This is a genomic window from Pandoraea bronchicola (genome assembly GCF_902459805.1).
Classification (GTDB): Bacteria; Pseudomonadota; Gammaproteobacteria; order Burkholderiales; family Burkholderiaceae; genus Pandoraea; species Pandoraea bronchicola.
Map to the genome: position 1 here is coordinate 1 of NZ_CABPST010000007.1, position 57,671 is coordinate 57,671.

The 57,671-nt window shown below is 63.1% G+C and carries 53 protein-coding genes and 1 pseudogene (1 of these 54 running past the window's edge); 50 read left to right on the forward strand and 4 right to left on the reverse strand.

The features are described from left to right. The 39 genes and pseudogenes from PBR20603_RS14180 to PBR20603_RS14370 form a co-directional block, all read left to right on the forward strand. A pseudogene (locus tag PBR20603_RS14180) lies at window positions 1-84 on the forward strand (ABC transporter ATP-binding protein); the annotation flags it as partial. A 2,561-nt stretch (window positions 85-2,645) separates the two neighbouring features. Then, entirely contained in the window at window positions 2,646-4,619 is a 1,974-nt protein-coding gene (gene mnmG, locus PBR20603_RS14185; protein ID WP_150560172.1) for a tRNA uridine-5-carboxymethylaminomethyl(34) synthesis enzyme MnmG, read from the forward strand. A 12-nt stretch (window positions 4,620-4,631) separates the two neighbouring features. Then, window positions 4,632-5,312, forward strand: a complete 681-nt coding sequence (gene rsmG / locus PBR20603_RS14190; RefSeq protein ID WP_150560173.1) for a 16S rRNA (guanine(527)-N(7))-methyltransferase RsmG — start codon at window positions 4,632-4,634, stop codon at window positions 5,310-5,312. Beyond that, on the forward strand, window positions 5,309-5,893 hold the full coding sequence (locus PBR20603_RS14195) for a lipocalin family protein (protein ID WP_150560174.1): 585 nt from the start codon (window positions 5,309-5,311) through the stop codon (window positions 5,891-5,893). The genes rsmG and PBR20603_RS14195 overlap by 4 nt, the downstream gene beginning before the upstream one ends. A 204-nt stretch (window positions 5,894-6,097) precedes the next feature. Next, window positions 6,098-6,868, forward strand: a complete 771-nt coding sequence (locus PBR20603_RS14200; RefSeq protein ID WP_010807767.1) for a ParA family protein — start codon at window positions 6,098-6,100, stop codon at window positions 6,866-6,868. 27 nt (window positions 6,869-6,895) lie between these two features. After that, complete coding sequence (locus PBR20603_RS14205; protein ID WP_150560175.1) at window positions 6,896-7,795, forward strand: ParB/RepB/Spo0J family partition protein; 900 nt, start codon at window positions 6,896-6,898, stop codon at window positions 7,793-7,795. A gap of 144 nt (window positions 7,796-7,939) precedes the next feature. After that, window positions 7,940-9,046, forward strand: coding sequence for an SLC13 family permease (locus tag PBR20603_RS14210; RefSeq protein WP_150560343.1), 1,107 nt, complete (start codon window positions 7,940-7,942; stop codon window positions 9,044-9,046). Between the two features lie 244 nt (window positions 9,047-9,290). Then, window positions 9,291-9,794: an ATP synthase subunit I gene (locus tag PBR20603_RS14215; protein WP_150560344.1), complete on the forward strand. Its 504-nt coding sequence runs from the start codon at window positions 9,291-9,293 to the stop codon at window positions 9,792-9,794. 70 nt (window positions 9,795-9,864) lie between these two features. Beyond that, a complete protein-coding gene (gene atpB, locus PBR20603_RS14220; RefSeq protein ID WP_150560176.1) occupies window positions 9,865-10,713 on the forward strand; it encodes a F0F1 ATP synthase subunit A in 849 nt (282 codons plus the stop codon). A gap of 85 nt (window positions 10,714-10,798) precedes the next feature. Then, window positions 10,799-11,065 (forward strand): F0F1 ATP synthase subunit C, encoded by a 267-nt coding sequence (atpE, locus tag PBR20603_RS14225; protein ID WP_010807762.1) that lies wholly within the window; start codon window positions 10,799-10,801, stop codon window positions 11,063-11,065. 125 nt (window positions 11,066-11,190) lie between these two features. After that, complete coding sequence (locus PBR20603_RS14230; protein ID WP_042113619.1) at window positions 11,191-11,661, forward strand: F0F1 ATP synthase subunit B; 471 nt, start codon at window positions 11,191-11,193, stop codon at window positions 11,659-11,661. A gap of 2 nt (window positions 11,662-11,663) precedes the next feature. Beyond that, window positions 11,664-12,194: a F0F1 ATP synthase subunit delta gene (locus tag PBR20603_RS14235; protein WP_150560177.1), complete on the forward strand. Its 531-nt coding sequence runs from the start codon at window positions 11,664-11,666 to the stop codon at window positions 12,192-12,194. Window positions 12,195-12,244: 50 nt separating this feature from the next. Further along, on the forward strand, window positions 12,245-13,786 hold the full coding sequence (gene atpA / locus PBR20603_RS14240; RefSeq protein ID WP_150560178.1) for a F0F1 ATP synthase subunit alpha: 1,542 nt from the start codon (window positions 12,245-12,247) through the stop codon (window positions 13,784-13,786). A gap of 88 nt (window positions 13,787-13,874) precedes the next feature. Then, window positions 13,875-14,762, forward strand: coding sequence for a F0F1 ATP synthase subunit gamma (gene atpG, locus PBR20603_RS14245; RefSeq protein WP_150560179.1), 888 nt, complete (start codon window positions 13,875-13,877; stop codon window positions 14,760-14,762). A 61-nt stretch (window positions 14,763-14,823) separates the two neighbouring features. Further along, window positions 14,824-16,215, forward strand: a complete 1,392-nt coding sequence (atpD, locus tag PBR20603_RS14250) for a F0F1 ATP synthase subunit beta (protein ID WP_150560180.1) — start codon at window positions 14,824-14,826, stop codon at window positions 16,213-16,215. A gap of 147 nt (window positions 16,216-16,362) precedes the next feature. Then, window positions 16,363-16,779, forward strand: coding sequence for a F0F1 ATP synthase subunit epsilon (locus PBR20603_RS14255; protein WP_150560181.1), 417 nt, complete (start codon window positions 16,363-16,365; stop codon window positions 16,777-16,779). A gap of 377 nt (window positions 16,780-17,156) precedes the next feature. Beyond that, entirely contained in the window at window positions 17,157-18,875 is a 1,719-nt protein-coding gene (locus tag PBR20603_RS14260; RefSeq protein WP_150560182.1) for an AMP-binding protein, read from the forward strand. A 131-nt stretch (window positions 18,876-19,006) separates the two neighbouring features. Next, the gene (locus PBR20603_RS14265; protein WP_150560183.1) at window positions 19,007-20,218 is read left to right on the forward strand and encodes a Bcr/CflA family multidrug efflux MFS transporter; all 1,212 of its coding nucleotides are present in this window, start codon (window positions 19,007-19,009) and stop codon (window positions 20,216-20,218) included. A gap of 566 nt (window positions 20,219-20,784) precedes the next feature. Then, window positions 20,785-21,102: a flagellar transcriptional regulator FlhD gene (gene flhD / locus PBR20603_RS14270; RefSeq protein ID WP_010807753.1), complete on the forward strand. Its 318-nt coding sequence runs from the start codon at window positions 20,785-20,787 to the stop codon at window positions 21,100-21,102. 75 nt (window positions 21,103-21,177) lie between these two features. Further along, the gene (gene flhC / locus PBR20603_RS14275; RefSeq protein ID WP_150560184.1) at window positions 21,178-21,774 is read left to right on the forward strand and encodes a flagellar transcriptional regulator FlhC; all 597 of its coding nucleotides are present in this window, start codon (window positions 21,178-21,180) and stop codon (window positions 21,772-21,774) included. Between the two features lie 116 nt (window positions 21,775-21,890). Further along, a complete protein-coding gene (gene motA / locus PBR20603_RS14280) occupies window positions 21,891-22,751 on the forward strand; it encodes a flagellar motor stator protein MotA (protein WP_023598342.1) in 861 nt (286 codons plus the stop codon). 12 nt (window positions 22,752-22,763) lie between these two features. Next, complete coding sequence (gene motB / locus PBR20603_RS14285; protein ID WP_150560185.1) at window positions 22,764-23,768, forward strand: flagellar motor protein MotB; 1,005 nt, start codon at window positions 22,764-22,766, stop codon at window positions 23,766-23,768. A gap of 17 nt (window positions 23,769-23,785) precedes the next feature. Next, window positions 23,786-24,169, forward strand: a complete 384-nt coding sequence (locus PBR20603_RS14290) for a response regulator (RefSeq protein ID WP_150560186.1) — start codon at window positions 23,786-23,788, stop codon at window positions 24,167-24,169. A 42-nt stretch (window positions 24,170-24,211) separates the two neighbouring features. Further along, complete coding sequence (cheA, locus tag PBR20603_RS14295; RefSeq protein WP_150560187.1) at window positions 24,212-26,413, forward strand: chemotaxis protein CheA; 2,202 nt, start codon at window positions 24,212-24,214, stop codon at window positions 26,411-26,413. Window positions 26,414-26,430: 17 nt separating this feature from the next. Continuing rightward, a complete protein-coding gene (locus PBR20603_RS14300; RefSeq protein ID WP_010807747.1) occupies window positions 26,431-26,946 on the forward strand; it encodes a chemotaxis protein CheW in 516 nt (171 codons plus the stop codon). A 120-nt stretch (window positions 26,947-27,066) separates the two neighbouring features. Then, window positions 27,067-29,436, forward strand: coding sequence for a methyl-accepting chemotaxis protein (locus PBR20603_RS24450; protein WP_217425966.1), 2,370 nt, complete (start codon window positions 27,067-27,069; stop codon window positions 29,434-29,436). 62 nt (window positions 29,437-29,498) lie between these two features. Then, entirely contained in the window at window positions 29,499-31,265 is a 1,767-nt protein-coding gene (locus PBR20603_RS14310; protein WP_150560189.1) for a methyl-accepting chemotaxis protein, read from the forward strand. Window positions 31,266-31,438: 173 nt separating this feature from the next. Continuing rightward, window positions 31,439-33,064 (forward strand): methyl-accepting chemotaxis protein, encoded by a 1,626-nt coding sequence (locus tag PBR20603_RS14315; protein WP_174977920.1) that lies wholly within the window; start codon window positions 31,439-31,441, stop codon window positions 33,062-33,064. Between the two features lie 60 nt (window positions 33,065-33,124). Beyond that, complete coding sequence (locus PBR20603_RS14320; RefSeq protein WP_246174676.1) at window positions 33,125-34,075, forward strand: CheR family methyltransferase; 951 nt, start codon at window positions 33,125-33,127, stop codon at window positions 34,073-34,075. 2 nt (window positions 34,076-34,077) lie between these two features. Then, complete coding sequence (gene cheD / locus PBR20603_RS14325; RefSeq protein ID WP_150560190.1) at window positions 34,078-34,752, forward strand: chemoreceptor glutamine deamidase CheD; 675 nt, start codon at window positions 34,078-34,080, stop codon at window positions 34,750-34,752. Further along, complete coding sequence (locus PBR20603_RS14330; protein WP_150560191.1) at window positions 34,749-35,828, forward strand: protein-glutamate methylesterase/protein-glutamine glutaminase; 1,080 nt, start codon at window positions 34,749-34,751, stop codon at window positions 35,826-35,828. The genes cheD and PBR20603_RS14330 overlap by 4 nt, the downstream gene beginning before the upstream one ends. A gap of 134 nt (window positions 35,829-35,962) precedes the next feature. Beyond that, window positions 35,963-36,361 (forward strand): chemotaxis response regulator CheY, encoded by a 399-nt coding sequence (gene cheY / locus PBR20603_RS14335; protein WP_039413638.1) that lies wholly within the window; start codon window positions 35,963-35,965, stop codon window positions 36,359-36,361. Beyond that, window positions 36,358-37,038 carry a protein phosphatase CheZ gene (gene cheZ, locus PBR20603_RS14340; protein WP_150560192.1) on the forward strand — a complete coding sequence of 227 codons (681 nt, stop codon included), beginning with the start codon at window positions 36,358-36,360 and terminating at the stop codon, window positions 37,036-37,038. Before cheY ends, cheZ begins: the two co-directional genes overlap by 4 nt. 186 nt (window positions 37,039-37,224) lie before the next feature. Next, window positions 37,225-38,376, forward strand: coding sequence for a flagellar biosynthesis protein FlhB (gene flhB, locus PBR20603_RS14345; protein WP_150560193.1), 1,152 nt, complete (start codon window positions 37,225-37,227; stop codon window positions 38,374-38,376). A gap of 48 nt (window positions 38,377-38,424) precedes the next feature. Beyond that, window positions 38,425-40,485 carry a flagellar biosynthesis protein FlhA gene (gene flhA / locus PBR20603_RS14350; RefSeq protein WP_425495820.1) on the forward strand — a complete coding sequence of 687 codons (2,061 nt, stop codon included), beginning with the start codon at window positions 38,425-38,427 and terminating at the stop codon, window positions 40,483-40,485. Continuing rightward, on the forward strand, window positions 40,482-41,747 hold the full coding sequence (gene flhF, locus PBR20603_RS14355; RefSeq protein WP_150560195.1) for a flagellar biosynthesis GTPase FlhF: 1,266 nt from the start codon (window positions 40,482-40,484) through the stop codon (window positions 41,745-41,747). The genes flhA and flhF overlap by 4 nt, the downstream gene beginning before the upstream one ends. Beyond that, window positions 41,740-42,597 (forward strand): MinD/ParA family ATP-binding protein, encoded by an 858-nt coding sequence (locus PBR20603_RS14360; protein ID WP_150560196.1) that lies wholly within the window; start codon window positions 41,740-41,742, stop codon window positions 42,595-42,597. Before flhF ends, PBR20603_RS14360 begins: the two co-directional genes overlap by 8 nt. A 36-nt stretch (window positions 42,598-42,633) precedes the next feature. Further along, window positions 42,634-43,362 carry an RNA polymerase sigma factor FliA gene (locus PBR20603_RS14365; protein ID WP_150560197.1) on the forward strand — a complete coding sequence of 243 codons (729 nt, stop codon included), beginning with the start codon at window positions 42,634-42,636 and terminating at the stop codon, window positions 43,360-43,362. Window positions 43,363-43,464: 102 nt separating this feature from the next. After that, window positions 43,465-43,623, forward strand: a complete 159-nt coding sequence (locus PBR20603_RS14370; protein WP_246174678.1) for a toxin-antitoxin system HicB family antitoxin — start codon at window positions 43,465-43,467, stop codon at window positions 43,621-43,623. A 6-nt stretch (window positions 43,624-43,629) separates the two neighbouring features. On the opposite strand, the gene PBR20603_RS14375 is transcribed toward PBR20603_RS14370, so the two are convergent. The 3 genes from PBR20603_RS14375 to flgA all read right to left on the reverse strand — a co-directional run bounded on the left by PBR20603_RS14375 (window position 43,630) and on the right by flgA (window position 45,566). Further along, complete coding sequence (locus tag PBR20603_RS14375) at window positions 43,630-44,088, reverse strand: flagella synthesis protein FlgN (protein ID WP_150560198.1); 459 nt, start codon at window positions 44,086-44,088, stop codon at window positions 43,630-43,632. Next, window positions 44,085-44,426, reverse strand: coding sequence for a flagellar biosynthesis anti-sigma factor FlgM (gene flgM / locus PBR20603_RS14380; RefSeq protein ID WP_150560199.1), 342 nt, complete (start codon window positions 44,424-44,426; stop codon window positions 44,085-44,087). Before flgM ends, PBR20603_RS14375 begins: the two co-directional genes overlap by 4 nt. 126 nt (window positions 44,427-44,552) lie before the next feature. Further along, window positions 44,553-45,566, reverse strand: coding sequence for a flagellar basal body P-ring formation chaperone FlgA (flgA, locus tag PBR20603_RS14385; protein ID WP_150560200.1), 1,014 nt, complete (start codon window positions 45,564-45,566; stop codon window positions 44,553-44,555). Window positions 45,567-45,991: 425 nt separating this feature from the next. Here flgA and flgB point away from each other — a divergent pair, with 425 nt between their 5' ends. The 11 genes from flgB (at window position 45,992) to flgL (ending at window position 56,804) form a co-directional block, all read left to right on the forward strand. Continuing rightward, window positions 45,992-46,432, forward strand: coding sequence for a flagellar basal body rod protein FlgB (flgB, locus tag PBR20603_RS14390; RefSeq protein WP_150560347.1), 441 nt, complete (start codon window positions 45,992-45,994; stop codon window positions 46,430-46,432). A gap of 5 nt (window positions 46,433-46,437) precedes the next feature. Then, window positions 46,438-46,842, forward strand: a complete 405-nt coding sequence (flgC, locus tag PBR20603_RS14395; protein WP_150560201.1) for a flagellar basal body rod protein FlgC — start codon at window positions 46,438-46,440, stop codon at window positions 46,840-46,842. A 23-nt stretch (window positions 46,843-46,865) separates the two neighbouring features. Further along, the gene (flgD, locus tag PBR20603_RS14400; protein ID WP_150560202.1) at window positions 46,866-47,597 is read left to right on the forward strand and encodes a flagellar hook assembly protein FlgD; all 732 of its coding nucleotides are present in this window, start codon (window positions 46,866-46,868) and stop codon (window positions 47,595-47,597) included. A gap of 79 nt (window positions 47,598-47,676) precedes the next feature. Beyond that, the gene (gene flgE, locus PBR20603_RS14405; RefSeq protein ID WP_150560203.1) at window positions 47,677-48,933 is read left to right on the forward strand and encodes a flagellar hook protein FlgE; all 1,257 of its coding nucleotides are present in this window, start codon (window positions 47,677-47,679) and stop codon (window positions 48,931-48,933) included. A 40-nt stretch (window positions 48,934-48,973) separates the two neighbouring features. Beyond that, the gene (locus PBR20603_RS14410) at window positions 48,974-49,717 is read left to right on the forward strand and encodes a flagellar basal body rod protein FlgF (RefSeq protein ID WP_150560204.1); all 744 of its coding nucleotides are present in this window, start codon (window positions 48,974-48,976) and stop codon (window positions 49,715-49,717) included. A 67-nt stretch (window positions 49,718-49,784) separates the two neighbouring features. Then, window positions 49,785-50,567, forward strand: a complete 783-nt coding sequence (gene flgG / locus PBR20603_RS14415; RefSeq protein ID WP_150560205.1) for a flagellar basal-body rod protein FlgG — start codon at window positions 49,785-49,787, stop codon at window positions 50,565-50,567. Window positions 50,568-50,609: 42 nt separating this feature from the next. After that, window positions 50,610-51,323 carry a flagellar basal body L-ring protein FlgH gene (locus PBR20603_RS14420; protein WP_174977922.1) on the forward strand — a complete coding sequence of 238 codons (714 nt, stop codon included), beginning with the start codon at window positions 50,610-50,612 and terminating at the stop codon, window positions 51,321-51,323. An 8-nt stretch (window positions 51,324-51,331) separates the two neighbouring features. Continuing rightward, window positions 51,332-52,501 carry a flagellar basal body P-ring protein FlgI gene (locus tag PBR20603_RS14425; RefSeq protein WP_425495821.1) on the forward strand — a complete coding sequence of 390 codons (1,170 nt, stop codon included), beginning with the start codon at window positions 51,332-51,334 and terminating at the stop codon, window positions 52,499-52,501. Between the two features lies 1 nt (window position 52,502). Next, window positions 52,503-53,390 (forward strand): flagellar assembly peptidoglycan hydrolase FlgJ, encoded by an 888-nt coding sequence (flgJ, locus tag PBR20603_RS14430; protein ID WP_150560208.1) that lies wholly within the window; start codon window positions 52,503-52,505, stop codon window positions 53,388-53,390. Window positions 53,391-53,563: 173 nt separating this feature from the next. Continuing rightward, window positions 53,564-55,552, forward strand: a complete 1,989-nt coding sequence (gene flgK / locus PBR20603_RS14435; protein WP_150560209.1) for a flagellar hook-associated protein FlgK — start codon at window positions 53,564-53,566, stop codon at window positions 55,550-55,552. Window positions 55,553-55,568: 16 nt separating this feature from the next. Then, on the forward strand, window positions 55,569-56,804 hold the full coding sequence (gene flgL, locus PBR20603_RS14440; RefSeq protein ID WP_150560210.1) for a flagellar hook-associated protein FlgL: 1,236 nt from the start codon (window positions 55,569-55,571) through the stop codon (window positions 56,802-56,804). 108 nt (window positions 56,805-56,912) lie between these two features. On the opposite strand, the gene fliR is transcribed toward flgL, so the two are convergent. Further along, window positions 56,913-57,671: the 3' portion of a flagellar biosynthetic protein FliR gene (gene fliR / locus PBR20603_RS14445; protein ID WP_150560211.1), read on the reverse strand. The gene runs 33 nt beyond the window's last position; only the last 759 of its 792 coding nucleotides appear in the window; its start codon lies off the right edge, out of view; its stop codon occupies window positions 56,913-56,915.

Consider the following 57,671-nt stretch of genomic DNA (forward strand, 5'->3'; position numbering starts at 1 on the left):
GCGCTGGAAGGCCCCGCGCAGGAGCTGGCGACCAATCCCAAGGTTATCGAGACGTATCTGGGGTTGGCGAAGAAGGCTGCCTGACACACGTTGCTTGTCAGCCCGTTGCGAAGGAAAGGCCCGCCAGTTTGGCGGGCTTTTTCTTTTGCGGGGGACGTGAATTGGCTCGTCAGAGGTTATCCGTCCCCATTTTCTTTGTTGGCAGGCGGTGTGTTATCCCCAGCATGGGCCAAGTCACTTATTCACAGTTGCTTGTGGATATTTGTGGATATCCGAAATCTATGGCGCACTGCCGCAATAAGGGGTTTCGCGATTTTCTGAAAAATCTCGCGGAAAAACGACCTGAGGTTATCCACAGAAAAGCAAATTCCCGAAAGCAGTTTGGTCCCTGCTGAACGAGTGTGTGGATAAGACGGCTTCTACGTGTTTGGTTTGCAGGCTTTTGGATTTTTCTCTCTGTTTCTCTTTCATGGGTTTCACGTGGAACATTGATGAGTGAGGTGGTGTTGAGACGCCACTTCCCGCGATTTCGGTGGCGTACCTTTGTCTGTCCGGGCGCCGCGTCAGCGCCCATTCTTCAAACGCCCGTGTCTTGTCCGAGTGTCTGTCCACAGATGCTCTTTGCTCGCCAGCAACTCCAGCAACGGCGATTCATTTCCGATGGTGAGGCAATCATTTGAACCCCGAGGGGCTGCTTGTGAAGCGGGTGGGGGGGCGACGTGGTGGACGAGTCCGAGTGCGGGGTGAAGGCGTCTCCGAGCAGGCACGAGCTGGCGCTAGTTTTGATTTCGTCGAAGGAGAGGAGGGAGCGCCAATTGATGAAGTGCGCATGTGCCGTTTCGCTGAAATCACTCCTCAAGATATTGGCGTATCACTCCCCCCATGTTTCACGTGAAACGCACATGTCGGTGGGCCGATGGCAATGCTCGCGCAATCTTCTATGGAGACGATCGATGTCCTGGTGGGGCGACCTGCTGGATCGGGCACAGCCAATCCATCGACGATCCTCGGTGTCCGGAGGCGTGACGCGCGGGGGCGATACCCGCGGGCGGTTGGACATCGCCGGTTCGGTGGCGTCGGGCTAAAAGGGGGAGCGCTTCCCTCGGCAACGTTTCACGTGAAACATACTGCGGGGGTCCGCAGCATTTGCGCTCCAGGCATTGGTTCGGGAAGTCGATGGCGCACCTACGGAGCGACTCTCGACGGAAGAGGGCTCGATAAGTCATTGGATTCTCTCCACCTTAGAGGAAGAGGGCGATATTCATGGGTATGGCCGGGCATGATCGGTTTGGCGTCATTGATCAAAACCTAGCCAGACGGCCAGGAGGTTTCACGTGAAACACACCCATGGGCATCTCTCGGTGCTCGTGCTCGAATGGCTCCGAGGCGATTGTCGGCTTGCATCATGGAGCGACTTGCAATTGGTGCGCGGTCGAGATCCCGGCATTGTGCACTGACGAAAGCGTGTGCGAGAGCGGGGGAGGCGTAGGGATGCCGGAGCGTTGCTGCTGGGTGCCAAAGCGCAGCCGCGGCCGGTCGACGCAAGCATCATCCTTCACCGATGTTTCACGTGAAACACGCTCGTCGCAGTTTCCGTTGATGGCCGGACGATAGCTCGGTGCAGATTGGCGATATACAGACGTAACGCGTTCCCAACCGAGCGCAGTTACCGGTGCTGGTGAGCTTTGCGGCCCGGAGCGAGCGTGCCACGTGGTGAGCGCCGGGCAACGTCGTTCCGCTGGCTTTGCTTCACGAGCATCTCTCGTTCCTCGCCAGTGTTTCACGTGAAACCTGAGCATCGTGCTCGCTCCTCGTTGCACCGAACAGCCGCCCGGCGGGAGATTGGCGAGGTGGTGGCGGAGCGGCTTTCGATAGAAGCGCAGTTAGGGTGTAGGTGATTTTCGCCGCCCCGAAGCGTGAGCGGGGCAGGGTGTCTGTGGATGCCGGGAGGTTTTCGAGACGGGTGTCAGTGGCCCGTTGCTGTTGAGTCAAAGCCATCCCTCATCCTTCTTCAACGTTTCACGTGAAACATCCCCCGTCGAGCGCGTTTTTGATTGGGCCTGGACAAATAGTCCGACGGCGATTGTCCGTGACCTGATGGCGCGACTTACAAAGGGCGCGAGGCCAGAGTGCCGTGTTCGTTGACGTTCGGGGGGTGAGCGCGGGATTCGGGCATCCGGGCACTCGGGGTTCTGGCTATCCGGCGCCGACGATCCGGCCATCATTGGCTCAAAACAGGGTCGATCCAATCCCGGGCGTTCCACGTGAAACACGGTGCCCGACGCCCTTTTTGGCGCTGCCTGAGCGAACGGATCATGGAGAGACTGCCGGTCCCTCGATGGAGCGACTTTACCGTCGCGTGCCGTCGCGTGCCGTCGTGGCATCGACGGCTCCCGCCTTCCCGGGAAGGGGCGCCGAGGACATCCGTCTAATATGTGTGCATTCGGCACCATCGACCGACGCTGCCAAAGGCCGAACGCCCGCTCGGTGCTCGCGATGTTTCACGTGAAACCGTCCCCAAATCCGTCGTTTTCCACTCACGTTCCACGTGAAACACTCGGGCAGTTACAAATGATGCACCGCAATACCGCTATAATTCCGCAATTACCGAATATAGAGAGTTTGCCGCGCGCGGCAAAATTGCGATGCTTTATCCAACCGAGTTCGACGTGATCGTGGTGGGTGGCGGCCATGCCGGCACCGAGGCTGCGCTCGCCTCGGCCCGCATGGGCTGTAAAACACTTCTGCTCACCCACAACATCGAGACGCTCGGTCAGATGAGCTGCAATCCCTCCATTGGCGGGATCGGCAAAGGCCATCTCGTCAAAGAGGTCGATGCGCTGGGCGGCGCCATGGCTGCTGCAACGGATGAGGGCGGCATTCAGTTTCGTATTCTGAATTCGTCCAAAGGGCCGGCCGTGCGTGCCACCCGCGCCCAAGCTGACCGGATTCTCTACAAGCAGGCCATTCGTCAGCGTCTGGAGAATCAACCTAATCTCTGGCTTTTCCAACAAGCCGTTGAAGACCTCATCGTCGACGGTGAGCGCGTCGTTGGCGCCGTGACCCAAGTGGGACTGCGCTTCCGTGCTCGTGCCGTCGTGCTGACCGCCGGGACTTTCCTCGACGGCAAGATCCACGTGGGCTTGAATAACTACGTGGGCGGTCGCGCCGGAGACCCGGCTGCGGTCAGCCTGTCGGCGCGCCTCAAAGAGTTGAAGTTGCCGCAAGGGCGGTTGAAGACAGGTACACCACCGCGTATCGATGGTCGCTCCGTCGACTTCTCCGTCCTTGAGGAGCAGCCCGGCGATCTCGATCCGGTGCCCGTGTTCTCGTTTCTCGGCCGCCCGGAACAACATCCGCGCCAAGTGCCGTGCTGGGTGACGCATACCAACGAGCGGACCCACGATATCATCCGGGCCGGACTCGACCGGTCGCCGATGTACACGGGCGTCATTGAAGGGGTCGGCCCGCGCTATTGCCCGTCGATCGAGGACAAGATTCATCGTTTTGCCGATAAGACGTCGCACCAGATCTATCTCGAGCCCGAAGGGCTGACGACCAACGAGTTCTATCCGAACGGCATCTCGACCAGCCTGCCTTTCGATGTGCAGCTTGAACTTGTCCGCTCGATGAAAGGCATGGAGAACGCCTACATTCTGCGCCCGGGCTATGCCATCGAATACGACTACTTCGACCCGCGCGGACTGCGCAGCTCGCTCGAAACGCGTGTGATTTCGGGCCTCTTCTTCGCCGGCCAGATCAATGGCACGACCGGCTACGAAGAAGCTGCCGCGCAAGGGCTGCTCGCCGGTATCAATGCCGCACTGCAAGTGCAGGGGCGCGATGCCTGGTGCCCGCGACGCGACCAAGCCTACCTCGGTGTGCTGGTTGACGACTTGATTACGCGTGGCGTGTCGGAGCCGTACCGCATGTTCACCAGCCGTGCAGAGTATCGCTTGTCGCTGCGGGAGGACAATGCCGACATGCGTCTGACGGAAGTCGGCCGCGAACTCGGGGTGGTCGACGACGTTCGTTGGGAAGCGTTCTGCCGCAAACGTGACGCTGTTTCACGTGAAACAGAACGTCTCAAATCGACGTGGGTGAATCCGAAGACCTTCCCGGCAGAAGATGCCGTGCCATTGCTCGGTAAGGCTATCGATCACGAGTATTCGCTGGCCGATCTGCTGCGTCGCCCGGAAGTCGGGTATGACGCGCTGATGGCAGTGCAGGGCGGTCGTCTCGCGCCCGAAGGGCCATTGGCCGACGATCCGCTGCAAGCCAACCAGATTCGCGAACAGATCGAGATCGCGGTGAAGTATCAGGGCTATATCGACCGTCAGGCGGATGAGATCGTGCGCAAGGAAGCCAACGAGAACACCGTGCTGCCCGCCACCATCGACTACAACGAGGTCCGGGGCCTGTCGATCGAAGTGCGCCAGAAGCTCAATGCGCAGCGGCCCGAGACGCTGGGGCAGGCATCACGCATCTCCGGCGTGACGCCTGCGGCAATCTCGTTGCTGATGATCCATCTCAAGAAAGGACTCGGACGCCGCCGCGCGTCGGAGGACACGACTGCCGACGCCGCCACCGCCGATGACGGCGGTCAGCACGCCGCCTGACGCGGAGACTTCATGACTGATCCGCGAAAGGCTGCCGCCAGCGGCGGCAATGACCTGGCTATGCTGTTAGCCGATGGCATACGGCAACTGGGCTTGTCCATTAGCGACGAGCAACAGGCGCGTCTGCTCGATTTTCAGGCATTGTTGGCGAAATGGAATGCCTCGCTCCAGATGACCTCGATCCGAGATCCGCGGCAGATGGTCATCAAGCACCTGCTCGATTCCCTCTCGATTCTGCCGCGCCTGGATCGTGAGCCAATTTCACGTGTGCTTGATGTGGGCTCAGGTGGCGGGCTGCCCGGTGTCGTGCTCGCGATGGTGCGTCCCGACTGGCAGGTGACGGTAAACGACATCGTCCACAAGAAGACCGCGTTCCTCACCCAGGCGCGCGCAACGTTCAAGCTGACCAACCTGACGGTCGTGACCGGCCGGGTCGAGTCGCTCGTCGTCGGCAAGGAAGTCCCGGCACCATTCGACGCTATCGTCTCGCGTGCCTTCGCCGAACTGTCTGATTTCGTCACGCTCGCTCGAGATTTGCTCGCACCCGGCGGTAGTTTCTGGGCCATGAAGGGTGTGGCGGCCGAGAGCGAACTGGCGTTGCCGGCCGGCTGTGAGCTGGTCGAACGCTTGCCGCTGAACGTACCGTTTCTTGACGCCGAGCGTCATTTGCTTCGCGTAAAGGTGACGGCATGAACAAACTGACCCGTTGGATCGGGACGGCCATGGTAGGCCTGTCGGTGGTCGCCGCCGTTGCCTGGGCGCAGTCCGGCCAGGAATCTCTGACGACGCGTGTGCGTCCGGTGCAGAAGATCGATAAGGCGCGCTACGTTGGCACCTGGTACGAAATAGCACGCTATCCGAATTTCTTCGAGAGAAAATGTGTGTCGGATGTGACCGCGGAATACGTGGCGCGAGAGGACGGCCGGATCGAAGTCACGAACAAGTGTCGCAAGGATGACGGCACCTGGGCCAGTGACACCGGTCAGGCGCGCACCGACGGGCAGGGCACCGGTACGGCACGCTTCAAAGTCACCTTCGCACCTGACTGGTTGCGCTGGATTCCCTGGCTTTGGGCGAACTACTGGGTTATCGTGCTCGACGGCGACTACCAGTTTGCCGCTGTCGGAGAGCCGAGTCGCGAGTATCTCTGGATTCTCTCGCGCACGCCGACACTCGACGAAAATGCACTGAATCAAATGCGTGCCCAGTTGCGCAAGCAGGGCTACGACACCGACAAACTGGTGCTGACGCCCCAAAAGGCGAGCGCCCCTTGAGCACAACGCGCCGGCGCCTCTGACGCCGGCCGGCAAGCGCAATAACTGAGCTTTGCTCAGAAAATCGAATTTGCGGGAAGTATCGGTTTGCGGGCGGCATGCTGGCAGTGGCTGGCAGTACGACGAGTTCGCATTTCCGGTGCTATCCCGGCATCATCTGCATCAATCGCATCAACACGGCAGCATTCGGAGGACTACATCGGCATGGCGAAAATTTTCTGCGTGGCCAATCAGAAGGGCGGCGTCGGCAAGACGACCACCACGGTGAACCTCGCTGCCGGATTGGCGTCGCACGGGCAGCGGGTCTTGTTGGTCGACCTCGATCCTCAGGGTAATGCGACGATGGGCAGCGGCATCGACAAGGCCGCACTCGAGTCGAGCGTGTACGAAGTGCTGGTCGATGGTGCCGATGTCACGACGAGCTGCCAGCGATCGGAATCCGGCAGTTACGATGTGCTGCCCGCCAACCGTGAATTGGCGGGGGCTGACGTGGAACTTGTTTCGCTCGAGAATCGCGACACGCGACTGAAGCAGGCGCTCGCCAAAGTCGACGACGCTTACGATTTCGTCCTCATCGATTGCCCGCCGACCCTCTCGCTGCTCACGCTCAACGGGCTGTGCGCGGCACACGGCGTGATTATCCCGATGCAGTGCGAATATTTCGCGCTGGAAGGGCTGTCGGATCTCGTCAACACGATCAAGCAGGTACACGCGAATCTGAATCGCGACCTGAAGGTGATCGGGCTGCTGCGTGTGATGTTCGATCCGCGTATCACGCTGCAGCAACAAGTCTCGGAGCAGCTCAAGGAGCACTTCGGGGACAAGGTTTTCAACGCGATCATTCCGCGCAATGTGCGACTCGCCGAAGCGCCGAGCTACGGCATGCCGGGCGTCGTTTTCGATCCCGCGTCGCGCGGTGCGAAGGCGTATCTGCAGTTCGGCGCGGAAATGATCGCGCGCATTCAAACTATGTAAGGCGCAATCGCGCAGGAACGCATTGTCATGGCGACCAAGACCAACGCACTGAAAAAAAAGGGCCTGGGCCGCGGCCTCGAAGCGCTGCTCGGCGCGCATGCCGATAACCACAATGGCGCGACCGAGGCGGGTGCCGACGGTGCGCCGTCGGTCATGTCTCTCGAGCGCCTTCAGGCCGGTAAGTATCAACCGCGCACGCGCATGGATGAAGGCGCATTGCAGGAACTCGCGGCGAGTATTCGCGCGCAGGGCCTGATGCAGCCGATTCTGGTGCGTCGTGTCGATGGTGAGAAGTACGAAATTATTGCGGGCGAGCGACGCTTCCGCGCCGCGCGCATCGCCGGGCTGGCCGAAGTGCCGGTGCTCGTGCGAGACGTGCCCGATGAAGCTGCCGCGGCGATGGCGCTCATCGAGAACATTCAGCGCGAAGACCTGAATCCGCTCGAAGAAGCGCAGGGCATTCAACGTCTGCTCGGCGAATTCAATTACACGCACGAACAGGCTGCGGAGTCGCTCGGCCGCTCGCGTAGCGCGGTGTCGAACCTGCTGCGTCTGCTCAATCTCGCGCAACCGGTGCAGACAATGCTGCTCGCGGGCGATCTCGACATGGGGCACGCCCGTGCGCTGCTCGCCGTCGACGCCGCGACGCAGATCACGCTCGCCAATCAAGTGGTGAACAAGCGTCTATCGGTGCGCGATACAGAGCGGATCGTCAACGCATCGCTGAAACCGCAGGGTGACGGCATTCGTCGCCGCTCGGCGGAAGAGGGCGGTCGCGATGTGACACGTCTCGAAGAAGAGCTATCGGATCTGCTCGCATCGAACGTCAAGATCAAGGTCGGCCGTAAAGGCGCCGGACAACTCACGATCGACTTCGGCAGCCTCGATGCGCTCGACGGCATTCTCGCGCGCATTCGCGCCGAGTAAGTTCGGCCTACTGAGCGACCATCCGTGAACGAACCCGCCGGTGAGCCGGTAGGACAGACGAAGCCGGCCGCGTCACAGACGCCGAGCGGCTCCCCTGCGCCGGTGTCGTCGCGGGGTTGCGCGACCACGCGAGCCTCGCCTGTCTTGCGTGCGATTTTCGCGCGTGTGCGAAGCGATCGCGTGCTGCTGATTCTGCTCGCCGCGTTCGTGATTCTGCAGGTCGTTAGCCCGGCGAGCCTTGGCGTGCTGTTCGCGCGTATCGATCAACACACGATCCTCACACTCGCAGGGTTGTTGATGCTCACGCGTGCGATCGATCAGAGCGGGTTTCTCGATTGGCTGGCTCAGCGGTTGCTGCGAGCGTTTCGCACGGAGCGGCGTCTTGCGTTGTTGATGGTGACGTTCGCCGCCGCGCTGTCTACGCTACTCACCAACGACGTTGCGCTCTTTGCCGTCGTGCCGCTCGCGCAGTCGCTTGCCCGGATCGCCCCCGTGAGGATCGAGCGACTGATCATCTTCCTCGCGCTCGCGGTCAATGCCGGCTCGAGCCTCACCCCTCTCGGCAATCCGCAAAACCTCTTTCTCTGGCAACAAAGCGGCATGAGCTTCGGCGCTTTCGTCGTCATGATGACGCCGATCACGCTCGCCCTGATGGCCGTGCTGCTCGTGATGTGTGCAGCCGCGTTCGATTCGCGTGTGCTGCATTTTCAGCGACGCGGCCCGTCGCACGACGTGCGCTGGACGTTGCTGTGCATCGCCCTGGTGCTGTTCGTCGCCTTCGTCGTACTCGCGGACCATGGGTATGCCGCGTGGGCCTGCGCGGGCGTTGCAGCGGTGCTGCTGGTGGCACGTCGTAACACGGTGTTCGGCATCGACTGGCTGCTGCTGGCGATTTTCGTGCTGATGTTCATCGTGCTGCGGGGCGTGGCCGGTCTGCCGGACGTGCGCGCCACCCTGGGCCATGTGGATTTCTCAGGGGCAGGGATGGCCTATGCGGGGGCGGCAGTGCTGTCGCAATTCATCAGCAATGTGCCCGCTGCGATTCTGCTCGCGGAGTACAGCCACAACTGGCCGGCGCTCGCCCATGGCGCGGCCGTCGGCGGCTTCGGCCTGGCGATCGGTTCGTTAGCCAACCTGATCGCATTGCGCATGGCGAAATCGACAAAGATCTGGTGGCACTTCCACTGGGTTTCCGTCCCGTTTTACGTGGTAGCACTTTTCCTTGGGTTTATTGCCCTGAAATGGGTATGATCACGCACCGAACCCCGTCGAGGTGCAGCGATTACGCAGCGTTCGCCGGGAATGCCGCGCTGCACCATGAGCAAAATCGCGCTCCTTGAGAGTTGGCGCCAAATCGAAGCATGCACTGCACAATTTCGGCGAATTTGTTGCGCGTTTCGATTGACTGGGGTTCGTAATGTCCCGTAAAATCTCGCGGATTTATCTGCTTGAAGAGCCCATTCGTTTTGCACGAGTCGGGCGGGGAGGCAACGAGATGACCGAAGAAAAACGGTCGAACTTGGAACCGAAACCGCAAGCGCCGGCACGTGCAACATCAGAGGTTTGGGACGACGAGCAGGAGCAAGAAACCATCGTTCCGCTCACGCGTGCGCAGGCCGAGCGCCTGTTCGGTCCCGATGTGGGGCGCGCATCCCGTGTGACTCCATTCAGGGTGGTGGGAGCCCAGGTACTTCTGTCGCTGGTGGCGACACTGGCCTGGTGGTTGCTCTCGACATCGCCACGAGATGCGGCGGTGTCCGCATGGCTGGGTGGAATGATCGGTTGGATACCGGGCGCATTGTTTGCGCTGCGGTTAAGGATGTCAGGTGATCGCCTCTCCGTCGGTTCGCTGGTGATGGGGGAAGCGGTCAAGGTAGTGACGACGATTGCGTTGTTGGTGGCGGTAGCGTTCGGCTATCCCGGAATTCACTGGGTAGCGTTCCTCGTCACCTTCGTGCTGACGCTGAAAGCCTATTGGCTGGCGATGGTACTGAAGTAGCGGCGAGAATGCCGCTCACGCGTCGACACGCTACCGTGTGCGGATTTTCATAATTGGGTGTTTGATCGCTATGTCAGTAGAAGCCGGCCACGCTCCGAACCCGTCGGAGTATATTTCGCACCACCTGCAAAACCTCGCGAGTTCGACGCAGACCAAGATCGTCGATTTCTCGATCATCAACTGGGACACGATGTTCTGGTCGATCGCGATGGGCGTTCTCGGCTGCTTCGTGCTGTGGATGGCTGCACGTAAAGCCACCTCGGGCGTTCCGGGCCGTTTCCAGGCTGCCGTGGAAATGCTCGTCGAGATGGTGGAAGACCAATCGAAGAGCATCGTGCACGGCAACCGTGCCTTTATCGCTCCCCTCGCGTTGACCGTGTTTGTCTGGGTCGCGCTCATGAACTCGCTGGACTTGCTGCCGGTCGATCTGCCGTCGAAGGTGATCGAGTGGGTTGGTCTGGGTTCGATCATCACGCACCACCGCATTGTGCCGACCGCTGATCTGAACGGCACGCTCGGTATCGCCGTTGGCGTGCTCATCCTGATGCTGTACTACAGCTTCAAGATCAAGGGCGCAGGCGGCTTCATGCACGAACTGTTCACCGCACCGTTCGGTAACCACTTCCTGCTGTGGATTCCGAACCTGCTGCTCAACCTCATCGAATTCTGTGCCAAGACCGTGTCGCTCGGTATGCGACTGTTCGGCAATATGTACGCCGGCGAACTGGTGTTCCTGCTGATCGCTCTGCTGGGCGGTATCTGGAGCTTTGGCGCAGATGCGTCGGTGCTGGGTTTTGTCGGCCACGTCATTGCCGGCACCGCATGGGCGATTTTCCACATCCTGATCGTGTTGCTCCAGGCGTTCATCATGATGATGCTCACGCTGGTGTATATCGGCCAGGCGCACGACCATCACTGATCGGTCGCTGCGAGTAGTCAAGGGTTTCCCGGTTTTTCAGTTTTTCAAATTTAAAGTTTCAAGTCTCTAACCAAAAGGAGTAATCATGCAAGCTTTCATCGCCAACATCCAGGGTCTGACCGCCATCGGTATCGGCATCATCATCGGTCTGGGTGCTATCGGCGCCTGTCTGGGTATCGCGCTGATGGGCGGTAAGTACATCGAAGCGTGCGCCCGTCAGCCCGAGCTGATGAACCCGCTGCAAACGAAGATGTTCCTGCTGGCCGGCCTGATCGACGCTGCATTCCTGATCGGCGTGGGCGTTGCCATGCTGTTCGCGTTCGCGAACCCGCTGCTGTCGAAGCTCGCTTAAGTTTCTTTCGGCCGGTCGCGCACTGATCCGCGCGGCCAACTGGACATGAACGGCGCGCCCAAGCCAGCAGGCACAATGGGGCGCGCTGTTTTGCCAATCGACTCGCATCACCGAAAGGAAACACCGTGAACATAAACGCAACTCTGTTCGCGCAAACCGTCGTGTTTCTGATCCTGGCATGGTTCACGATGAAGTTCGTGTGGCCGCCGCTGATCAAGGCTATCGACGAACGCGCGAAGAAAATCGCTGACGGTCTGGCTGCTGCCGATAAGGGCAAGGCTGAACTCGATGCCGCCAACAAGCGCTCCACGCAAGCCCTCGCGGAAGCCCGCGACGAAGGCGCGAAGCGTATTGCCGACGCCGAGAAGCGCGCACTGGCCGTGGCCGACGAGATCAAGGCCCAGGCGCAAGCCGAAGCCGCCCGTATCATCGCCAACGCCAAAGCCGAAGCCGAGAACCAGGCCGTCAAGGTCCGTGAATCGCTGCGCGAAGAAGTTGCCGGTCTGGCAGTCAAGGGCGCCGAGCAGATTCTGAAGCGTGAAGTTGACGCCAAGGCCCACGCCGACCTGCTGAACCAACTCAAGGCAGAGCTCTGATCATGGCCGAACTCGCAACCATCGCTCGTCCGTATGCCGAGGCGTTGTTCCGCGTGGCCAAGTCCGGCGACCTGAATCGCTGGTCGGAGCTGGTGCGCGAACTGGCGCAAGTGGCAGCGCTGCCCGAAGTGGCCAACCTGGCCGACGATCCGAAAGTCACGCCGGCGCAAGTCGTCGACGTGCTGACCGCAGCCGTGAAATCGACCGACGCCGAAGTGCGCAACTTCGTCGCCGCTGTGGTCGAAAACGGCCGTCTGGCCGCGATGCCGGAAATCGCCGAACAGTTCGAAGTGTTGAAGAACACGGCCGCCGGTTCGGCGGATGCCACGATCGAAAGCGCCTTCCCGCTCGAAGGTGAGCAACTGACCTCGCTGGTCAAGGGCCTCGAGCACAAGTTCGGCTGCAAGCTCAACCCGAGCGTGACGGTAGATCCGTCGCTCATCGGTGGCGTGCGTGTGGTGGTTGGCGACGAGGTGCTGGACACTTCGGTGCGCGCCCGCCTGGCGGCTATGCGAACGTCGCTGACGGCCTGAGCCCGGCGCGATACGCCTGCGACGGCAAGAATTGAATATCAGGAGCACATATGCAACTCAATCCCTCTGAAATCAGCGAACTGATCAAGAGCCGGATTCAAGGTCTCGAGAGCGGCGCCGAAGTCCGTAACGAAGGCACCGTGATTTCGGTGACCGACGGTATCTGCCGTATCCATGGCCTGTCGGACGTGATGCAGGGCGAAATGCTGGAATTCCCGGGCAATACGTTCGGTCTGGCATTGAACCTCGAGCGCGACTCCGTCGGCGCCGTGATTCTGGGCGAGTACGAGCACATCTCGGAAGGCGACACCGTCAAGTGCACGGGCCGCATTCTGGAAGTGCCGGTCGGTCCGGAACTGAAAGGCCGCGTCGTTGACGCGCTGGGCGTGCCGATCGACGGCAAGGGCCCGATCAACGCCAAGCAAACCGACGCCATCGAAAAGATCGCCCCGGGCGTGATTTGGCGTAAGTCGGTGTCGCAGCCGCTGCAAACCGGCACGAAGGCTATCGACGCCATGGTGCCGATCGGCCGTGGCCAGCGTGAGCTGATCATTGGTGACCGTCAGACGGGTAAGACCGCTGTGGCCATCGACACGATCATCTCGCAGAAGGGCAAGGGCGTGACCTGCGTCTACGTCGCGATTGGTCAGAAGGCCTCGTCGATCATGAACGTGGTGCGCAAGCTCGAAGAGCACGGCGCGATGGAATACACGATCATCGTGGCGGCAACGGCTTCGGATTCGGCGGCCATGCAGTTCATCGCACCGTACGCCGGCTGCACGATGGGCGAATTCTTCCGCGACCGCGGCGAAGACGCGCTGATCATTTATGACGATTTGACCAAGCAGGCCTGGGCCTACCGTCAGATCTCGCTGCTGCTGCGCCGCCCGCCGGGCCGTGAAGCTTACCCGGGTGACGTGTTCTATCTGCACTCGCGTCTGCTCGAGCGTGCCGCTCGCGTCTCGGAAGAGTACGTCGAGAAGTTCACCAACGGCGCCGTGAAGGGCCAGAGCGGTTCGTTGACCGCACTGCCGATCATCGAAACGCAAGCCGGTGACGTGACGGCGTTCGTTCCGACGAACGTGATCTCGATTACCGACGGCCAGATCTTCCTGGAAACCGATCTGTTCAACGCAGGCATCCGTCCGGCAATCAACGCCGGTATCTCGGTGTCGCGCGTTGGCGGTGCAGCGCAGACCAAGGTCATCAAGAAGCTGTCGGGCGGTATCCGTACCGACCTCGCACAGTATCGTGAGCTGGCTGCGTTCGCGCAGTTCGCCTCGGACCTGGACGAAGCCACCCGCAAGCAGCTCGAGCGCGGCCGCCGCGTGACGGAACTGCTCAAGCAGCCGCAGTATCAGCCGCTGCAAGTGTGGGAACTGGCCGTGTCGCTGTTCGCCGCCAACAACGGCTATCTGGATGACCTCGACATCGCTCAGGTGCTGCCGTTCGAAAAGGGTCTGCGCGAAGTTCTGAAGACCAGCCACGGTGCGCTCATCGGCCGTATCGAAGAGACCAAAGATCTCTCGAAGGACGACGAAGCCGCCCTGCACGCTGCGATCAAGGACTTCAAGAAGACCGGCGCTTACTAATCCGGTTGAATCGGTAACTATTCAACGGACCCGGGAAGGCGCGATGTTCAGGCAACAGCGGGCGTCGCGCCGAGACAAGGAGTAAGCAATGGCTGGAATGAAGGAAATTCGCGGCAAGATCAAGAGCGTGCAAAACACGCGCAAGATCACCAAGGCCATGGAAATGGTGGCCGCGTCGAAGATGCGCCGCGCGCAGGAACGCATGCGTCATGCCCGGCCGTACGCTGACAAGGTGCGCCAGATCGCCGCGCATATGGGCCAGGCGAATCCGGAATACCACCACCCGTTCATGGTGAAGCATGCCGACGCGAAAGCCGCCGGCATCATCGTGGTGACGACGGACAAGGGCCTGTGCGGCGGCTTGAACACCAACGTGCTGCGTGCCGTGGTGACCAAGATGAAGGCCATCGAAGCGCAAGGTCTGAAGATCGAAGCGACCGCCATCGGCGGCAAGGGCTTCGGTTTCCTGAACCGTATCGGCGCGAAGGTGGTTTCGCATGTCGTGCAGCTCGGCGACACCCCGCATCTGGACAAGCTGATCGGCGCGGTGAAGTTGCAGCTCGACGCGTACGCCGAAGGCAAGCTCGACGCCGTGTACCTGGCCTACAACCGCTTCGTCAACACGATGAAGCAGGAAGCTGTGGTCGAACAACTGCTGCCGCTGCCCGAGAAGCTCGAGGGCGAGTCGGAAGACGCGAGCGCAGTGCCGGCACAGCATTCGTGGGACTACATCTACGAACCGGATGCGAAGACGGTCGTCGATGCCCTGCTGGTGCGTTACGTCGAAGCTGTCGTGTATCAGGCAGTCGCAGAGAACATGGCGTCGGAACAGTCCGCCCGTATGGTGGCCATGAAGGCCGCGTCGGACAACGCGAAGACCGTGATCGGTGAATTGCAGATGGTCTACAACAAGGGCCGTCAAGCAGCGATTACGAAGGAACTGTCCGAAATCGTGGGTGGCGCCGCCGCTGTGTAAGCGGTGGCACGGGCCGATGCGCCGTAAGGCGAAATGAATTTGAGTATCTAAAGGAAAAGCGATGAGTACTGCTTTGATTGAAGGCAAGATCGTACAGTGCATCGGCGCCGTGATCGACGTGGAGTTCCCGCGCGAGAGCATGCCGAAGATCTACGACGCGCTCATTATGGATGGTTCGGAACTGACGCTCGAAGTCCAGCAACAGCTGGGTGACGGCGTGGTTCGTACCATCTGTCTGGGTTCCTCCGAAGGCCTGCGCCGCGGTATGACGGTGAAAAACACCGGTCTGCCGATCACGGTGCCGGTCGGCAAGCCGACGCTGGGTCGCATCATGGACGTGCTTGGCCGTCCGATCGACGAAGCCGGTCCGATCGCACAGGATCACACCCGTTCGATTCACCAGAAGGCTCCGGCATTCGACGAGCTGTCGCCGTCGACGGAACTGCTCGAAACCGGCATCAAGGTTATCGATCTGATCTGCCCGTTCGCCAAGGGCGGCAAGGTGGGTCTGTTCGGTGGCGCCGGTGTGGGCAAGACCGTGAACATGATGGAACTCATCAATAACATCGCCAAGGAACACGGCGGTTATTCGGTGTTTGCCGGTGTGGGCGAGCGTACCCGTGAAGGGAACGACTTCTACCACGAAATGAAGGACTCGAACGTTCTGGACAAGGTCGCGCTGGTGTACGGCCAGATGAACGAGCCGCCGGGCAACCGTCTGCGCGTCGCGCTGACCGGTCTGACGATGGCAGAGCACTTCCGTGACGAAGGTCGCGACGTGCTGTTCTTCGTGGACAACATCTACCGTTTCACGCTGGCCGGTACCGAAGTGTCGGCACTGCTTGGCCGTATGCCGTCGGCCGTGGGCTATCAGCCGACGCTGGCTGAAGAAATGGGTAAGCTGCAAGAGCGTATTACGTCGACCAAGACCGGCTCGATCACGTCGGTGCAAGCCGTGTACGTGCCTGCCGATGACTTGACCGATCCGTCGCCGGCAACCACCTTCGGTCACTTGGACGCCACCGTCGTTCTGTCGCGTGACATCGCCTCGCTGGGTATCTACCCGGCCGTCGATCCGCTCGACTCGACTTCGCGTCAGATCGACCCGAACGTGATCGGCGAAGAGCACTACTCGGTGACCCGTCGCGTGCAATCGACGCTGCAGCGTTACAAGGAACTGCGCGACATTATCGCGATTCTGGGTATGGACGAACTGTCGCCGGACGACAAGCTCGCCGTGGCCCGTGCGCGTAAGATCCAGCGTTTCCTGTCGCAGCCGTTCCACGTGGCTGAAGTGTTCACGGGTTCGCCGGGCAAGTATGTGCCGCTCAAGGAAACGATCCGCGGCTTCAAGATGATCGTCGACGGTGAGTGTGACCACCTGCCGGAACAGGCGTTCTACATGGTTGGCACGATCGACGAAGCGTTCGAAAAAGCCAAGAAGATGCAGTAAACGGTTGAGTGCCGGGCGACGGCGGGGTCTCGCGAGAGACGCCACCGCACGCCGGCAGGTGACTGTTGCGGGGCGGGGTAGCGAAGCGAGGACAGCCATGTCCGGACTGGCGCGCCTGCCGCTTCATCACACTCAACGGGAGCGATTATGGCAACCATTCACGTAGACGTCGTCAGCGCGGAAGAGCAGATCTTCTCCGGTCAGGCGCGCTTTGTGGCGCTGCCCGGCGAAGCCGGCGAGCTGGGCATTCTGCCTGGCCACACGCCGCTGATCACGCGCATCAAGCCGGGCGCAGTGCGTATCGAGGACGAAGCAGGTAACGAGGACTTCGTCTTTGTGGCCGGCGGCATTCTCGAAGTGCAACCGGGCACGGTCACCGTGCTCGCCGACACCGCGATTCGCGGCAAGGATCTGGACGAGGCGAAGGCTGCCGAAGCCAAGCGCCGTGCAGAAGAAGCGCTGTCGAACAAGGATTCGAACATCGAGTACGCGACAGCCCAGGCCGAACTGGCCGAAGCCATCGCCCAACTCGCTGCGATCCAGAAGTTCCGCAAGGTGAAGTAAATCGGCAGGGCGGGTTGCGACGGCGTTTTCGCCGGCGCAGCATGTCGTGCCAGCCGTCGCGCATGGGTGTCCGTCATCGTGACGGACATCACCGCGTTGCGGTAGAAAGCCCCATGCATGCAAGTGCGTGGGGCTTTTGTTTTGTCTGGTGAAGCCGGCATCGAATGTCGCAGATGCCCATGTCACGCCCGACTCAGGGCGATCCCCACTCGTTGCGTGACTCAAATTACGTTAACGTAAACGTCAATCCAGCGTGACGCGCTATTGTTATAAAGAAGAGCCCGCCGTCGGTCGATGCTTCGACAGAGGAGCTGTTCACTCGCTAGTGCCACGCGACAGCATTTCGCCACTTCAGCATTGCTTCAGGAGACAAAAGCATGGAAAGCCGGGAAGGTGCGGGCGTTGTACCTCGTAATGGGCTGTCGTATGTGAAGGGTGATACCACCGTACCGCTTTCGACGTTGACAGTGTTCGGTTTGCTCGCCGAGACGGCGGCGAAGTTTCCGGAGCGGCAGGCCGTGGTGTTTCGCGAGCAGGGCGTGGACTGGACGTGGCGCGAGTTCATTGCGCATGTGGACACCTTTGCCGCGGGGCTGATTTCGTTGGGTCTGACGAAGGGCGACCGTGTGGGCATCTGGTCACCGAACCGCGTCGAGTGGCTGGTGACGCAGTTCGCGACCGCGCGCGCCGGTCTGATTCTCGTGAACATCAATCCGGCGTACCGGCTCGCCGAACTCGAATACGCGATCAACAAGGTCGGTTGCAAGGCGCTCGTCGCCGCAGAGTCTTTCAAGACGTCGCGCTACCTCGACATGCTGAACGTGCTCGCGCCCGAGCTGGACATGTGCGCCCCCGGTCAACTGAAGTCGGAGAAGTTGCCATCATTGCGCACGGTGATTCGCATGGGCTCGGGTACCACGCCCGGCATGATGAATTACAGCGACGTGGTGACGCTCGGCGCCGATGCCGATCTCGCCAAGCTGCGCGAGATCTCTGGCGGGCTCGATTGCTTCGACCCCATCAACATCCAGTTCACGAGCGGCACGACCGGCAATCCGAAGGGCGCCACGCTCACGCACCACAACATCGTCAACAACGGCCGCTACATTGCCATGGCGATGCGCTTCTCGGAGCACGACAGCCTGTGTATTCCCGTGCCGTTCTATCACTGCTTCGGCATGGTGCTGGCGGTGCTTGCCTGCGTGTCGACGGGCGCGACGATGGTGTTCCCGGGTGAGGCGTTCGATCCAAAGGCCACCATGGCCGCGGTCTCGGAGGAAAGATGTACGGCGCTGCACGGCGTGCCGACAATGTTCATTGCCCAACTCGATCACCCGGCGTTCGGCAACTACCACTTCGATTCTCTGCGCACGGGCATCATGGCGGGTTCGCCGTGCCCCATCGAGACGATGAAGCGCGTGATCAACGAAATGCACATGAGCGAAGTGACGATCGCCTACGGCATGACCGAGACGAGTCCGGTGTCGTTCCAGACCACGACCACCGATCCGCTCGAGAAGCGCGTGACAACCGTGGGGCGCGTGCAGCCGCACCTCGAAGTGAAGCTCGTCGACGCGGCTGGCGAGATCGTGCCGGTGGGTGAGAAGGGTGAGCTTTGCACGAAGGGCTACTCGGTGATGCAGGGCTATTGGGACGACGAACCCCGCACGCGCGAAGCGATCCGCGACGGCTGGATGCACACCGGCGACCTCGCCACGCTCGACGAAGACGGTTACTGCAATATCGTCGGCCGGGTGAAAGACATGCTCATTCGCGGCGGCGAGAACATCTACCCTCGCGAGATCGAGGAGTTCCTGTTCCGTCACCCGAAGGTGCAGGCCGTGCAGGTCTTCGGCGTGCCGGACGCGAAGTACGGCGAGGAGGTCTGTGCCTGGATCATTCTCAAGCCGGGCCAGAGCGCGACGGAAGATGACATCCGCGACTTCTGCAAGGATCAGATCGCGCACTACAAGATTCCGCGCTACATCCGTTTCGTCGACGAGATGCCGATGACGATCACGGGCAAGGTGCAGAAATTCGTCATGCGTGAACGGATGGTCGAAACGCTGGGATTGTCGGAAGCGAAGACGGCCTGACGGTGGCCCGGCCGGCACAACTGGCCTAACACCGCAGCGTGGGCCCGCCCCTGGTGGCGGGCATCTGCTTATTTTTTGAGCGCATCCGGAGGCAATGCCGTATCATTCGGGATTACCCTAGGTTCCGCGCCATGCCTGCCCATACTTTCCGCACTGTCTTCGTTCTTGGCATTCTGTCGGCCATCGGCTCGCTGTCGATCGACATGTACCTGCCTGCGCTGCCGAGCATCGCGCGCGAGCTGAACACGACGGACGCGGCCGTGCAATTCTCGCTGGCATCGTTCTTCATCGGCCTGGGCCTTGGCCAGTTGTTGCATGGCCCGCTGGCCGACCGCTACGGCCGCAAGCGCCCGCTGTACGCCGGGCTCGCGCTCTACACGCTCGCGTCGGCCGGCTGCGCGCTGGCGAGCCATATCGAGACGCTGATCATCTGCCGCTTCATTCAGGCGGTGGGCGGATGCGCTTGCTTTGTGATCGCGCGCGCGATGGCGCGGGATCTGTTCGACACGAACACCGTGGCGCGCGTGCTCTCGCGCATGACGCTCATCATGGGCGCCGCACCGATTCTCGCGCCGCTCATTGGCGGGCAAGTGCTGACGTTTGTCGGCTGGCGCTGGATCTTCTGGGGCCTGACGGCGTTCGGTGCGATGTGCTTCGCGATGTCCGTCTACTGGCTGCCGGAGACGCGTGCGGCCGCGAAGCAGGCCCGCCACTGGCTCGCCACGGCGTGGCACAACTACGGCGCGCTCTTGCGCGATCGCGAGTTCATGGGCAACGCCCTCGCGGGCGGCGTCTCGCAGGCCGGCATGTTTGCCTACATCACCGGCTCGCCCTTCGTGTTCATCAATCTTTACGGTGTCGACCCGGCGCATTACGGCTGGCTATTCGGGCTGAACGCGTGCGGCATCATTGGCGGTTCGCAAATCAATGCCCACCTGCTGCGCAAACACCGTCCGGCCGATGTGTTGCGCCGTACCAACAATCTGGTCGCCATTCTCGGATTATTGATGCTCGCCGTGGCGGCGCTGCAACTGGGTGGCCTGATCGGATTGATGGTGCCGCTCTTCGCATATGTCACGAGTCTGGGTTTCTCCCAGCCGAATGCCGTGGCGGAAGCCTTGAACCGGCAGCACCAACGAGCCGGCGCCGCATCGGCACTGCTTGGCGCACTGCAATTCCTCGCCGCAGCGAGTGCCGGTGCAGCCATCGGGCTGATGCATGCCCGCTCGGCGGTGCCGATGGCGGCCGTCATGGCCCTATGCGGCACGCTGTCGTGGTGTTTCCACACGGTGTTGATTCGCCGCGCGAGACCGGCGGCACCGCCCGCCGCCGGGGCAGCCTGACGCTATCGAACGCCCCGTCGAAGCGCAGACACAGGAACGCCCGGCGTCACTGGGCGTCAGCAATCTGCAACACGGCGAACGTGCGGTAAGGAAAGGTAAGGCGGCAAATCGCCATCGCGCGACATGTTTCGGGAACCCGCACCCGAGCTTTCCTTCCAAACCTGAAATTCGGTGCGCGGCACTACACCTGTAACAGTTTGTAATTGGTCTGTTCCGGCATTCGTACGATTGGCAAAGTACGATCCAGCGCCCCTTGCAAGGCTCCCCTGAAATTTTTTGCAAGGATCGCTAAAGTTCGGCAAAACCCAGCCGAAATACAGTCAAGCAGTAAAGCGCAGCTTCGTGACATTTTCATGAAGTTGTCAGCTGTCAGCCATCGATCGCTTCTCCAGCGCATCGTCGGGGCCGTTTGCGCCCTCGTGTAGGAAAAATTCCTACAAAAAACTTCCGCTTTTCTCGCCATCCCACGTAGTTTTTCTCCGATTTCTTTATCTTTCGCCCTTGTCCACAATGCGGGGGAATAGACAGTATTACCGCAAGATTCATCCATTGCGCCGGGGGGCCGCATGCGAAACAGCGAAACACTGAATGAGATTCGTGAATTGAATCTCTCCTACCTAGTCCTGGCCCAGCGCCTGATCCGCGAGGATCGTGCAGCGGCAATGTTCCGCCTGGGGATCAGCGACCAGCTTGCCGACGTGCTCGGCAGTCTCACACTGGCTCAACTCGTCAAGTTTGCGGGGTCGAACCAGTTGCTGTGCCGATTTCGATTCGACGACCACGTGATCCTCTCGACGCTGACGCATGGAGCGAAAGACGTGGGTATGCAGCAGTCACACGCATCGATTCTGTTGGCGGGGCAACCCGTCGAGCAGATCGGCTGAGCTTACGACACACGCGACACGCGCTGCGCCGTCCTGAGGGGCGGCGTTTCGCGTGAATTGCCAGGAAGCCTGTATATGCGTACCAAAAGCGTCGTTCTCGAGGCCCGTGAGATTCAACTGGCCATCGAACTGATCGAACTCGGCGCCCGCCTCCAATTGCTGGAAGCGGAAACGAGCCTGAGTCGCGACCGGCTCATCAAACTCTACAAAGAGCTCAAGGGGGCTTCGCCGCCCAAGGGCATGCTGCCGTTCTCGACCGACTGGTTCGTGACGTGGCTGCCGAACATTCACTCGTCGCTCTTTCACAATATCTATCGTCATCTGGTTCAGTACGGCGGATGCCAGGGCATCGAAGCCATCGTCAAGGCTTATCGCCTTTACCTGGAGCATGTGGAACTGCATGGCTGGGAAGCGGTGCTCGGGTTTACGCGGGCGTGGACGCTCGTTCGCTTCTTCGACAGCAAGATGCTGCAGATGACGCCTTGCACGCGATGCGGCGGCCATTTCGTCACGCATGCTCACGAGCCGCATGGCCAGTACGTTTGCGGGCTGTGCCAACCGCCGTCGCGCGCCGGCAAGACCCGGAAAGCGAAACACGCGCATGCCGCCGATCTGGCGCCGGCCGTGGCGTCGCCCGCACCTGGCACGGATATTTCCCCGCTGGCCGCCTGATCAAGCCCACTTCACGAGGTTCCACCCCCTACAGTTTCCCTGCGTGTCTGCCGTTAAGCCCTCTGAACAGGAAGGACATTTTTCCGTAGACGTATTTTTGCGAGAGGTATCCGGCAGTGCTTGTCGTCATTGGTTACATCATCGTTCTGGCATCTGTCTTTGGCGGCTTCGTCATTGGCGGGGGCCACTTGGGCGCGCTGTTTCAGCCGACCGAGCTGCTGATCATCGGTGGCGCGGGCGTCGGCTCGTTCGTGGTGGGCAACAACAGCAAGGCGATCAAGGCGACGATGAAAGCGCTGCCGATGCTGTTCAAGGGCTCGAAATACACCAAAGAGCTGTACATGGAGCTGATGGCGCTCCTGTACGTGCTGCTTGCGAAGGCTCGCAAGGACGGCATGCTCGCCATCGAAGGGGATGTGGAAGACCCGGCATCGAGCCCGGTGTTCTCGCAGTACCCGCGTATTCTCGGCGAGCCGCGCATCATGGAATTCCTCACCGACTATCTGCGCCTGATGGTCAGCGGCAACATGAACGCGTTCGAGATCGAGAACCTGATGGATCACGAAATCGAAACGTACCGTCATGAGGGCGAAGTCCCGGCGCACTGCCTGCAGAAGACGGGCGACGCCATGCCCGCGTTCGGTATCGTGGCTGCCGTGATGGGCGTGGTGCACACAATGGCATCGGCCGACCAGCCGCCTGCCGTGCTGGGGGCGCTGATCGCGCAGGCACTCGTGGGCACGTTCCTCGGTATTTTGCTGGCCTACGGTTTCATTTCGCCGCTGGCGCAACTCATCGAGCACCGCATCAACGAGTCGGTCAAGCTCTACGAGTGCATCAAGGTCACGCTGCTCGCGAGCCTGAACGGTTATGCACCGGCGCTTTCGGTCGAGTTTGGCCGCAAGGTCCTTTATTCCACTGTACGTCCGTCGTTCGCCGAGCTCGAAGAGCACGTGCGACAGGTCAAGGCACGTTGACGGGCGCAAGCAATGAGCGAGAAAGAAGAGCGGCCCATCATCGTCAAGCGCCGCGCACGCGGCGCACACGGCCACCATGGCGGTGCATGGAAGATTGCCTACGCCGACTTCATGACGGCCATGATGGCGTTCTTCCTGCTGATGTGGCTGCTCAGCTCCGTGACCAGCAAGGAATTGACGGGCATCGCCGAGTATTTCCGCACGCCGCTCAAGGTCGCGCTCACGGGCGGACGTAACGCGGCGGACAACAGCGGCGTGATTCCCGGCGGCGGCACCGACACGACGCGCACCGACGGCCAGAAGTCGCGTGGCGATCAGGTCAGGTCGCGTCAGGCGACGACGACCGAACTGGCCGAGCGTGCCGATGCGCAGCGTTTGCGCGAACTCAAGGCGCGCATCGAGAAGGCCATCGAAAATAACCCGACGCTCAAACAGTTTCGCAACCAGTTGCTCATCGATGTGACGACCGAGGGTCTGCGCATCCAGATCGTCGACGACCAGAACCGTCCGATGTTCGCCAACGCGAGCGCACAGGTGCAGCCGTACATGCGCGACATCCTGCGAGAGATCGGCAAGTCGCTCAATGACGTGCCGAACCGCATCAGCCTGTCGGGCCATACCGATGCCACGGCGTACGCGCAGGGCGACAAGAGCTATAGCAACTGGGAGTTGTCCGCCGATCGCGCGAACGCCTCGCGCCGCGAACTGATTGCGGGCGGGCTCGATGGCGACAAAGTGCTGCGTGTGGTGGGTCTGGCGTCCACCGTGCCGCTCGATCGCGACAACGCGTACAACCCGATCAACCGCCGCATCAGCATCATCGTGCTCAATCGCCGCGCCGAGCAGTCGTTCAAGCACGAGGGCGACCAGCCGACAATCGACGCCGCAAACGCACGCGGCGCAGGAACCGACGCGGTGAACGCGGCCATCAACGGCGGATTGCCTGCCGTGCCGGGTGTGCCTACGCCGCCCGCACCGCCCACGGCACCGGCGGTGCCGGGTGCCGCGGCGCGATAACTGACAAGAGGAGACGCATGCACGCCCTTCGTAACACGATTCTCGCCGTCGACGATTCCGCGTCGATGCGCCAGATCCTGGCGGCGACGCTCGACGAAGCCGGCTATGCCGTGACGACTGCCCGCGACGGGCAGGAAGCACTGGCGCTGGCGTCGAACGCGACCTTCGATCTGGTGCTGACCGACCAGCACATGCCCGGCATGGATGGCCTGTCGCTCATTCGCGCGCTGCGCGAACTCGACACGTTTGCCCAGACCCCCATTCTGGTGCTGACGACGGAAGTGGATGGCGCGTACAAGACGGCGGCCCGCGAAGCGGGCGCCAGCGGCTGGCTGATCAAGCCGGTCGACCCCGAGGCATTGGTCGACGTGGTGGGCTCGCTCGTCGGCGAAGGCGCATGACGATAGCGTCGATGGCACAACCAAGTTAGGACGAGGAAATCGGTGGATATCACCCAGTTCTACCAGACCTTTTTCGACGAAGCGGAAGAGTTGCTCGCAGAGATGGAGCACCTCCTGCTTGCGCTCGATATCAATGCACCGGACAACGAGCAGCTCAACGCGATTTTCCGGGCAGCGCATTCGATCAAGGGCGGCGCCGCTACATTCGGCTTCACCGCGCTCACCGAGACCACTCACCTGCTGGAAAACCTGCTGGACCGTGCGCGTCGCGGCGAATTGCAGTTGCGCACCGAGATGGTCGACACCTTCCTGGAAACCAAAGACGTGCTGCATCAACAGTTGAATGCCTACCGCGCCTCCAGTGAACCCGATGTTGAGGCGATGAAGCGCATCTGCGCGATTCTTCAGCAATTGGCTGCCGAAGAAGGTGGCGCCCCGGCATCTGCCGCGCCGGTCTCGCCGGCTGCGGCGGCACCTGCGCCGGCGGCACCGGCCGCGCCCGTGGCAGCCGGCGAAGTCGCTGCCACCGACGCCAGCGGGGCCCCGACGAGCCCCGTGCCGCCGGGCCAGACGCGTCTGAAGGTTACGCTCACGGGCGTGGGCGAAAAGGATCAGACGTTGCTCGCCGAAGAACTGGGCAACCTTGGTCAGGTGGCGGGCCGTCACTCGAGCGGCGACGTGTTGCACCTGTGGCTCGATACCACGTGCGGCGCCGACGACATTCTCGCCGTGTGCTGCTTCGTGATCGAGCCGTCGCAGATCGACGTGCAAGACGCGTCGGCCGCTGCTGCCCCTGCCGCTCCTTCTGCGCCTGCCGCTGCGGCGCAGGCGCCCGTGGCGGCGCCGGTCCAGACGGCCGAAATCTTTGCGCAAGCGTCGGCTGCCCCAGCACCGATCGAAGTGCCTGCCGCGCCGGCGCCCGTTGCCCCGCCGCCTGCGGCCGAGCCCATCGTGGTGCCTGCCGCGCCGGTGGCTCAGGCGGGCGCGGGTGGCAATGGCGCGCATCAGCCGCCGGAGAAGCGCGCGGCTGCCGCGTCGGCTGGCGCTGCTGCCGGACACGAGAACAGCTCGATTCGCGTGGGCGTGGAGAAGGTCGACCAGCTCATCAACCTCGTGGGCGAACTGGTGATCACGCAGGCCATGCTGGCGCAAACGGCGAGCAGCCTCGACCCGATGCTTCACGACCGCCTCTTCAATGGCATGGGCCAGCTTGAGCGCAACGCGCGCGATCTGCAAGAAGCGGTGATGTCCATCCGCATGATGCCGATGGACTACGTGTTCTCGCGCTTCCCGCGTCTGGTGCGCGATCTCGCGGGCAAGCTGGGCAAGCAAATCGAACTCGTCACGTTCGGTCAGGCGACCGAACTCGACAAGAGCCTGATCGAGCGCATCATCGATCCGCTCACACACCTTGTGCGCAACAGTCTGGACCACGGTATCGAAACGTCGGAGGCGCGTCTGGCCTCGGGCAAAGACCCGGTCGGCCAGTTGGTGCTCTCCGCCGCGCATCAGGGCGGCAACATCGTGATCGAAGTGAGCGACGACGGTGCGGGCCTGCGTCGCGAAAAGATTCTCGCCAAGGCGCAGCAGCAAGGCATGAACGTCTCCGATTCGATGACGGACGAGGAAGTCTGGCAACTGATCTTCGCGCCGGGTTTCTCCACGGCCGAAGCGGTCACCGACGTGTCGGGCCGCGGTGTGGGCATGGACGTCGTCAAGCGAAACATCCAGCAGATGGGCGGCCACGTCGAGATTCTGTCCTCGCGCGGCAAGGGCACCACGATCCGCATCGTGTTGCCGCTTACGCTGGCGATTCTCGACGGTATGTCCGTCAAGGTCGGCCCCGAGATCTTCATCCTGCCGCTGAACTTCGTGATGGAGTCGCTGCAACCGCGTCGCGACGACATTCGCGCCGTGACCGGCGAAGGTCAGGTCGTGCTGGTGCGCGGCGAGTATCTGCCGCTCGTCGAGCTCTACCGCGCGTTCGATGTGCCGGAAGCGCGCCTCGACCCCACGCAGGGCATCATCGTGATCCTTCAGGCCGAAGGCCGCCGCTTCGCGTTGCTGGTGGACGAACTGGTCGGTCAGCAGCAGGTCGTGGTGAAGAATCTCGAAACCAATTACCGCCGTATTCACGGTATTTCCGCCGCCACCATCATGGGTGACGGCAGCGTGGCTTTGATCGTCGACGTGGCGGCGCTTCAGCGCGGCCAGCGCTCGGCGGTAGCCACCATCTTCAACTGAAGTCGGAGACGCGTTAGATGGACAACCTTTCGCAAGAGCATGCCGTGTCGCGCCAGGGCGGCGCCATGCAGACCGATGGCGACGGTCAGGAATTTCTGGTCTTCACGCTCGGTGAAGAGGAATACGGTATCGACATCCTGAAGGTGCAGGAGATTCGCGGCTACGACGCGGTCACGCGCATCGCCAATGCGCCGGACTTCATCAAGGGCGTGATCAATCTGCGCGGCATCATCGTGCCGATCGTGGACATGCGCATCAAGTTCCGGCTGGGGCGCGTCGAGTACGACACGCAGACGGTCGTGATCATTCTGAACGTGGCGGGCCGCGTGGTCGGCATGGTGGTCGACGGCGTGTCGGACGTGCTCACGCTCGCGCGCGGCGAAATCAAGCCGGCGCCCGAGTTCGGCGCACAACTGGCGACCGAGTACATCACGGGTCTGGGCACGGTCGAAGGCCGCATGCTGATCCTGATGGACATCGAAAAGCTGATGACCAGCGACGATATGGCGCTCATCGAGCGGCTGGCGAGCTAAGCCCCGGTAGCCGGCGCGCAAAGCAAGACACATAGCACGGACGTGAACGACGGGCCGAGACACCCGCAACATCACCCCACAAACCATAACCCACTCACCCAGTCCACGGAGACCCAGTACGTGCGCAATAACCAGCCCGTCACCCAGAACGAGTTCGTCATCGGCGAGCATCAGTACCTGATCTCACGAACGGATCTCAAGGGGCGGATCACGTATGCCAATCCCGCCTTCGTGGAGGTGAGCGGCTATTCGCGCGATGAACTGCTGGGCGCGCCGCACAACATCGTGCGCCATCCGGACATGCCGTCCGAGGCGTTCGGCGATTTGTGGGAGACGGTCCAGCGAGGCGACACGTGGATCGGGCTGGTCAAGAACCGCCGTAAGAACGGCGACTACTACTGGGTGCTGGCGACGGTGACGCCGACGCAGGAGAACGGCACGGTGGTGGGTTACACATCGGTGCGCGTACGTCCTGCGGCGGGGGCGACGGCGCAGGCTGAAGCCCTCTATGCGCGCTTTCGCAATGGGCAAGCCGGCAATCTGCGCATTCGCGGCGGTCAGGTCGAGCGCGGCGGTATTGCGGCACTAGTGCGCAAGGTGCGTCTCGATACGCTGCGTGCGCGTCTGACCGGCATGATCGTGCTCGGCGCGGTTCTGCTCGTCGTGGTCGGCGCTTTGGGCATGTGGGGCGTCTCGAGCAGCAATCAGAAGCTGTTGCGCGTGTACCAGAACGGTATGGTGCCGGTGAGCACGCTGGGCATGATCGGCCAGAAGCTGGATCGCGATGTGCTGCTCGTGGCGGAAGCCGTAGGCAGCCCGAACCTCGACGCCATGAAGCGTGCGGGCGACGAAATCGCTGGCAGCTTGGACGAGATCAATCGTCAGTGGGCGGAGTACATGAAGTCGGTCGATCCGGCGACGCAGGCGCAGGCGGAGCGTTTCAACGTGATTCGCCAGCGCTTCACGACCGATGGCCTTCAACAAACGGTCGCGATGCTCAAGGCCGGCTCGGCCGAGGGTGCCCAACAGACGTATATCGAGAAGGTGAAGCCGGCCTATGGCCCGATGCGCGACGAGCTGAACGTGCTCACGCGTCTAGAACTCACGCAGGCGACCGATCTGTACGAGCAAGCGCAGAAGGAGCACACCCTCGTGCGCGGCGCCACGGCGGTGGCAGTGCTCGGCGGCATTGTCATCCTGTTCGTTCTCGGCAGCATTCTGCGCCGGGCGATCAACCATCCGCTGCGCGTCGCGCTCTCGATGTCCAAGCAGATCGCGGCGGGCGACCTGACCGGCACGGCCGAAGGTTCGGGCCGTGACGAAATCGGGCAGTTGCTCTTCAGCCTCACGGTCATGAAGAACAGTCTGCTGTCCATCGTTTCGGATGTCCGAGACGGCATCGACTCGATCAATGTGGCCTCGCGCGAAATCGCCGCAGGCAACACCGATCTGTCGGCGCGCACTGAGCAACAGGCCGCCTCGCTCGAGCAGACGGCCTCGTCGATGGAGCAGCTCACCGCCACGGTCAAGCAGAACGCCGACAATGCCCGGCAAGCAAGCGCGATGGCGGTGAACGCCTCGGAAATTGCCGCGCGCGGCGGTCAGGTGGTGGGCAACGTCGTAGAGACCATGGACGGCATCTCGACGAGCTCGCACAAGATCGTCGACATCATCAGCGTGATCGAAGGCATTGCGTTCCAGACCAACATTCTCGCGCTCAACGCCGCCGTGGAAGCGGCCCGCGCGGGCGAGCAGGGACGCGGCTTCGCCGTGGTGGCAGGCGAAGTGCGCACGCTGGCGCAACGCAGTGCGGCAGCCGCGAAGGAAATCAAGGTGCTGATCGAAGACTCGGTCGGGCGCGTGGAAAACGGCTCGGCGCTCGTGGCGAAGGCCGGTCAGACGATGGACGAGATCGTGCAGGCGGTCAAACGCGTGACCGACATCATGGGCGAGATCTCGGCGGCTTCGGCCGAACAGTCGAGCGGCATCGAGCAGGTCAACCGTGCCGTGACGCAGATGGACGAGGTCACGCAACAGAACGCGGCGCTCGTGGAAGAAGCGGCGGCCGCCGCCGGATCGCTCGAAGACCAGGCGCATCGCTTGCGCGATTCGGTGGCTGTCTTCCGTGTCGGCGACAGCGTCAAGGCCGCCGGCGCCTCCAGCGCCACCAGGCAACGCACGGCGTCTACCGTGCGGCCATCGAGTGCCGCGGCACCCGCCGTAGCGGCATCGGTTGCCCCGGCAACCCCGGCGGCTGCGTCGACAGCCAGCGCTGCACCGGCACGCGCCAGTGCGGGCACGGGGGCAACGCGTACGGTGACGCGCCGGCCGCAGTCACCCGCGCCAGCAGCGCCGGCGGCAATCAGCGCACAGGATGACGCACAGGTGCTGCAACTGGCGGCACGACGGGGCAAGACACCGGCGGGCGGATCGACGGGGACAACGTCGACGGCGAAGTCGAGTGATCCGGGCGATTGGGAAGAGTTTTGACGTTTCGATGATTGAGATGGGTATGCCGGCCGCAGGCTGGTCTTCACGGGGTAGAGGTCGTTATGTTTAAGAATGTCACCATCCGGGCTCGGCTGACGCTGGCGCTAGGACTCTTCATGGTGCTGCTGGTTGTCGGCGCCGCTGTGGGTCTTGTCTCGCTGCGACAAAGCAATGCATCGTTGCAGGAGATCTACTCGAACGACATGGCGTCGGCGCGCTCGCTCGCGCAGACGACGATCTCGACACTGGGCGCACGCGTGACCCTCTCGCGCATCGAGTTCATTGCCGATCCGACCGAGATCAAGACGGCGATCGACAGCGTTCGCGGCAACCTCAAGAAGGCCGACGAGTCCTGGGCTGCCTACGCCGCACTGCCGATGAGCGATGGCGAGAAGAGCATGGCCGATGCCGTGGTCGCCGCGCGCGGCAAGGTCGTCAACGACGGCATCCTGCCCGCGCTCAAGGCCATCGAATCGGGTGACATTCCGGACTTCCACGCCAAGACGGTGATGGATGTGCCGCGTTTGTTCGCCGACTACACGAAGGCGATGACGGCACTGGCCGATCTGCAGGTCAAGAACGCCGAAGACCGCTACCTTGCTGCCCAGAGCCGCTACACGATGGTGATGTGGATGGTCGGGATCGGTCTGGCGGTCGGCCTGCTCGTCGGTATCGTGACGCAGATCACGCTCACGCGCGCCATCGTCGGCCCCATCGACGACGCGATCAAGCACTTCGAGAAGATTGCCGGCGGTGATCTGACGGCGCGCATCGACGTATGGAACGACACCGAGACCGGGCGTCTGTTCAAGGGCGTGAAGCACATGCAGGACAGCCTGGTGCGCACCGTGGCAGAGGTTCGCTCGGGCACCGAGTCGATCACTTCGGCGGCACAGCAAATCGCCGCCGGCAACACCGATCTGTCGGCACGCACCGAACAGCAAGCGGCATCGCTGGAAGAAACGGCCTCGTCGATGGAAGAACTCACGGCTACCGTGCGCCAGAACGCGGACAACGCGCGTCAGGCCAGCCAGCTTGCCGTGAACGCCTCGGAAATCGCCACGCGCGGTGGCGAGGTCTCCGGGCAGGTCGGTGAGACGATGGACGGCATTTCGGCTAGCTCGAACAAGATCGTCGACATCATCAGCGTGATCGACGGCATCGCCTTCCAGACCAATATTCTTGCCCTGAACGCCGCGGTGGAAGCCGCCCGTGCAGGTGAGCAAGGCCGTGGCTTCGCGGTGGTGGCGGGCGAAGTGCGCACGCTGGCGCAGCGCAGTGCTGCGGCCGCGAAGGAAATCAAGGCGCTGATCGAAGACTCGGCGCGCCGCGTGCATGACGGCACGGCGCTCGTGGCGCAGCAAGGCCAGACGATGGGCGAGATCGTGCAAGCGGTCAAACGTGTGACCGACATCATGGGTGAGATCTCGGCGGCCTCGGCGGAGCAGTCGAGCGGCATCGAGCAGGTCAACCGCGCGATCACGCAGATGGACGAAGTCACGCAGCAGAACGCGGCGCTCGTGGAAGAAGCGGCGGCGGCCGCTGGCTCGCTGGAAGAGCAGGCCAATCGCCTGAAGTCGGTCGTCTCGGTGTTCCGTCTGGATGCCAGCCAGGCCGTGGCAAGCCATTCGGCGCCGGCGCTGGCGGCGCTGCCGCCGGCAGCGCGTCCGGCGGTGAAGAAGGTAGCGGCGCCTGCGGCGTCGGCGGCGGCACCCGCGGCGAAGGCCGCACCGGCCCCGCTGCGCCGGCCGGCACCGGCTGCCGCCGCGCCGGCAGCCAGCGCTCGCACCGGCACGGACGATGCGAGCGGCGACTGGGAAACCTTCTGATCGCGCGTTACACACACAGCACGGAAACAACCTACTGGAACGGTGCACGCGTCTATCCCGAAGCGGGACGAGCCGGAATCGACGAGACGCGTGTCGGCAAGTGGCAATAATCGGTAAGACAAATGCCGTCGCGCGCATCATGCCGCGACGTGCAGCGGGTGGAGAGTCACATCATGATGCAGTTGAGTCTCAAAGCAAAACTCTGGTCCGCGCTTGCGCTCATGTGGCTGGGGCTTTTGATTCTCGGCGGCTGGGCTGCCTGGCATGAGCGCGGCACGGTGATATCGGAGCGACGCTCGGCGTTGGAGAACATCATCACCAGTGCCGACGGGATCGTGCGCGATTACGCGGCGCAGGCTGCGGCAGGCAAGATCAGCGTCGAAGAGGCCCAGCAGCAGGCCATGGCCCGCCTCAAGACCATGCGTTATGGCGACAACGGCTATCTGGTCATCTTCAACAGCAAGCCGGTCGTGCTCATGCATCCGACACTCGCCGATCTGGTGAACAAGGACGTCTCCGATTACAAGGACTCGAACGGCAAGCTGCTCTTTGTCGAGATGGCGCAGGTCGCCAAGAGCAAAGGCGCGGGCTTCGTCAATTACTACGGCCGCCTGCCCGGCAGCGACAAACAGATCGCCAAGCTCTCGTTCGTGAAGTACTTCGCGCCCTGGGACTGGGGCCTGATGAGCGGCGTGTATGTGCAGGACATCGACGAAGCGTTCTACGCCACACTGCTGCGTCTGGGCGTTGCGCTGCTTGCGATCGGCGCCGTCGTTACCGCTGCAATGGTCGCGATCATTCGCAACATACAACGCAGCCTCGGCGGCGAACCCGAATACGCGGCCGAAATCGCACATCGCATCGCCAGCGGCAATCTGCACGTTCATGTCAACGTGGCGCCGGGCGACACCAGCAGCCTGATCTACGCCATGCACAGCATGCAGCAGACGCTGGCCACGACCATCGGACAGATTCGTCAGGGTACCGAGTCGATCACGACGGCCGCGCATGAGATCGCGGCCGGCAATACCGATCTGTCGTCCCGCACCGAACAACAGGCGGCATCGCTCGAAGAGACGGCCTCGTCGATGGAGCAGCTCACCGCCACGGTCAAGCAGAACGCGGACAACGCGCGTCAGGCCAGCCAGCTCGCCGTGAACGCTTCGGATATCGCCACGCGTGGCGGTGAAGTGTCCGGACAGGTCGGCGCAACGATGGACGGCATCTCCGCCAGTTCGAGCAAGATCGTCGACATCATCGGGGTGATCGACGGGATTGCCTTCCAGACCAACATCCTTGCGCTGAACGCGGCGGTGGAAGCGGCGCGTGCCGGTGAGCAGGGCCGTGGCTTTGCCGTGGTGGCCGGGGAAGTGCGCACGCTGGCGCAACGCAGTGCGTCGGCGGCGAAGGAAATCAAGGCCCTCATCGAAGATTCGGCACGCCGTGTACAGGACGGCACGGCGCTCGTGGCGCAGCAGCGTCAGACGATGGGCGAGATCGTGCAGGCGGTCAAACGCGTGACCGACATCATGGGCGAGATCTCGGCGGCTTCGGCCGAACAGTCGAGCGGCATCGAGCAGGTCAACCGCGCCGTGGCGCAGATGGACGAGGTGACGCAGCAGAACGCGGCGCTGGTGGAAGAGGCGGCGGCCGCCGCTGGCGCGCTGGAGTCGCAGGCTCACGAACTGCGCGAGGCCGTGTCGGTGTTTCAGACGAACGGTGCGGGGGGCGGGAGCGTGCATGCCATGAGCGCTACGCGCCGGGAACCGACGCCGCAGCCGTTGGCTCGCGCGGCATGAACGCGAGCACAACAGCGAGCATGACGGCGGGTGACTGACGCCGTAGCAAAGTGAGAAACCATGACTGATTCGCGCAATACTTCGCATCTGTCGCACCGCAGTGCCGCTGGCAACACCGGCGCGGATGGCGCGGGCAGCTCGCGCAGCGCGGATTTCGCGCGCGCAAGCGGTGCCGCCCTCTCGGGCGAGCGCGACTTCGCCTTCTCGCTGGCGGACTTCAGCCGCATCCGCAACCTGATTTATCAGCGTGCCGGGATCGCATTGGCCGAACATAAGCGCGAGATGGTGTACAGCCGCATCGCGCGGCGTCTGCGTGCGCTCGGCATGACGAGCTTCACCGAATACCTCGACATGCTCGAAGCCGATACCGGCGACAGCGAATGGGAGGCGTTCACCAACGCGTTGACGACGAACCTCACGTCGTTCTTCCGCGAATCGCATCACTTTCCGCTGCTTGCCGACTTCGTGCGTCAGCGCCCCAAGCCGATCTCGGTCTGGTGCTGCGCGGCGTCGACCGGCGAAGAGCCGTATTCGATTGCGATGACGCTCGTCGACACGCTGGGTTCGCGCCCCAACGCAAGCGTGCTGGCGACCGATGTCGACACGCAGGTGCTTGCCCGCGCGTCGGCCGCCGTCTACAACGGCGAGCAGACCGGCAAGCTCTCGCAGGAGCAGTTGCGCCGTCACTTCCTGCGCGGCACGGGGGCGAACTCGGGCAAGATCAAGGTGCGTCCGGAATTACAGCAACTCGTGACGTTCGCGCCGCTGAACCTGCTGGCGCCGTCGTGGCAGATCGGCGGTCCGTTCGACGTCATTTTCTGCCGCAATGTGATGATTTATTTCGACAAGGCCACGCAGGCGCGGATTCTCGAGCGTTTCGTGCCCTTGCTCAAGCCGGACGGGCTGCTCTTTGCCGGGCACTCCGAGAACTTCACCTATGTGAGCCGGGCGTTCCGGCTGCGCGGGCAGACGGTCTACGAACTGGCCGGCTCGGGCGCACGGGGAGCCTGATCATGGCGCAACCATTGGCCGAAGCGCTCGCGACCAACCATTACTTCGACAGTGCGTTCAATACGCAGGCGGTGAAGCTGCTGCCGTCGGAGTATTTCGTCACGACCGAAGACATCATGCTCGTGACGGTGCTGGGCTCGTGCGTCGCCGCGTGTGTGCGCGACAGCGTCACCGGTATTGGCGGCATGAATCATTTCATGCTGCCTGACGATGGCGAGAGCGAGCGCGACCGTATACTCTCGGCGTCCATGCGCTACGGTGCATACGCCATGGAAATGCTCATCAACGAGCTGATCAAGCTCGGCGCAAAGCGCGAAAGGCTCGAAGCGAAAGTCTTCGGCGGCGGCGCGGTGCTGGCGGGCATGACCACACTGAATATCGGCGATCGCAACGCGAATTTCGTGTTGCGCTATCTCGAGATGGAGCAGATTCGCGTCACGGCGCAGGATCTGCTCGGACCGCATCCGCGCAAGGTGTGCTTTTTGCCGCGCACCGGGCGAGTGATGGTCAAGAAGCTGGGCGACCGGGGCGATCCGGCCATCGTTCAGCGCGAACAGGCGTATGCGCAGCGTTTGCGCACACGCGAAGTACGGGGCTCCGTAGAGCTCTTTGCGCCACCGGCCAGAAATGCCAAGCCTCGGCCGGGGCCTGATAACCGACAAATGGAGGGGGCTTGAGCGAACCAATCAAAGTCCTGTGCGTGGACGATTCCGCACTCGTGCGCAGCCTGATGACAGAGATCATCAACGCGCAACCGGACATGACCGTTGTGGCGACCGCCCCCGATCCGCTCGTGGCGCGCGACCTGATCAAGCAGTACAACCCGGACGTGCTCACGCTCGACGTCGAAATGCCGCGCATGGACGGGCTGGACTTCCTCGAGAAGCTCATGCGCCTGCGCCCGATGCCGGTGTTGATGGTGTCGTCGCTGACCGAGCGTGGCTCGGAGGTCACGCTGCGCGCGCTGGAACTCGGCGCGGTGGACTTCGTGACCAAGCCGCGCCTGGGCATTCGCGACGGCATGCTCGAATACGGCGAGATGATTGCCGACAAGATTCGCGCTGCCGCCCGCGCCCGTGTGCGTAGCGCTCCGCCCAAGAGCGCGGTGCCTGCGCCGATCGAAGCGGCGCCGATGCTGCGTAACCCGCTGGTGTCGACGGAGAAGTTGATTATCATCGGCGCGTCGACGGGCGGAACGGAAGCCATTCGCGAGGTGCTGGTACCGATGCCGCCGGACGCCCCGGCGATTCTGATCACCCAGCATATGCCGGCGGGCTTCACCAAGTCGTTCGCGCAGCGCCTGAACGGCCTGTGCCGCATCACGGTGAAGGAAGCCGAACATGGCGAGCGGGTGCTGCCGGGGCACGCGTACATCGCACCGGGGGGCGACACCCACTTGCAACTCTCGCGCAGCGGCGCGAACTATGTGGCCTTGCTCGACCCGGCACCGCCGGTGAATCGACATCGTCCGTCGGTCGATGTATTGTTTCGCTCCGCGGCGGTTCATGCCGGACGCAACGCGATCGGGGTGATTCTCACCGGCATGGGCCGCGACGGCGCGGCCGGTCTGGTGGAAATGCGCCAGGCCGGCGCACACACCTTCGCGCAGGATGAAGCGAGCTGCATCGTGTTCGGCATGCCGCGCGAGGCCATTGCGATGGGCGGCGCCGAGGAGGTGGTGCCGCTGCACGAGATGGCCCGTAAAGTGCTGCATCAGGTGTCGAAATTTGGCGAACGCACTCAACGGGTATAGTAGGGCGCTTTTTGGCGTTTTTTCGCCGTATGGTTCGTATCGATTTGCGGACACACTCAGGGCACTGAGTGATGGCGGAACCTGCCCATGAATATCGCCGGCCCCCGAGGGGCGCCGGCCGAATTGGAGTAATGATGGTAGACAAGAACATGAAATTCCTGGTCGTCGACGATTTTCCGACGATGCGCCGGATTGTGCGAAACCTGCTCAAGGAGCTGGGTTTCTCCAATGTCGACGAAGCGGAAGATGGTGCGGCGGCGCTGGCCAAGCTGCGCGGCGGCAACTTCGAATTCGTGGTCTCGGACTGGAACATGCCGAACATGGACGGCCTGACGATGCTCCAGCAGATCCGAGCCGATCCGAACCTCTCGAAGCTGCCGGTGCTGATGGTGACGGCCGAAGCGAAGAAGGAAAACATCATCGCCGCCGCCCAGGCCGGTGCGAGCGGGTACGTGGTCAAGCCGTTCACGGCCGCCACCCTGGATGAAAAGCTGGGCAAGATCTTCGAGAAAATGGAAAAAACGGGGGCCTGAGCGTGACCCACGAGGCGAGCACTGAATGGCCGGGTGAGCCCGATGGCGCTTACGTGACCGGCGAGGCGGACCCGGCCGAGCGCATGCTCATGCGCATCGGGCAGTTGACGCGCATGCTGCGCGACAACTTGCGTGAGCTGGGTCTGGACAAACAACTCGAGCAAGCTGCCGAGGCGATACCCGACGCGCGCGACCGCCTGAACTACGTCGCCACCATGACCGAGCAGGCGGCGGTGCGTGCGCTCACGGCCATCGAACTGGCCAAGCCGCTTCAGGACCGCCTCGAAGCCGACGCCAACGCCCTCGACGAACGTTGGGCCAAGTGGTTCGACGAGCCGCTCGAACTCGACGACGCGCGCAAGCTCGTGCTCGAGACGCGCACCTATCTGCGCCGCGTGCCGGAAGACACCCGTGCGACCAATCACCATCTGATGGAAATCATGATGGCGCAGGACTTCCAGGATCTGACCGGACAGGTCATCAAGAAGGTCATGGATGTCGTGCAGGAGATCGAGAAGCATCTGCTTCAGACGTTGCTCGAGAACTTGCCGCCGGAGAAGCGCAAGGAGGCCGAAGACTCGCTTCTCAACGGACCGCAGATCAAGAAGGAAGGCCGTACCGATATCGTGGCCGATCAGGGGCAGGTCGACGACCTGCTCGCCAGCCTCGGCTTCTGAGGGATTGCCTCGCCAGCCGGCTGACCGGCTCGCGGGGCGCCGATTTTCGGCCCCGGTACCGGCCCCGCCCGGCCGCCATCGCGAAATACCGCCCAATCCCGCCTCTATTCCCCCCTTTGTGACTTGACGGTTACGGCCATAATCAGTCGCGATAGGGTGGGTTCGTCCGCCCGCTGTGGATAGGGCATGGCTGAGGAAAGCGATCTCGAAAAGTCGGAACCTGCGTCTCCCCGGCGTCTTGAAAAGGCGCGCGAGGAGGGACAGGTTGCGCGTTCGCGCGAGCTATCCACGTTCGCCTTGCTGGCGGCCGGGGTCGCCGGCCTGTGGATGACGGCCGACCGGATCTCGCAGGGCTTCGCCCAGCTCATGCGCCACAGCATGCAGTTCGAGCCCGGCACTGCCCTCGACACCCACCGCATGCTTTCCAACGCCGCCCACTCGGGCGCCGACGCTCTCATCGCTATTGCCCCGCTGCTCGGCGTGCTGGTGCTGGCGGCGATCGCCGCGCCGATGGCGCTGGGTGGCTGGCTCTTCACGACCAAATCGCTCGCGCCCAACTTCGGCCGCCTGAACCCGCTCAAGGGGCTCGGCCGCATGTTCTCCACGCAAGGCCTGATCGAACTGATCAAGGCGGTGGCGAAGACGCTTCTCGTCGGTGCGGTGGCCTACTGGGCGATTGCGCGCGATAAGGACGCCGTGATGGGACTGATGACCCAATCGCCTCGCGCGGCGCTGCCCTACGTGGGCGAGATGATCGTGGTGTGCTGCGCGTTTATCGTCTCGTCGCTGTTGCTGGTGGCGGCCATCGATATTCCGTACCAGCTCTGGCAGCACTACAAGAAGCTGCGCATGACCAAGGAGGAAGTGCGGCAGGAAAACAAGGAGTCGGAAGGCGATCCGCACCTCAAGGCGCATATCCGCCAGTTGCAGCGCCAGACCGCGCGCCGGCGCATGATGCAGGACGTGCCCAAGGCCGACGTGATCGTGACCAACCCGACCCACTTTGCCGTCGCCCTCGAATACAAGGACAACATGCGCGCGCCGCGCGTGCTGGCCAAAGGAACCGACCTGGTGGCGCAGCGCATCCGTGAGATGGGCGCCGAGCACAACATCCCGATTCTCGAAGCCCCGCCGCTCGCGCGCGCGCTGCACGCGCACGTTGAGATCGGTCACGAAATTCCGGCCACGCTGTACACGGCCGTGGCCGAAGTGCTGGCGTGGGTCTTCCAGCTTCGCCGTTGGCGTACCGAGGGAGGCGTGGAGCCGAACGTTCCGTCTGACCTGCCGGTGCCGGCCGAACTCGACGCGCCGCGGCGCGCCGGGCCGAAACGAGTGTAACGAATGAACCTCAACCCTCGCGCGAACCAGCTACTGCGCTCGTCGCAAATGTTTCTCGGCGGCAGTCTGAAGTCGCTCGCCGCGCCGGTGCTGATCATCATGATTCTGGGCATGATGATCCTCCCGTTGCCGCCGTTCATCCTGGATCTGCTGTTCACCTTCAACATTGCGCTGGCGGTGATGGTGCTGCTCGTGAGCATGTACACGCAAAAGCCGCTCGACTTCGCGGCGTTTCCGAGTGTGCTGCTGTTCTCGACGCTGCTCAGACTGTCGCTGAACGTGGCGTCCACCCGTGTGGTGCTGCTCGAAGGCCATACTGGCCCGGACGCCGCCGGCAAGGTCATCGAGGCGTTCGGCCACTTCCTCGTGGGCGGCAACTACGCTGTCGGTATCGTGGTGTTCATCATCCTCGTGGTCATCAACTTCATGGTGATCACCAAGGGTGCCGGACGTATCGCGGAAGTCGGCGCCCGCTTCACCCTCGATGCCATGCCCGGCAAGCAGATGGCCATCGACGCCGACCTGAACGCCGGCTTGATCGGCGAAGAGGAGGCGCGCAAGCGCCGCTCGGTGATCGCGCAGGAAGCCGACTTCTACGGCTCGATGGACGGTGCGTCGAAGTTCGTGCGCGGCGACGCGGTCGCCGGTCTGCTCATCATGGTCATCAACATCGTCGGCGGTCTGATCGTCGGCGTGGTCCAGCACGGGCTGGACATCGGTCTGGCGGCCAAGAACTACACCCTGCTGACCATTGGTGACGGCCTCGTCGCGCAGATCCCGGCACTGGTGATCTCGACGGCCGCCGGTGTGGTCGTCTCGCGTGTGGCGACGGACGAAGACGTCGGCCAGCAGGTCGTCTCGCAGCTCTTCAGCAATCCGCGCGTCCTTGGGATCACGGCGGCGATTCTCGGTCTGATGGGGCTGATTCCGGGCATGCCGCACTTCGCCTTCCTGCTGCTGGCGATCGGTCTTGGCGCACTCGCCCGCTGGCAGTACCGCAAGGCCGAGGCGGCCAAGCAACAGGCCACGCGTCCGACGCCGGTGGCGGCCACCGCGCCCGCCGAAGTGGCCGAAGCCTCGTGGGAAGACGTGGCGCTCGTCGACCCGCTGGGCCTGGAAGTCGGTTATCGCCTCATTCCGCTCGTGGACCGCAATCAGGATGGCGAACTGCTCAAGCGTATCAAGGGTATCCGCAAGAAGTTCGCGCAGGAAATCGGCTTCCTCGCGCCGGTGGTCCACATTCGCGACAATCTGGAGCTGCGTCCGAACCAGTACCGCATCACGCTCAAAGGCGTGATCATCGGCGAGGGCGAGGCATATCCGGGTCAACTGCTCGCTATCGATCCGGGGCAGGTCACCGCGCCGCTGCAAGGCATGCCGACGCGCGATCCGGCCTTCGGTTTGCCGGCCACGTGGATCGACGTCGGCCAGCGCGATCAGGCACAGGCTTACGGCTACACAGTGGTCGATGCAGGCACCGTGGTCGCCACGCACCTGAATCACCTGATCAACGCGCACGCGCACGAATTGCTGGGACGTCAGGAAGTGCAGCAGCTCATCGAGCGTATCGGCAAGGATGCGCCGAAGCTCATCGAAGATCTGGTGCCGAAGACCATCGCGCTCACCACGTTGCAGAAGGTGTTGCAGAACCTGCTCGAGGAGCGGGTGCCGATTCGCGACATGCGTACCATCATCGACACCATTGCCGAGCATGGCGCGCGTGTGCAGGACCCGTACGACCTCACGGCGCTGGTGCGCCTGTCGCTGGGCCGCGCGATCACGCAAAGTGTGTTCCCGGGCAGCGGCGATCTCGAGGTGGTGGGGCTCGACGCCAATCTCGAACGAATTCTCACGCAGGCGTTGTCCGCAGGCGGAGGCACCGGTCTCGAGCCGGGCCTCGCGGACACATTGCTGCGTGAAACCCAGGCAGCCGTGGCGCGTCAGGAGCGTCAGGGCTTGCCGCCGGTACTGTTGGTTCAACATCCGCTGCGTTCGCTGCTCTCGCGCTTCCTGCGCCGCAGCCTGCCGCAGCTCAAGGTTTTGTCGTATGCGGAAGTGCCTGACACACGGAACGTGAAAATGACGGCACTCATCGGAGGTCAAGCGTGAAGATTCGGAAATTCTTTGCGGGCACGTGCCGCGACGCACTGCGCCAGATTCGCGAGGAAATCGGACCGGATGCGGTCGTGTTGTCCAACCGCTCGGTGGCCAACGGCGTGGAAATCGTTGCGCTGGCGGAAGAGGATCTCGACGCGCTCGCGGGGGGCGACATGCCGACGCACCGGCCGCGTCCGCGCCCGGTGGCACCGGTCGCGTCAGTGTCTGCGGCACCCGCCGTGGGTGCGCACGAGGCCGCCGCGGCGAGCGCGTTCGCGCAAACCATGATGGGCGAGCTCCAGAGCATGCGCGGCTTGCTCGAAGAACAGGTTGCGGGGCTGGTCTGGAACGACAAGCAACGCCGCTCCCCGGCACAGGGCGAGATTCTGCGCACGCTGCTCGCTGCCGGGTTCTCGGCGCAACTGGGCCGCGCGCTGCTCGAGCATCTGCCCGAGGGGAGCGACCGCGAGAGTGGTCTCGACTGGGTGAAGAGTGCGCTCAAGCGCAACCTGCCCGTCATGCCGAACGAAGACGAACTGATGGACCGCGGCGGCGTGTATGCGCTGATGGGCCCGACCGGCGTGGGCAAGACCACGACGACGGCCAAGCTCGCGGCGCGCTGCGTGATGCGTCACGGCGCGGAGAAGCTCGCATTGCTCACGACCGACAGCTATCGTATCGGCGGGCACGAGCAGTTGCGCATTTACGGCAAGATTCTCGGCGTGACGGTGCATGCGGTGAAGGATGCTACGGATCTGCGTCTCGCGCTGACCGAGTTGCGCAACAAGCACATGGTGCTGATCGACACGGTGGGCATGAGCCAGCGCGACCGTACGGTGCCGGAGCAGGTGGCGATGCTGTGCGGGGCGGAGACGCCGGTGCAGCGCTTGCTGTTGCTCAACGCCACGAGTCATGGCGACACGCTCAACGAAGTGGTGCATGCCTATCGCAGCGCCAGTGCCGAAGGCGGTGGCGATCTCGCCGGGTGTATTCTGACGAAGCTCGACGAGACGACGAATCTCGGCTCGGTGCTCGATACGGTGATTCGCCATCGATTGCCGGTGCATTATGTGTCCACCGGGCAGCGCGTGCCGGAGAACCTGCACGTTGCCGACCGGCAGTTCCTCGTCGATACGGCGCTTACCGCGCCGGTGACGGGCTCACCGTTCGTGCCGGCCGAGGAAGATTTGCCTGCGGTGGTGCGCGGAGTCGACCCCAACTACAGCGGGCTTTTCGCGCCCGCCCAACCTTCAGGCGAGGCCTGCTTTGGTTAAACTCGTAGTCGATCAAGCGGAAGGACTGCGCCGGTTGGTGGCGCGCCATACCACGCGTATCGTCGCGGTGGTAGGTAGTGCGCCTGAAGCGGGTCAGACGAGTGTTGCCCTGAATCTGGCCAGTGCGCTGGCCCATCACGGTCAGGATGTCGTGCTGGCCGACGAGAGCGGCCATGCGGCGCCGGCCCTCGGTCTGCCGCTGCGCGGCGACATCCACGACGTGCTCGCCGCGCGCGTATCGCCTGAGGCGATTCGCGTCCACACGCGCGACAACGTCGTCCTGGTGCCAGTGGCGCACCGTCATCCCGAACGTATCGATCCGTCGCTCGCGCTGCCATTGCTGACGACGGGCGAGCCCGATATCGTGGTCATCGATTGCACCCACGCGGGGGGGGCGGTGTTGAGCCCGCTCGCTGCGCATGCGCACGACGTGCTGGTGGTGCTCGGCTGCGAGCCGGCGGCGATCACGGGGGCGTATTCGTGGATCAAGCTGGCGCATTTCGAGTATGCGCTGGCGCAATTCCGGGTTCTGGTGAATCGGGCAGAAGATATCGAGGCACGCGTGGTGTGCCGCAATCTGGCAACGACGGCGAGCCGCTATCTGGCGGTGTCGCTGGACCTGGCAGGCCATGTCCCCGTGGATCGGCAAGTCATGCGTGCGCGGCAACTGACGCGCACCGTGGTCGATGCGTTCCCGATGGCGCCGGCGGCGGTGGCCTATCGTCAGTTGGCGGCACAGGTGATGCATTGGCCGTTGGCCATGCGAGAGACAGGTCCGGCGGCGCTCGGTGCCGATCGCGGCAGCGAGCTGACGCATGGGGTGGGCACGGTCAGTGCCCACACGGTCTGACATCACGGCACGCGTCGAGAGGAAGCGGAGGGAAACATGTATACCGCGCGCGGGAAGGTCGACACGAACGACACCCTGACCCAATACGCGCCATTGGTGCGCCGTCTGGCGCTGCAATTGATGGCGAAGCTGCCGGCGAGCGTGGAATTGGAAGATCTGATTCAGGCGGGCATGCTCGGGCTGCTCGATGCGTCGAACCGGTATCAGGAGACGCAGGGCGCCCAGTTCGAAACGTACGCGAGCCAGCGCATTCGCGGGGCGATGCTCGACGAGTTGCGCGAGCTGGACTGGGCCTCGCGAGGCATTCGCAAGACAGCGCGTCAGATCGAGCAGGCGGTGCAGCGACTGGAGCAACGGCTGGGACGAGGGCCGTCCGAGAGCGAGATTGCGGGCGAGATGTCCATCGGACTGGCCGAGTATCAGCACATGCTGCAGGAAGTGCACGGCTGTCAGTTGATCTATTACGAAGATTTCGAAGCGGCTGACGAAGAGCCGTTCATCGACCGGATCTGTTCGGACCCGGGGGCCGATCCGCTCACCATGCTGCTCGACGAGGGCTTGCGCGGCGGCGTCGTCGATGCGATCGACCGCTTGCCCGAGCGCGAAAAATTGCTGATGAGCCTCTACTACGAGCAAGGGTTGAATCTGCGCGAAATCGGCGCGGTGCTCGAAGTGAGCGAGTCTCGTGTCTGCCAGTTGCACAGCCAGGCGATCTCGCGCTTGCGCGCGACGCTGCGTGAGAAGGCGTGGACGTCGGCGAGTTGAGTCGCGGGAAATAGAAATCGCTCGGCGGCTTGCGCATCTCGGCGCACCGCATCCTCAAAATTCGGAAAGTCGTGGCCGGGGTGGCCGGCGATTGGCTCGCAAGTGGCGAAAAGGCTCCGCAATCGCTGGCCGAGCTATCGCTATCGCGGCGAATTCCGAGTGCGCATTCCGCCAACGCCGCATCGTGCGCTGGTGATCGAAGCTGCAGAACGGGGTGTGAGCCTGAATCGGCTCGCGAGCCTTAAGCGCTCGACGAACTAAGCCCGGTCAGGCCGTCACGCTACCGCCGCTCGAACGCGGCGTGGTGCGGCCATCCGGGCCGTACAGCGGAGCGTTCTTCTCCGGGCCGTACAGCACGTTCAGGGCTTGCTGGGTGTAGGTCAAGCGGGTGTGGATGAGTACGCCATTCGTATCGTTGGCGCGTTTGGCGTCCAACGCGGCGGCGAGCAGCGCCTTCCAGGCGGTGTCGATGCGGGAGTCGGCGGCCGCGGCGGCCGTGGCGCCAGCCTCGTCAGGCGTGAAACCCAGTGCTTCCAGTTGAGCGTCGCGCTCGCGGCCGAGTGTCGCGAGTTCCGTGACGGCGCGCGTCTTGCGCTCGGTCAGCTCCGGCAACGCGTCGAGCGTGCCGTTGACCAGTGCCTGCTGTTCCTCACCAAGCAACGCCGAAAACGCGCCAATGGCGGTCGTCTCGGCAGACAGGGCGTTCAGCAGGGCATCGGTGGTCATGACTTCGATTGCGTAGAAAGCAGATCGCGCGCGGTCGCGATGAGACCGTCCGCAATCTTGGAGGGATCGATAGTGAGCTGGCCCTTGGCAATCGCGTCCTTGATGGCGGCCACCTTGCTAACGTCGATATCTGCCGAGCCCGTCTGGGCGAGCGCTGCCTGCAAGGCGCGCATTTCCGACGACAGTGCGCTCGTGCTCACGCTCGCATCGCTGGCGGCATTTGCCACGGACGACGCCGAGCCATCGGCACCTACAGTGCCGGCGGTCGTCCGATCGGTCGCCGCCGCCTTGCCGGCGCCGACGCCAGTCAACGGATTGGCGGGTGGTTTGATCTTCATGTGCTTTCCCCAGAAACTTGCCTGTGTAACGGCATTATCCGCCCTAACTTTAGGCAAGTAACATCCTGTTACCAGTTCAAGTGACCGGGTGATTTCAGCGAATACTAAATCGTAGTAAGTGCTTACTCAAAGTGCAACTTCGACTTCGACGTTGCCACCTTTGCCAGTCTTGACCGTGCCGCTGACCACCTGACCGGCGCGGGTGCGCACCTGAACGGGGTCGCCAGCACTGGCACGCGAGAGCACCTGTCCTTCGGTGCTGACTTCGAAACCGGCGCCGCGCGAGACCACGCGGACCGTTTGTCCCTGCTGAACGGCAATTGCACTGCGCAGCAGATCGGAGCGAATCGGCAGCCCCGACGTAATACGGTTCACGGCAACGGTGCCGACGATCTGTCCGGCATCTGTCGCCACGGTGCGCGGCAGCAGCGTGAGATCGCCCTGGCGCGGCGACAGATCGTTTGGCCCGATGGTCTCGCCGGGATTGATCTGGCGCGCCGCAACGAAGTACGTTGCATTGATGCTCACGCGTGCCTGCAAATACAGCGTCCACGGACGCTCGCCCGAGCAACGCACGCCCACGGTCGTCGAGCCCCACAGGCGCGCCCCGGGCGGCAGAAACGGTTCGAGCACCGGGCAGGCTGGCATCCGATCGGAGACCGCGTCGCCGACCGTGACGCTCACGCGCCCGGGCAACCCGGTCGTTTGTTCGCGCAGGAAGCGTTCGGCCGTTTGACGAATGACTTCTGTGTTCTGGAACTGAGAATTCTGGGGGGCGGCCTGAGGCGCCTGCGCGTTCGCGCTGGCGACACCGGTATTCGCAGCATTCGGATTGGCGTTCGTCGTCGTAACGGGGCGAACCAGGTTCGGCGTGTTCGATGCGACGCCGCCCGCGGCGGCGTTGTTGCCGGGGATGACGATAGCGCCCGGGCCGAGCGTGTTGCCGAGGTTCTGTGCGGCGGTGTCGGAGGCGATACCTGCGGCGGGGGACGCGGCCTGCGCGAGGCCCGGCATTGTCAGGCTTGCCAGGCTCAGTGCGGCTGCCAGCAGGCCGGATCGTACGGACGAGCGCTGGCGCTGCCGCTGCGCATGGCGCGCGTGCGGGGCACTGGCAAGACCGCTGCCGAATTTGCCTGCCATGCTTACTCTCCTTGCAGCCGTCACCCGATGCAACCACGGGGTGCTCGACGCTCAACCTGCCTCAGCACACGAAAACCGCCCACGTATCCACGTGAAGCCGACGGCACCGGGCAGCGTTCCTATGCCTGGGGGGCGAACCCCGCCCGATGCCGTCAGGAAGCCATTCTAGAGATGTCCTGTGGCGGGGCATGGCTCGAAATGGCGGTCAATCTCCTTCCTATTCCTCCGATTGAATCCCGGGGGGGACGCATACGATGCGAAGCATGCCAAAAGGTCCGTACTTTTTCCGGACCCGGCAGGACATCCCGTCTGCGCACCGCGCGGCGCCCGCCAGACACCTCTGAGCGGACCCGTTGCCACTCGCGCACCACGGGCAGGTTTCTTGTGCATTACCCAGCATCAGGGCAAGCATCGGGCGAGACGAGATCATGGACAAACTGGACGCGGCATTGCGATTTTCCCAGCAGGCGCTGGCCATGCGCGCCTATCGCCAGGAGGTGATCTCGTCGAACATCGCCAACGCGGACACGCCGGGATACAAGTCGCGTGACGTCGATTTCAACAATGCATTGAGCCAGGCTGTCGAGCGCGGCGCGCAGCAACAGCTCGCCACCGAGTCGAGCGTGTCGCTCTCGCGCACATCGTCGCGCCACATCGCCGGACGTGGCGTGAGCATGGCGCCGCCGCTGGGCGGCCCCGAGCTGCTCTATCGCGTGCCGTATCAGCAAAGCGTGGACGGCAACACCGTCGAACTCGATGCCGAGCGCGTGAACTTCGCCGATAACGCCGTGCATTACCAAACGGGCCTCACGGTCCTGTCCAGCCAGATCAAGACGATGCTGGCAGCCATCACGAGTCAAGGGTAAGTGCCATGCCACTCATGAGCATTTTCGATGTTGCCGGCTCGGCCATGACGGCCCAGTCGCAGCGCATGAACGTCACGGCCAGCAATCTGGCCAACGCCGAGTCGGTGACCGGCCCCGACGGTCAGCCGTACCGCGCCAAGCAGGTCGTGTTTCAGGTCAACCCGGTGGCCGGGGCCGACGTCGGCGGTGTGAAAGTGGCCGGGGTGGTCGAAGACCCGTCGCCACTCAAGACGGTGTACGACCCGAAGAATCCGGCAGCCAATGCCCAGGGCTACGTCACCATGCCCAACGTGAATCCGGTGGAGGAGATGGTCAACATGATCTCCGCTTCCCGTTCCTATCAGGCCAACGTCGAGGCACTCAACACCGCCAAGACGCTGATGCTCAAAACCCTCACGGTCGGCCAGTAAGGGGCCGCGCGGAGACCAGAACAATGGCAAGTATCAACACGTCGAACCCTGCCAACCTCTCGCAGTCGTTCCTCGACTCGGTCAACGGCACGGCGAGCAACAGCTCGAGCTCGAAGTCCTCGGCAGGCAGCGCAGACGACCTGCAGAACAGCTTCCTGAAGTTGCTCGTCGCACAGATGAACAACCAGGATCCGCTCAACCCGATGGACAACTCGCAGGTGACCTCGCAGCTCGCGCAGATCAGCACGGTCTCGGGCATCACCCAATTGAACACCACGCTGTCGTCGGTGACGTCACAGCTCAACTCGACGCAGAGCCTGCAAGCCGCCGCGCTGGTCGGAAAGGGTGTGTTGATCCCGGGCAACAACGTCGGCGTTGGCAGCACCACGGCGACGGACGGCACCGTCACGAAGACGGCCACCCCGTTCGGCTTCGAACTGCCGAGCGATGCGGACACCGTCACGATCCAGATCAAGGACAGCACCGGCAAGGTGGTGCGCACGGTCAACGCGGGCGCGCTCGACGCTGGGGTGCAGGCCCTCACGTGGGACGCCAAGGATGATTCCGGCGCCGCAGTGGCCGATGGCAACTACACGTTGACGGTCAACGCCTCGGCCAACGGCAGCGCGGTGACGCCGACGCTGCTCTCCTATGCCCAGGTGCAGAGCGTGGTCGCCAGCACGACCGGCGCGCCGCTGCTCAATGTCGGCACGGGCTCGAACGTCAAGCTCTCCGACGTGCGCGAGATCCTGTAACCGCTCTTATCCGACGTAAGCCCTCAACCGTTTTCATCGCGACAGACATCGTCGACAACCGAATTTCAGGAGTATCACCATGGCATTTTCGACCGGATTGAGCGGCCTGAACGCCGCCTCCAAGGACCTGGACGTCATCGGCAACAACGTTGCCAACGCGGCCACCGTCGGTTTCAAGCAGGGACAGGCACAGTTCGCCGACATCTACGCCAACTCGCTGTTCGGTGCGGGCAACAACACCGTCGGTATCGGTACGCGTGTGTCGACCGTCGCGCAACAGTTCACGCAGGGCGACATCACGGTCACGAACCGTCAGCTCGACCTCGCAATTTCGGGCAACGGTTTCTTCCGCGTGTCGAACAACGGCACCATCGCCTACACGCGTAACGGCCAGTTCTCGCTCGACAAAAACGGCTACATCGTCGATGCCAACGGCGACCACCTGACCGGCTATCTCGCCGGGCCGAACGGCATCATCAACAGCGTGTCGCCGGTCGACCTGCAGATTCCGACGGGCGATCTGTCGCCGACGGCCACCACCAAGATCACGGGTCAGTTCAACCTCGACTCGCGCAAACCGGTCATTACGACTCCGTTCTCGATCACCGACTCGAGCTCGTACACGAACGCCACGTCGCTCAAGGTCTACGATTCGCTGGGCAACTCCCACGACGTAAATGTGTACTTCGCAAAGTCGAGCGTCGACCCGGTGACCAACAACGCCACGTGGTCCGTGTACGCCTCGGTCGACGGCACGACCCAGGTCGGGGCCGGCCCGATTGCCACTATGACGTTCAACTCGGCGGGGAGCCTCGTGGCGCAGACGGATTCGACGGGCGCTGCCGTCACCGGCCCGATCACGCTGCCGACGATCACCTACGGCAACGGCGCATCGAACGCCAACATGACGTTCGACCTGTCGGGCACCACGCAATACGGCAACACCTATTCGCCGAACACGCTCACACAGAACGGCTACACGTCGGGCCGTCTGACTGGCTTCACGTTCAACGCCGATGGCACCATCGTCGGCACGTACTCGAATACCCAGTCGATGACGCTCGGTCAGGTGGCGCTCGCCAACTTCAACAACGTGCAGGGCCTGATCCCGCTGGGCAACAACCTGTGGTCGGAGTCGGCCGATTCGGGCATTCCGATCGTCGGCGTGCCGGGTGGCACGAACCTCGGCAAGCTGCAGGCGGGCGCTGTGGAAGCGTCGAACGTCGACCTGACGGCGGAACTGGTCCACATGATCACGGCGCAGCGCAACTATCAAGCCAACGCGCAGACGATCAAGACGGAAGACCAGTTGATGCAGACGATGGTGAACCTGTAAGGCGGGCCGCGCACATGCGTAACTTGGACGGAGGCCGTCGATGGATCGTCTGATCTATATCGCCATGACGGGCGCGAAGCAGGCGATGGAGCAGCAATCGACCACCGCCAACAATCTGGCGAACGTCTCGACGCCGGGCTTTCGCGCCCAGCTCGCGGCGTTCCGTCAGGCCCCGGTGCGCGGGGCAGACGGCACGACGGGCACACGCACGTTCGTGGCCACGTCCACGCCGGGCACCGACTTCACGCCCGGTGCGATGCAGCAGACCGGCCGTGCGCTCGACGTTGCCATTCAGGGGCAGGGCTGGCTCGCCGTGCGCGACGCGCAGGGCCGCGAAGCCTACACCCGTGGCGGCAACCTCGAGATGACGGCCGACGGCCAGATCACGTTGCACGGCTTGCCGGTGATGACCGACGCCGGGCCGGCCGCAGTGCCGCCGGGCGCGGCCGTGACCATCGGCACCGATGGCACCCTCTCTGCGCTGGGACAGGGCGATCCGCCCAACTCCATCGCCGTCATGGGGCAGTTGAAGCTGGTGAATCCGCCGGAAGGCAATCTGGTGCGCGGCGACGACGGACTGTTCCGCACGGCGAACAACGCACCGGCGCAGGTCGATCCGAATGTCGTGGTGGTCTCGGGCTCGATCGAGAACAGCAACGTCAATCCGGTCAGTGGCCTGGTGAACATGATTTCGCAGTCGCGGGCTTTCGAGATGCAGATGAAGATGCTCTCGACGGCCGATACCAACGAACAAACCGCCAACCAGTTGCTGAACTTCAGCTAACGCGCGCGTGGTGCGCCAAGGTCGTCAGCGACCTCGCACCGCTGCCGTACACGGGGAGAATGACCCAATGATCCGTTCGCTCTACATCGCTGCTACCGGCATGAATGCCCAGCAGACGAACATGGACGTGATTTCGAACAACCTCGCCAACACCAGCACGAACGGCTTCAAGAAGGGCCGCGCGGTGTTCGAGGATCTGCTGTATCAGACGATCCGCCAGCCTGGCGCTCAGTCGTCGCAGCAGACGTTGCTGCCCTCGGGCCTGCAACTGGGCACGGGGGTGCGCCCGGCTGCGACCGAGCGCATCTTCACGCAGGGCAACCTGACCTCGACGAGCAACGCCAAGGACGTGGCCATCAACGGCGACGGCTTCTTCCAGGTGCTCATGCCGGACGGCACGACGGCCTACACGCGCGACGGCTCGTTCCAGGTCGACAACAACGGCCAGCTCGTGACGGCATCGGGTTTCCCGATCCAGCCGGCCATCACGATTCCGGCGAACGCGCTGTCGCTGACCATTGCTCGCGACGGCACGGTCTCGGTCACGCAACCGGGCAACACGGCCAACGTGCAGATCGGTACCTTCCAGCTCGCCACGTTCATCAACAACGCCGGCCTGCAAAGCATGGGCGAGAACCTCTACGCAGAGACGGCCGCCTCGGGCGCGCCGAACGTGGCGCAGCCGGGGACCAACGGTGCGGGCGTGCTCAACCAGAACTACGTCGAAACGTCGAACGTGAACGTCGTCGAAGAGCTGGTGAACATGATTTCTGCACAGCGTGCCTATGAAATCAACTCGAAGGCGGTGACCGCATCCGACCAGATGCTGCAACGTCTGACGCAGATGTAAGCAGCGGTTCGCCGCTGAAAGCACTCAGGAATGAACGTCGATATGTCCGCTCAAACGACCGCTACTCAGCGCAGCGCAGGCCACGCGCGGTACCTAGCGCTTGTCGCCGCCGCCGCGTTGAGCGGTCTGGCGGGCTGCGCCTACGTCCCGCAAGAGCCTGTGGTGACCGGCCCGACGACCACGCGTCCGCCACCCCCGCCGGTGGCGGCCGATCCGGAAGGCTCGATCTACCGTCCTCTGTACTCGAACCGTCCGCTGTTCGAGGACCGCCGCCCGCGTAATGTTGGTGACATTCTCACGATCGTCATCAACGAGAACACGGCGGCGAGCAAGAACTCGGCGGCCAACACGACCCGCGCGGGCAGCGGCAATCTGACGCTGAACCAGACGCCAGGCGTGATCGGCGGCGTGCTCAATAACCAAGGACTGGACGCGAGCGGCGCGAACAAGTTCGACGCCAAGGGCGCGGCCAACGCCAACAACGTGTTCTCGGGACAGATCACCGTGACCGTGATGGACGTGCTTTCCAACGGCAACCTTGCGGTGGCCGGTGAGAAGCAGATCGCGATCAACCAGGGCACGGAGTACATCAAGTTTTCGGGGATCGTCGCCCCGCAGACCATTTCAGGCGCGAACACCGTGCCTTCGACGCAGGTGGCCGATGCGCGCATCGAATACCGTGGCAAGGGCTACATCAATGAAGCCGAAACCATGGGCTGGCTGCAGCGCTTCTTCCTCAACGTTTCGCCCTTCTGATGTCGAACATGCCGTTCCTGTCGCGCCGCGCGCCCCATTACCGTCACCTTCGTCAGGCCGTGCGCCGCTTCGTCGCCGCGCTCGCCTTGGTGGGGGCGAGCGGCGCGGCATTGTTCATGCCGGGCGCCGCACATGCCGAGCGGCTCAAGGAGCTGGCGTCGATTCAGGGGGTGCGCGATAACCAGTTGATCGGCTACGGTCTGGTGGCCGGTCTCGATAACTCGGGCGACCAGACCACGCAAACGCCCTTTACCGTGCAGAGCATGACCAACATGCTCTCCCAGTTGGGGATTACCGTTGCGCCGGGCACCAACATGCAGTTGAAGAACGTGGCCGCCGTGATGGTGACAGCCACGCTGCCGGCGTTCACGCGCCCCGGTCAGGCCATCGACGTGGTGGTGTCGTCGATGGGTAACGCCAAGAGCCTGCGCGGCGGCACGCTGCTCATGACCCCGCTCAAGGGGCCGGACGGGCAGGTCTACGCGCTCGCACAAGGCAATCTGTTGATCGGCGGCGCTGGCGCGTCGGCCAACGGCTCGAGCGTAACCATCAACCAGTTGGCCTCGGGCCGTATTCCGAGCGGCGCGATTGTCGAGCGCGCGGTGCCGACCGCCATGGGCGGCCAGCCGGGCACCGTGCAGATGGAGCTGAACGCGACCGACTTTTCGACCGCGCAGCGCGTGGTCGATGCGGTGAACCGCCGCTTCGGTTTCGGTACTGCGCAGGCGCTGGACGGCCGCGTGATTCTGCTGCGCACGCCGACCGATCCGCCGGCCCGCGTGCAGTTCCTGGCGCAGCTCGAGAGTCTCGAGGTGCGTCCGGACAACACGGCCGCGCGCGTCATCATCAATGCGCGGACCGGTTCGGTCGTGATGAACCAGAACGTGACGATTCAGCAATGCGCGGTGGCTCACGGCAACCTGTCCGTGGTCATCGACACGCAGAACAATGTGAGCCAGCCGGCGCCGTTCTCGGGCGGGCAAACGGTGGTGGCCCCGAACTCGCAAATCTCCGTTCAACAGGAGAACAATGCGCTCAAGATGGTTAAGGCGGGCGCCAACCTCGCCGACGTCGTCAAGGCGCTGAACTCGCTTGGTGCGAGCCCGGCGGACCTGATGTCGATTCTGCAGGCCATGAAGGCCTCGGGCGCCCTGCGCGCCGATCTGGAGATCATCTGATATGGCCGACGGCAACCGACTCACCGGCGCGGCGGGCAAGAACCTGCCCGACCTGACGCAGCGCGCCACGTACGATATGCAGGGTCTGACGGCCTTGCGTGCTGCGGCGCACCAGCAGACACCGCAGGCCACGCAACAGGCCGCCAAGCAGTTCGAGGCTGTCTTCACGCAGATGATGATGAAGAGCATGCGCGACGCCACGATGTCCGGCGGCCTGCTCGGCAGCGATCAGGAAAAGATGTTCAACGGCATGCTCGACGACCAGCTGGCCCAGCAGCTCGCGTCGAACAAAGGCATCGGTCTGGCCGATCTGATGCTCAAGCAGCTCGCCAATACCGGCACCACGCTGCCGCCTGCCGCGATGGGGCGCCAGCAGTCGCTTCAGGGGCGCGCCTACAACTCGGCCGACGCCATCGGCGTGGCTGACGGCGCGCCGGCCGCAGCGGGCGAATTCGTCGACCGCATGGCCACGGCCGCGCAGAACGCCAGCGCGCAGAGCGGTATCCCGGCGCGCTTCATGTTGAGCCAGGCGGCGCTCGAGTCCGGCTGGGGCAAGCGTGAAATCCGTCGCAGCGACGGCAGCACGAGCTTCAACGTGTTCGGCATCAAGGCGGGCAAGAACTGGACGGGCCCGACCGTCGAAGTCGCCACGACCGAGTACGTGAATGGCCAGCCGCGCAAGGTGATGGCCAAGTTCCGGGCCTATCGCTCGTACGACGAGGCGTTCAACGACTACGCGAATCTGATCTCGAACAACCCGCGCTATGCGTCGGTCGTGGCAAGCGCCAACGATGCGGCGAGCTTTGCCACCAATCTCCAGCGCGCGGGTTACGCGACCGATCCGCAGTACGCCAGCAAGCTCATGAAGATCATGAAGAACTTCGCCTGAACGTCAGGTGGCGGGGCGGTTGGCCGTTGGCCGGCAGGCCGTACGGAAAACGGGACGAAATCATCTGGTGCGGCGGCCTCAATATTGCCGCCGGGCTGCCGTAAACACATCGGTAACGGTGCGCGAGCCGGCCTTGGGCCGCGGGACGCGCCTCTCACTCAAGCCGCGAGATCATGAGCCTAATCAATATTGGCATGAGCGGGCTGAACGCCTCCCAGTTCGCCCTGAACACCACTGGCAACAACATCTCCAACTCGGGGACGGCCGGCTACAACCGCCAGGTCGTGAACTACGCACAGCAGAACAGCCAGTTCACCGGCATGGGCTACCTCGGTCAGGGCGTGCTCGTGACCGACGTGTCGCGCGTGTACGACCAGTTCCTGTCGAATCAGGTCAATCAGGCGCAGACCCAATACAGTCAGCTCAACACCTATTACCAGCAGATCTCGCAGATCAACAATGCGCTGGGTAGCTCGACGACCGGCCTGTCGGCCACGATGTCCTCGTTCTTCACGAACCTGCAGACGATCGTGAGCGCGCCGAACAACTCGGCCACCCGCGCCACCGTGATCTCGTCGGCACAGACGCTCACGAGCATGTTCCAGTCGCTCTCGGGCACCTTGTCCACGCTGCGCTCGAGCATCAACGGCACGCTCTCGCAGTCGACCGACCAGATCAACACCTACGCCAAGCAGATCGCCTCGCTCAACGACGCGATTCAGCAGGCGCAGGCCAACGGCATCAACGCTACGCCGAACGACCTGCTCGACCAGCGCGACCAGGCCGTGGCGAACCTGAACGCCATCGTGCAAACGAACGTCGTCAAGGACGGCGATGGCGCGTACAACGTCTTCATCGGCAACGGTCAGTCGCTGGTGACGGGCAGCTCGGCGTACCAGCTCACGACGGTGCCCTCGACGAACGACCCGTCGCAAGTGACCATCGCATATGTCAGTCCGAACGGGACGAAGGTCGCGATTCCGGAGTCGTCGATCACGGGCGGCTCGCTGGCCGGTCTGTTGTCGTTCCGCAGCGGCGCGCTCACGCAGGCCCAGAACTCCCTCGGCCAGATCGCCCTGTCGCTGGCCGGCACGTTCAACGCACAGAACCAGCTCGGTCTGGATCTCTACGGCAATCAGGGCGGCAATTTCTTCACAGTGCCTAGCCCGACGGTCATTGCCAGCACGAAGAACTCGAACGCCGCCACGCTCAACGCCACGATCACCGATGCCTCGAAGGTGACGACGAGCGACTACACCGTGAGCTTCGACGGCACGAACTACACGCTCACGCGCCAGACGGACGGTGCGACGTGGACGGCGGGCGCCCCGGCAACGCCGGGCGCAGCGCTGAACTTCCAGGACACCAGCGGCGCCGCATTTGCCGACGGCTTCTCGGTCACGACAGGCTCGATGGTGGCGGGCGACAGCTTCACGATCCAGCCCACGCGCAATGCCGGGCAGAACATCGGCGTGGCGATCACCGATCCGGGCAAGATTGCGCTGGCCGCACCGATCATCGCCTCGACCCCCACCAGCAATGGCGGCTCGCTCAAGGTCGACCAGGGCAGTGTGGACGCCAGTTATCTGTCGAACGTGCTGACCGCCCCGGTGAGCTTCACGTTCAGCAAGGACGCCACGACCGGTGCGCTCACGCTGGTCGCGCCGTCGCCAATGACGGTCACGGTCAACGGTGTGACGACTTCTTACGCCGCTGGCGACACCGTGCCGTACAACGCCGCCAATGGTGCCAAGATCACCATGAGCGGCATGACGGTGAATCTCACCGGCACACCCAACGACGGTGACAAGTTCACCATTGCGCCGAACACCTCGGGCGCCGTGACCGACAACCGCAACGGCCTGGCGCTGTCCGCCTTGCAGAACGACAAGACCAAGGTAGGCGGCTCGCAGAGCTACGCGACGGCCTACGCCAATCTGGTCTCGTACGTCGGCTCGACCACGAATACCTACAAGTCCACCAGCGCCGCGCAGTCAACCCTGCTGCAACAGGCGCAGACGGCACAACAGTCCAATTCCGGCGTGAACCTCGACGAAGAAGCGGCCAACCTGATCAAGTATCAGCAGCTCTATCAGGCCAACTCGAAGGTGATTCAGACCGCGTCGACGCTGTTCGACACCATCCTCCAGATGGTCAACTAAGCGCAGGGGCAAGATAATGCGTATCAGCACCAACATGATTTACGATCAGGGGCTGCGCTCGATGAGCCAGAACACCTCCGATCTGCTCAACACGCAAGCACAGCTTTCGTCGGGCAAGCGTGTGACCACACCGAGCGACGACCCTATTGCGGCGGCGCAGGCCGTGGCGGTGTCGCAAGACAACGACATGAACACGCAGTACGCGTCGAACCGCGCCGGCGCGACCACCCAGCTTCAGCTCGAAGATTCGACCTTCGGCAGTATCATCAACTCGCTGCAGCACGTGATGTCCCAGATTGCGTCGGCGGGCAATGCTTCGCTCAACGACAGCGACCGTGCGACCATTGCGACCGATCTGCAATCGAGCTTCCAGCAGTTGCTCTCGCTGGCGAACACGACCGATGCCAACGGCCAGTACCTGTTCTCGGGCTTCATGGGCAATTCGGCGGCCTACGTGGCATCGCCCACAGGGGCGTCGTATGCGGGCGATATGGGCGTGCGTTACGTGCAGGTGAGCCCGAACCGCCAGATCGCGATCAACGATCCCGGCTCGACCATTTTCCAGGGGATTCAGCCGAGCACCGCCAGTACGCTGATCAGCGGCAACGCCACCAATCAGGGCACCGCCACGTTCTCCACCGTCTCGACGACCGACGTGACCAACGCGGGCGCGAATCACCAGTACCAGATCAGCTTCGCGATCGACAATACGACCACGCCGCCCACGACCAACTACACGGTCAAGGATCAGACGGACACGACCGTGCCTGATGTGACGGGGACGTACACGGCCGGCCAGCCGATCACGTTCGGCGGTAAGTCGGTCACCTTCTCGGGCGCCCCGGCAGCCGGCGACACCTACACCGTGCAGCCGGCGAGCAAGGGCAGCACGAACATGTTCGACAATCTGCAGGCACTGATCAATACGCTCAAGACGCCAATCAACGGCACCAACGGCACGGGGCAGGCGAACCTGAGCAACGCGTTGACGACGTTCGGCCAGATGTTCAGCAACACCTACGATAACGTCACGACGATCCGCACGACCACGGGCTCGCGAATGAACGAACTCACCGCGCTCAACAACATTGGTGACACGAACTCGCTCAACTACCAGTCTCAACTGAGCGATCTGCTCGACGTCGACTGGAATTCGTCGGCGACCAAGTTCGCGCAGTTGCAGGCCGCGTTGCAGGCGTCGCAACAGAGCTTTTTGCAAACGCAGAAGCTCTCGCTATTCTCGCTGCTCTGAGGCACGCCGCGCGGCGCGCCCGCGCGAGAAGACAGAAAGGCAAGCGGGCCACGCGGCATTACGCCGGGTGGCCCGCAGTCATTTGGGGGACGTGCGCGAGCGCGGTCTTCAGACCTTCGGCACGAAGGCGGCCGTCGCGCGCACCATCATGTCGATGCCGATGGCGATGAAGTGATCCATGACCGGCGCGATACGCGGCATCATCAGCTCGAGCACCACGAGGCCGACGCCCAGCGTGAGCGGGAAGCCTACGGCGAAGATGTTGAGCTGCGGCGCAGCGCGGTTCAGGATACCCAGCGCGAGGTTGCAGATGAGCAGCGCGGCCACGAGCGGCAGCGACAACATGAGCGCGAGCGTGAAAAGCTGGCCGCCAAGCATGGCGAGGTAATGCCAGCCTGCCACCGAGATCGGCGCACTGGAAATCGGCAGCACCGTGAAGCTCTGCACCAGCGTGGCGAACATGACCAGATGGCCGTTGGTGGCGAGGAATACGAGCATGGCGACCACGTTGAGCAGCATGCCGAGCACGGCCGTGCTGCCGTCGCTGTTCGGCGTGAGCAGCGTGGCGAAGGACAGACCCATCTGCAACCCGACGAAGTCGCCCGCCATGCTGATGGCCGAGAACACGATCTGCATGCACCAGCCGAGCGCTGCACCGATCATCACCTGTTGCGCAAGGATCCAGAGACCCTCCCACGAGAACGGCGAGACGGCGGGCATGGGACCGAGTACCGGCGCGAGCGCCAGCGCGACAATGCCCGCGAGGCCGATCTTGACCGTGCCGGGCACGGCGGCGTCGCCGAACAGCGGCGCGCTCATGGACAGCGCGAGCAGGCGCACGAACGGGAACAGGAACGCCGCGATGAC

Excerpts from the sequence above, each read along its gene's own strand:
- PBR20603_RS14235 (WP_150560177.1), top strand. The coding sequence starts at position 11,664 with ATGGCCGAACTCGCAACCATCGCTCGTCCGTATGCCGAGGCGTTGTTC.
- PBR20603_RS14215 (WP_150560344.1), top strand. The coding sequence starts at position 9,291 with ATGACCGAAGAAAAACGGTCGAACTTGGAACCGAAACCGCAAGCGCCG.
- atpB (WP_150560176.1), top strand. The coding sequence starts at position 9,865 with ATGTCAGTAGAAGCCGGCCACGCTCCGAACCCGTCGGAGTATATTTCG.
- PBR20603_RS14255 (WP_150560181.1), top strand. The coding sequence starts at position 16,363 with ATGGCAACCATTCACGTAGACGTCGTCAGCGCGGAAGAGCAGATCTTC.
- atpG (WP_150560179.1), top strand. The coding sequence starts at position 13,875 with ATGGCTGGAATGAAGGAAATTCGCGGCAAGATCAAGAGCGTGCAAAAC.
- mnmG (WP_150560172.1), top strand. The coding sequence starts at position 2,646 with ATGCTTTATCCAACCGAGTTCGACGTGATCGTGGTGGGTGGCGGCCAT.
- flgG (WP_150560205.1), top strand. The coding sequence starts at position 49,785 with ATGATCCGTTCGCTCTACATCGCTGCTACCGGCATGAATGCCCAGCAG.
- PBR20603_RS14420 (WP_174977922.1), top strand. The coding sequence starts at position 50,610 with ATGTCCGCTCAAACGACCGCTACTCAGCGCAGCGCAGGCCACGCGCGG.
- PBR20603_RS14315 (WP_174977920.1), top strand. The coding sequence starts at position 31,439 with ATGATGCAGTTGAGTCTCAAAGCAAAACTCTGGTCCGCGCTTGCGCTC.
- atpD (WP_150560180.1), top strand. The coding sequence starts at position 14,824 with ATGAGTACTGCTTTGATTGAAGGCAAGATCGTACAGTGCATCGGCGCC.
- flhB (WP_150560193.1), top strand. The coding sequence starts at position 37,225 with ATGGCTGAGGAAAGCGATCTCGAAAAGTCGGAACCTGCGTCTCCCCGG.
- flhC (WP_150560184.1), top strand. The coding sequence starts at position 21,178 with ATGCGTACCAAAAGCGTCGTTCTCGAGGCCCGTGAGATTCAACTGGCC.
- PBR20603_RS14425 (WP_425495821.1), top strand. The coding sequence starts at position 51,332 with ATGCCGTTCCTGTCGCGCCGCGCGCCCCATTACCGTCACCTTCGTCAG.
- rsmG (WP_150560173.1), top strand. The coding sequence starts at position 4,632 with ATGACTGATCCGCGAAAGGCTGCCGCCAGCGGCGGCAATGACCTGGCT.
- flgL (WP_150560210.1), top strand. The coding sequence starts at position 55,569 with ATGCGTATCAGCACCAACATGATTTACGATCAGGGGCTGCGCTCGATG.
- flgM (WP_150560199.1), bottom strand. The coding sequence starts at position 44,426 with ATGAAGATCAAACCACCCGCCAATCCGTTGACTGGCGTCGGCGCCGGC.
- PBR20603_RS14320 (WP_246174676.1), top strand. The coding sequence starts at position 33,125 with ATGACTGATTCGCGCAATACTTCGCATCTGTCGCACCGCAGTGCCGCT.
- PBR20603_RS14375 (WP_150560198.1), bottom strand. The coding sequence starts at position 44,088 with ATGACCACCGATGCCCTGCTGAACGCCCTGTCTGCCGAGACGACCGCC.
- PBR20603_RS14200 (WP_010807767.1), top strand. The coding sequence starts at position 6,098 with ATGGCGAAAATTTTCTGCGTGGCCAATCAGAAGGGCGGCGTCGGCAAG.
- flgA (WP_150560200.1), bottom strand. The coding sequence starts at position 45,566 with ATGGCAGGCAAATTCGGCAGCGGTCTTGCCAGTGCCCCGCACGCGCGC.
- PBR20603_RS14260 (WP_150560182.1), top strand. The coding sequence starts at position 17,157 with ATGGAAAGCCGGGAAGGTGCGGGCGTTGTACCTCGTAATGGGCTGTCG.
- PBR20603_RS14195 (WP_150560174.1), top strand. The coding sequence starts at position 5,309 with ATGAACAAACTGACCCGTTGGATCGGGACGGCCATGGTAGGCCTGTCG.
- PBR20603_RS14205 (WP_150560175.1), top strand. The coding sequence starts at position 6,896 with ATGGCGACCAAGACCAACGCACTGAAAAAAAAGGGCCTGGGCCGCGGC.
- motB (WP_150560185.1), top strand. The coding sequence starts at position 22,764 with ATGAGCGAGAAAGAAGAGCGGCCCATCATCGTCAAGCGCCGCGCACGC.
- PBR20603_RS14290 (WP_150560186.1), top strand. The coding sequence starts at position 23,786 with ATGCACGCCCTTCGTAACACGATTCTCGCCGTCGACGATTCCGCGTCG.
- cheD (WP_150560190.1), top strand. The coding sequence starts at position 34,078 with ATGGCGCAACCATTGGCCGAAGCGCTCGCGACCAACCATTACTTCGAC.
- flgC (WP_150560201.1), top strand. The coding sequence starts at position 46,438 with ATGCCACTCATGAGCATTTTCGATGTTGCCGGCTCGGCCATGACGGCC.
- flgJ (WP_150560208.1), top strand. The coding sequence starts at position 52,503 with ATGGCCGACGGCAACCGACTCACCGGCGCGGCGGGCAAGAACCTGCCC.
- cheY (WP_039413638.1), top strand. The coding sequence starts at position 35,963 with ATGGTAGACAAGAACATGAAATTCCTGGTCGTCGACGATTTTCCGACG.
- PBR20603_RS14310 (WP_150560189.1), top strand. The coding sequence starts at position 29,499 with ATGTTTAAGAATGTCACCATCCGGGCTCGGCTGACGCTGGCGCTAGGA.
- flgD (WP_150560202.1), top strand. The coding sequence starts at position 46,866 with ATGGCAAGTATCAACACGTCGAACCCTGCCAACCTCTCGCAGTCGTTC.
- flhA (WP_425495820.1), top strand. The coding sequence starts at position 38,425 with ATGTTTCTCGGCGGCAGTCTGAAGTCGCTCGCCGCGCCGGTGCTGATC.
- flgK (WP_150560209.1), top strand. The coding sequence starts at position 53,564 with ATGAGCCTAATCAATATTGGCATGAGCGGGCTGAACGCCTCCCAGTTC.
- PBR20603_RS14300 (WP_010807747.1), top strand. The coding sequence starts at position 26,431 with ATGGACAACCTTTCGCAAGAGCATGCCGTGTCGCGCCAGGGCGGCGCC.
- PBR20603_RS14365 (WP_150560197.1), top strand. The coding sequence starts at position 42,634 with ATGTATACCGCGCGCGGGAAGGTCGACACGAACGACACCCTGACCCAA.
- flgE (WP_150560203.1), top strand. The coding sequence starts at position 47,677 with ATGGCATTTTCGACCGGATTGAGCGGCCTGAACGCCGCCTCCAAGGAC.
- flhD (WP_010807753.1), top strand. The coding sequence starts at position 20,785 with ATGCGAAACAGCGAAACACTGAATGAGATTCGTGAATTGAATCTCTCC.
- PBR20603_RS14410 (WP_150560204.1), top strand. The coding sequence starts at position 48,974 with ATGGATCGTCTGATCTATATCGCCATGACGGGCGCGAAGCAGGCGATG.
- PBR20603_RS14265 (WP_150560183.1), top strand. The coding sequence starts at position 19,007 with ATGCCTGCCCATACTTTCCGCACTGTCTTCGTTCTTGGCATTCTGTCG.
- atpA (WP_150560178.1), top strand. The coding sequence starts at position 12,245 with ATGCAACTCAATCCCTCTGAAATCAGCGAACTGATCAAGAGCCGGATT.
- atpE (WP_010807762.1), top strand. The coding sequence starts at position 10,799 with ATGCAAGCTTTCATCGCCAACATCCAGGGTCTGACCGCCATCGGTATC.